General features: G+C 69.6%; 50 protein-coding genes and 1 pseudogene (1 of these 51 running past the window's edge). 31 read left to right on the top strand and 20 right to left on the bottom strand.

Translation table 11 applies throughout. From position 1 onward, the window contains the following. Together ACX12L_RS13855 and ACX12L_RS13850 are read left to right on the top strand one after the other, a co-directional pair. Positions 1-74 carry the final stretch of a glycosyltransferase family 2 protein gene (locus tag ACX12L_RS13855; RefSeq protein ID WP_013517383.1) on the top strand. 958 nt of this gene lie to the left of the window's left edge, so the window shows 74 of its 1,032 coding nt (coding positions 959-1,032); its start codon lies beyond the left edge, outside the window; it ends in the stop codon at positions 72-74. Next, positions 71-1,000, top strand: coding sequence for a lysylphosphatidylglycerol synthase transmembrane domain-containing protein (locus tag ACX12L_RS13850; protein ID WP_013517384.1), 930 nt, complete (start codon positions 71-73; stop codon positions 998-1,000). Before ACX12L_RS13855 ends, ACX12L_RS13850 begins: the two co-directional genes overlap by 4 nt. 205 nt (positions 1,001-1,205) lie before the next feature. Here the strand turns inward: ACX12L_RS13850 and rsmI are convergent, their stop codons facing one another. Then, on the bottom strand, positions 1,206-2,144 hold the full coding sequence (rsmI, locus tag ACX12L_RS13845; RefSeq protein ID WP_041715877.1) for a 16S rRNA (cytidine(1402)-2'-O)-methyltransferase: 939 nt from the start codon (positions 2,142-2,144) through the stop codon (positions 1,206-1,208). Between rsmI and ACX12L_RS13840 the strand changes: the two genes are divergently transcribed. The 3 genes from ACX12L_RS13840 to ACX12L_RS13830 are packed head-to-tail and all read left to right on the top strand — an operon-like array spanning position 2,144 to position 3,861. Further along, positions 2,144-2,542, top strand: coding sequence for a YraN family protein (locus tag ACX12L_RS13840; protein ID WP_013517386.1), 399 nt, complete (start codon positions 2,144-2,146; stop codon positions 2,540-2,542). The genes rsmI and ACX12L_RS13840 overlap by 1 nt on opposite strands. Positions 2,543-2,602: 60 nt before the next feature. Then, positions 2,603-3,199: an SIS domain-containing protein gene (locus tag ACX12L_RS13835; RefSeq protein ID WP_459263125.1), complete on the top strand. Its 597-nt coding sequence runs from the start codon at positions 2,603-2,605 to the stop codon at positions 3,197-3,199. Beyond that, positions 3,196-3,861, top strand: a complete 666-nt coding sequence (locus ACX12L_RS13830; protein ID WP_459263124.1) for a BON domain-containing protein — start codon at positions 3,196-3,198, stop codon at positions 3,859-3,861. The genes ACX12L_RS13835 and ACX12L_RS13830 overlap by 4 nt, the downstream gene beginning before the upstream one ends. 27 nt (positions 3,862-3,888) lie before the next feature. Here the strand turns inward: ACX12L_RS13830 and ACX12L_RS13825 are convergent, their stop codons facing one another. The 4 genes from ACX12L_RS13825 to ACX12L_RS13810 form a co-directional block, all read right to left on the bottom strand. Further along, a complete protein-coding gene (locus tag ACX12L_RS13825) occupies positions 3,889-4,821 on the bottom strand; it encodes an NAD(P)-dependent oxidoreductase (RefSeq protein WP_459263123.1) in 933 nt (310 codons plus the stop codon). Between the two features lie 67 nt (positions 4,822-4,888). Further along, positions 4,889-6,025 carry a PilT/PilU family type 4a pilus ATPase gene (locus ACX12L_RS13820; RefSeq protein ID WP_459263122.1) on the bottom strand — a complete coding sequence of 379 codons (1,137 nt, stop codon included), beginning with the start codon at positions 6,023-6,025 and terminating at the stop codon, positions 4,889-4,891. Positions 6,026-6,042: 17 nt separating this feature from the next. After that, positions 6,043-6,672, bottom strand: a complete 630-nt coding sequence (locus ACX12L_RS13815) for a cyclic nucleotide-binding domain-containing protein (protein ID WP_459263121.1) — start codon at positions 6,670-6,672, stop codon at positions 6,043-6,045. Between the two features lie 64 nt (positions 6,673-6,736). Next, the gene (locus ACX12L_RS13810; protein WP_459263120.1) at positions 6,737-7,780 is read right to left on the bottom strand and encodes a type IV pilus twitching motility protein PilT; all 1,044 of its coding nucleotides are present in this window, start codon (positions 7,778-7,780) and stop codon (positions 6,737-6,739) included. Positions 7,781-7,819: 39 nt separating this feature from the next. On the opposite strand from ACX12L_RS13810, the gene ACX12L_RS13805 reads away from it, so the two are divergent. Next, positions 7,820-8,542 carry a YggS family pyridoxal phosphate-dependent enzyme gene (locus ACX12L_RS13805; protein WP_459263119.1) on the top strand — a complete coding sequence of 241 codons (723 nt, stop codon included), beginning with the start codon at positions 7,820-7,822 and terminating at the stop codon, positions 8,540-8,542. A gap of 40 nt (positions 8,543-8,582) precedes the next feature. Next, positions 8,583-9,722, top strand: coding sequence for an aminotransferase class V-fold PLP-dependent enzyme (locus tag ACX12L_RS13800; RefSeq protein WP_459263118.1), 1,140 nt, complete (start codon positions 8,583-8,585; stop codon positions 9,720-9,722). A 7-nt stretch (positions 9,723-9,729) separates the two neighbouring features. Here the strand turns inward: ACX12L_RS13800 and ACX12L_RS13795 are convergent. Next, positions 9,730-10,392 (bottom strand): annotated as a pseudogene (locus tag ACX12L_RS13795) (NAD-dependent epimerase/dehydratase family protein); the annotation flags it as partial. A gap of 52 nt (positions 10,393-10,444) precedes the next feature. Here ACX12L_RS13795 and ACX12L_RS13790 point away from each other — a divergent pair. Beyond that, a complete protein-coding gene (locus ACX12L_RS13790) occupies positions 10,445-10,633 on the top strand; it encodes a hypothetical protein (RefSeq protein ID WP_459263117.1) in 189 nt (62 codons plus the stop codon). A gap of 122 nt (positions 10,634-10,755) precedes the next feature. Here ACX12L_RS13790 and ACX12L_RS13785 read toward each other — a convergent pair whose 3' ends face one another. Continuing rightward, on the bottom strand, positions 10,756-11,184 hold the full coding sequence (locus tag ACX12L_RS13785) for an XRE family transcriptional regulator (RefSeq protein WP_459263116.1): 429 nt from the start codon (positions 11,182-11,184) through the stop codon (positions 10,756-10,758). A 183-nt stretch (positions 11,185-11,367) separates the two neighbouring features. Here ACX12L_RS13785 and ACX12L_RS13780 point away from each other — a divergent pair, with 183 nt between their 5' ends. Continuing rightward, positions 11,368-12,669, top strand: coding sequence for a DUF445 domain-containing protein (locus ACX12L_RS13780; RefSeq protein ID WP_459263115.1), 1,302 nt, complete (start codon positions 11,368-11,370; stop codon positions 12,667-12,669). Positions 12,670-12,726: 57 nt separating this feature from the next. Here the strand turns inward: ACX12L_RS13780 and ACX12L_RS13775 are convergent, their stop codons facing one another. The 3 genes from ACX12L_RS13775 to purU form a co-directional block, all read right to left on the bottom strand. After that, positions 12,727-14,238: an FAD-linked oxidase C-terminal domain-containing protein gene (locus ACX12L_RS13775; RefSeq protein ID WP_459263114.1), complete on the bottom strand. Its 1,512-nt coding sequence runs from the start codon at positions 14,236-14,238 to the stop codon at positions 12,727-12,729. A gap of 143 nt (positions 14,239-14,381) precedes the next feature. Next, on the bottom strand, positions 14,382-15,278 hold the full coding sequence (locus ACX12L_RS13770) for a LysR substrate-binding domain-containing protein (protein WP_459263113.1): 897 nt from the start codon (positions 15,276-15,278) through the stop codon (positions 14,382-14,384). Then, positions 15,278-16,126 carry a formyltetrahydrofolate deformylase gene (gene purU, locus ACX12L_RS13765; RefSeq protein WP_459263112.1) on the bottom strand — a complete coding sequence of 283 codons (849 nt, stop codon included), beginning with the start codon at positions 16,124-16,126 and terminating at the stop codon, positions 15,278-15,280. Before purU ends, ACX12L_RS13770 begins: the two co-directional genes overlap by 1 nt. 45 nt (positions 16,127-16,171) lie before the next feature. On the opposite strand from purU, the gene ACX12L_RS13760 reads away from it, so the two are divergent. Continuing rightward, positions 16,172-18,838 carry a sensor domain-containing protein gene (locus ACX12L_RS13760; protein ID WP_459263111.1) on the top strand — a complete coding sequence of 889 codons (2,667 nt, stop codon included), beginning with the start codon at positions 16,172-16,174 and terminating at the stop codon, positions 18,836-18,838. Between the two features lie 11 nt (positions 18,839-18,849). On the opposite strand, the gene ACX12L_RS13755 is transcribed toward ACX12L_RS13760, so the two are convergent. Further along, a complete protein-coding gene (locus tag ACX12L_RS13755; protein ID WP_459263110.1) occupies positions 18,850-19,707 on the bottom strand; it encodes a ChaN family lipoprotein in 858 nt (285 codons plus the stop codon). A gap of 264 nt (positions 19,708-19,971) precedes the next feature. Here ACX12L_RS13755 and ACX12L_RS13750 point away from each other — a divergent pair, with 264 nt between their 5' ends. The 14 genes from ACX12L_RS13750 (at position 19,972) to ACX12L_RS13685 (ending at position 38,302) form a co-directional block, all read left to right on the top strand. Then, positions 19,972-22,407 (top strand): adenosylcobalamin-dependent ribonucleoside-diphosphate reductase, encoded by a 2,436-nt coding sequence (locus ACX12L_RS13750; RefSeq protein WP_459263109.1) that lies wholly within the window; start codon positions 19,972-19,974, stop codon positions 22,405-22,407. 161 nt (positions 22,408-22,568) lie between these two features. Further along, entirely contained in the window at positions 22,569-24,488 is a 1,920-nt protein-coding gene (locus ACX12L_RS13745; protein WP_459263108.1) for a type IV pili methyl-accepting chemotaxis transducer N-terminal domain-containing protein, read from the top strand. Further along, on the top strand, positions 24,485-25,159 hold the full coding sequence (locus tag ACX12L_RS13740) for a response regulator (RefSeq protein WP_459263107.1): 675 nt from the start codon (positions 24,485-24,487) through the stop codon (positions 25,157-25,159). Before ACX12L_RS13745 ends, ACX12L_RS13740 begins: the two co-directional genes overlap by 4 nt. Before the next feature lie 228 nt (positions 25,160-25,387). Continuing rightward, a complete protein-coding gene (locus ACX12L_RS13735; RefSeq protein ID WP_459263106.1) occupies positions 25,388-26,662 on the top strand; it encodes an MFS transporter in 1,275 nt (424 codons plus the stop codon). A 10-nt stretch (positions 26,663-26,672) separates the two neighbouring features. After that, positions 26,673-28,124 (top strand): MFS transporter, encoded by a 1,452-nt coding sequence (locus tag ACX12L_RS13730; RefSeq protein WP_459263105.1) that lies wholly within the window; start codon positions 26,673-26,675, stop codon positions 28,122-28,124. A gap of 36 nt (positions 28,125-28,160) precedes the next feature. Then, the gene (locus ACX12L_RS13725) at positions 28,161-31,955 is read left to right on the top strand and encodes a nitrate reductase subunit alpha (protein WP_459263104.1); all 3,795 of its coding nucleotides are present in this window, start codon (positions 28,161-28,163) and stop codon (positions 31,953-31,955) included. Between the two features lie 18 nt (positions 31,956-31,973). Further along, complete coding sequence (gene narH / locus ACX12L_RS13720) at positions 31,974-33,497, top strand: nitrate reductase subunit beta (RefSeq protein ID WP_459263103.1); 1,524 nt, start codon at positions 31,974-31,976, stop codon at positions 33,495-33,497. A gap of 11 nt (positions 33,498-33,508) precedes the next feature. After that, the gene (gene narJ, locus ACX12L_RS13715; protein ID WP_459263102.1) at positions 33,509-34,210 is read left to right on the top strand and encodes a nitrate reductase molybdenum cofactor assembly chaperone; all 702 of its coding nucleotides are present in this window, start codon (positions 33,509-33,511) and stop codon (positions 34,208-34,210) included. Next, positions 34,207-34,935 carry a respiratory nitrate reductase subunit gamma gene (gene narI / locus ACX12L_RS13710; protein WP_459263101.1) on the top strand — a complete coding sequence of 243 codons (729 nt, stop codon included), beginning with the start codon at positions 34,207-34,209 and terminating at the stop codon, positions 34,933-34,935. Before narJ ends, narI begins: the two co-directional genes overlap by 4 nt. Before the next feature lie 122 nt (positions 34,936-35,057). Continuing rightward, positions 35,058-35,891 carry a peptidylprolyl isomerase gene (locus tag ACX12L_RS13705; RefSeq protein ID WP_459263100.1) on the top strand — a complete coding sequence of 278 codons (834 nt, stop codon included), beginning with the start codon at positions 35,058-35,060 and terminating at the stop codon, positions 35,889-35,891. Between the two features lie 33 nt (positions 35,892-35,924). Further along, positions 35,925-36,602, top strand: coding sequence for a carbonic anhydrase (locus ACX12L_RS13700; protein ID WP_459263099.1), 678 nt, complete (start codon positions 35,925-35,927; stop codon positions 36,600-36,602). Continuing rightward, positions 36,602-37,258 carry a nitroreductase family protein gene (locus ACX12L_RS13695; RefSeq protein WP_459263098.1) on the top strand — a complete coding sequence of 219 codons (657 nt, stop codon included), beginning with the start codon at positions 36,602-36,604 and terminating at the stop codon, positions 37,256-37,258. Before ACX12L_RS13700 ends, ACX12L_RS13695 begins: the two co-directional genes overlap by 1 nt. A gap of 20 nt (positions 37,259-37,278) precedes the next feature. After that, the gene (locus tag ACX12L_RS13690; protein WP_459263097.1) at positions 37,279-37,698 is read left to right on the top strand and encodes a ribonucleotide reductase subunit alpha; all 420 of its coding nucleotides are present in this window, start codon (positions 37,279-37,281) and stop codon (positions 37,696-37,698) included. Between the two features lie 55 nt (positions 37,699-37,753). Beyond that, positions 37,754-38,302, top strand: a complete 549-nt coding sequence (locus tag ACX12L_RS13685; protein WP_459263096.1) for a hemerythrin domain-containing protein — start codon at positions 37,754-37,756, stop codon at positions 38,300-38,302. A 209-nt stretch (positions 38,303-38,511) separates the two neighbouring features. Here ACX12L_RS13685 and ACX12L_RS13680 read toward each other — a convergent pair whose 3' ends face one another. From ACX12L_RS13680 to ACX12L_RS13670, 3 genes are all read right to left on the bottom strand, one after another. Further along, positions 38,512-38,799 carry a BTH_I0359 family protein gene (locus tag ACX12L_RS13680; protein WP_459263095.1) on the bottom strand — a complete coding sequence of 96 codons (288 nt, stop codon included), beginning with the start codon at positions 38,797-38,799 and terminating at the stop codon, positions 38,512-38,514. A 122-nt stretch (positions 38,800-38,921) separates the two neighbouring features. Next, a complete protein-coding gene (locus ACX12L_RS13675) occupies positions 38,922-40,079 on the bottom strand; it encodes a DUF3108 domain-containing protein (RefSeq protein ID WP_459263094.1) in 1,158 nt (385 codons plus the stop codon). A gap of 15 nt (positions 40,080-40,094) precedes the next feature. Further along, the gene (locus ACX12L_RS13670; RefSeq protein ID WP_459263093.1) at positions 40,095-40,880 is read right to left on the bottom strand and encodes an IclR family transcriptional regulator; all 786 of its coding nucleotides are present in this window, start codon (positions 40,878-40,880) and stop codon (positions 40,095-40,097) included. Between the two features lie 68 nt (positions 40,881-40,948). Between ACX12L_RS13670 and ACX12L_RS13665 the strand changes: the two genes are divergently transcribed. Both ACX12L_RS13665 and ACX12L_RS13660 read left to right on the top strand, forming a co-directional pair. Beyond that, on the top strand, positions 40,949-41,938 hold the full coding sequence (locus tag ACX12L_RS13665) for a fumarylacetoacetate hydrolase family protein (RefSeq protein ID WP_459263092.1): 990 nt from the start codon (positions 40,949-40,951) through the stop codon (positions 41,936-41,938). A gap of 352 nt (positions 41,939-42,290) precedes the next feature. Continuing rightward, on the top strand, positions 42,291-44,372 hold the full coding sequence (locus tag ACX12L_RS13660; RefSeq protein ID WP_459263091.1) for an O-linked N-acetylglucosamine transferase, SPINDLY family protein: 2,082 nt from the start codon (positions 42,291-42,293) through the stop codon (positions 44,370-44,372). A gap of 59 nt (positions 44,373-44,431) precedes the next feature. Here the strand turns inward: ACX12L_RS13660 and ACX12L_RS13655 are convergent, their stop codons facing one another. Continuing rightward, positions 44,432-46,498, bottom strand: coding sequence for a molybdopterin-containing oxidoreductase family protein (locus ACX12L_RS13655; protein ID WP_459263090.1), 2,067 nt, complete (start codon positions 46,496-46,498; stop codon positions 44,432-44,434). A 165-nt stretch (positions 46,499-46,663) separates the two neighbouring features. Here ACX12L_RS13655 and ACX12L_RS13650 point away from each other — a divergent pair, with 165 nt between their 5' ends. After that, complete coding sequence (locus tag ACX12L_RS13650; RefSeq protein ID WP_459263089.1) at positions 46,664-47,869, top strand: M20 aminoacylase family protein; 1,206 nt, start codon at positions 46,664-46,666, stop codon at positions 47,867-47,869. Between the two features lie 57 nt (positions 47,870-47,926). Further along, a complete protein-coding gene (locus ACX12L_RS13645) occupies positions 47,927-48,184 on the top strand; it encodes an acyl-CoA-binding protein (RefSeq protein ID WP_013517431.1) in 258 nt (85 codons plus the stop codon). Positions 48,185-48,186: 2 nt separating this feature from the next. Here ACX12L_RS13645 and ACX12L_RS13640 read toward each other — a convergent pair whose 3' ends face one another. Next, the gene (locus ACX12L_RS13640) at positions 48,187-49,290 is read right to left on the bottom strand and encodes an aminopeptidase (RefSeq protein WP_459263088.1); all 1,104 of its coding nucleotides are present in this window, start codon (positions 49,288-49,290) and stop codon (positions 48,187-48,189) included. A 20-nt stretch (positions 49,291-49,310) separates the two neighbouring features. Between ACX12L_RS13640 and ACX12L_RS13635 the strand changes: the two genes are divergently transcribed. Beyond that, entirely contained in the window at positions 49,311-49,955 is a 645-nt protein-coding gene (locus ACX12L_RS13635; protein ID WP_459263087.1) for a DNA-3-methyladenine glycosylase I, read from the top strand. 51 nt (positions 49,956-50,006) lie between these two features. Here the strand turns inward: ACX12L_RS13635 and ACX12L_RS13630 are convergent, their stop codons facing one another. Beyond that, complete coding sequence (locus tag ACX12L_RS13630; protein WP_013517434.1) at positions 50,007-50,168, bottom strand: hypothetical protein; 162 nt, start codon at positions 50,166-50,168, stop codon at positions 50,007-50,009. Positions 50,169-50,449: 281 nt separating this feature from the next. On the opposite strand from ACX12L_RS13630, the gene ACX12L_RS13625 reads away from it, so the two are divergent. Together ACX12L_RS13625 and ACX12L_RS13620 are read left to right on the top strand one after the other, a co-directional pair. Beyond that, positions 50,450-51,745: a class I SAM-dependent methyltransferase gene (locus tag ACX12L_RS13625; RefSeq protein ID WP_459263086.1), complete on the top strand. Its 1,296-nt coding sequence runs from the start codon at positions 50,450-50,452 to the stop codon at positions 51,743-51,745. A gap of 20 nt (positions 51,746-51,765) precedes the next feature. Continuing rightward, the gene (locus ACX12L_RS13620) at positions 51,766-52,086 is read left to right on the top strand and encodes a DUF1840 domain-containing protein (protein WP_459263085.1); all 321 of its coding nucleotides are present in this window, start codon (positions 51,766-51,768) and stop codon (positions 52,084-52,086) included. Between the two features lie 22 nt (positions 52,087-52,108). Here ACX12L_RS13620 and ACX12L_RS13615 read toward each other — a convergent pair whose 3' ends face one another. The 3 genes from ACX12L_RS13615 to ACX12L_RS13605 form a co-directional block, all read right to left on the bottom strand. Beyond that, positions 52,109-53,125, bottom strand: a complete 1,017-nt coding sequence (locus ACX12L_RS13615) for a tripartite tricarboxylate transporter substrate binding protein (RefSeq protein ID WP_459263084.1) — start codon at positions 53,123-53,125, stop codon at positions 52,109-52,111. A gap of 142 nt (positions 53,126-53,267) precedes the next feature. Beyond that, positions 53,268-54,257, bottom strand: coding sequence for a tripartite tricarboxylate transporter substrate-binding protein (locus ACX12L_RS13610; RefSeq protein ID WP_459263083.1), 990 nt, complete (start codon positions 54,255-54,257; stop codon positions 53,268-53,270). 138 nt (positions 54,258-54,395) lie between these two features. After that, positions 54,396-55,643, bottom strand: coding sequence for a phenylacetate--CoA ligase family protein (locus tag ACX12L_RS13605; RefSeq protein ID WP_459263082.1), 1,248 nt, complete (start codon positions 55,641-55,643; stop codon positions 54,396-54,398). Between the last annotated feature and the right edge of the window lie 57 nt (positions 55,644-55,700).

The following is a 55,700-nucleotide window of genomic DNA, read 5'->3' as shown; positions in this document are numbered from 1 at the left end:
TGCCGGATTCAAGAGTAAATATGCCTGCGGCGCGCGACCAGCAAGCGCAAGCAGCTACCAATAACATAGCGTGAAACGTCCGTTCAAGGCCCTGCTGCGCGGCCTGGTGGGCCTGGCCCTGCTGGGCGCGGTGGTGGCGCTGGCCGATCCGGCCCGCGTGTGGGGCCAACTGCGCCAGGCCCAGCCAGGGTGGCTGCTGGCGGGCCTGCTGGCGGGCATCGCTTCCAACCTCGTCTCGGCGCTGCGCTGGCGGGCATTGGCGCGGTGGCTGGGCGCCAACGCGAGCACGCGCGATGCCTGCCGTTGGTACTTCCAGGCCATCGGCCTGAATGCGTTGCTGCCGGGGGCCGTGGTGGGGGGCGACGTGTACCGCGCCGTGGTACTGCGTGGTGCCGGTCAGGACACGGCGGCCTCCAGTTGGTCGGTGGTGCTGGACCGGCTGAGCGGCCTGTGGATGCTGTGCGCCATCGGCGGCCTGGGCGCTGCCGCCTGTGCCGACGTGCTGGCGCCCTGGCTGCGGTTGCCAAGGGGGCTTTTCATCGCGCTGATGCTTGGGGGCACGCTGCTGTGGCTGGCGCTGCCGTGGTGCCTGCCTGCGCTGCTGCGCAGCCGCCGGTTTGCGGGCGGCTGGCTCGCGCCGCTGCGTGAAGCCGCAACGCGCCCCGACTTCCCGCGTCAACTGGTCTGGCAGGCCGGGGCATCGGCGGCGGTGCAACTGCTGTCGGCCGCAGCGCTGGCGGGGGGCGGGCTGGCACTGGGCGTGGCGCTGCCGGCCAGCGTGTGGGCCTGGGCGATCGCGCCCGTGTTCCTGATGGCGGCGCTGCCGGTGAGCGTGGGCGGCTGGGGCACGCGCGAGGCGGCCGCCGTGGCCGCGCTGGCCCCCTTCGGCGTGGCCGCGTCCGCCGCCGTGGGCGTGGGCGTGGTCTATGGCGTCTACGGGCTGGCGCAGGGCGCGCTGGGGGCGCTGGCGTTCGGCCTGCCGCGCAGCGCGGGGCGGTAGGCCCGGGCGCTGGCCCGCGATGGCCTGGCCATCATTGGTGTATTTTTATCAAATTGATAGCACCTTGCGCTTGATGGATGAGCGCTGGAGGTCAATTCGGCTTGAAATGAGGGGCGTGCCCGCGCCGACCATGCAGCGGCGCCGTGCCCGTGCATGCCGGTCGGATGGGGCGCTGGCGCTGCCGGCACCGGGGCGCCGGCGCGATTCAGCCGTGTTCGCCCGCGGGCTCTGCGTCCCGCTTGATCTGCAGCGCGCGCTCGTACAGCGTGTTGCGCGAGGCGTGCGCGATGTCGGCCGCCAGTTTCACAGCGGTCTTGGTCGGCAGCTCGTCCAGCAGCAGGCGCAGCACGCGCTCGGCCTCCGCGCCGTCGCCCTGCGTGGCCGCCAACGGGTGCAGCAGCACCACGAACTCGCCCTTGACCCGCTGGGGAGCGCCGGCCAGCCAGGCGGCCAGCTTCCGCGCGGGATGCGTGGAGACTTCCTCGAACTGCTTGGTGAGTTCGCGCGCGAGCGTCACCGGTCGCTCGCCCAGGTCCGCCAGCGTGTCGGCCAGCGCAGCGATGCGGTGCGGCGCCTCCAGCAGTACCACGCAGCGCGGCTCGGCCGCCAGGCGCTGTACCGCGGCCGTGCGCTCGGCACCCTTGGGCGGCAGAAAGCCCGCGAACAGGAAGCCGCCGCTGTCGGCGGTGGGGGCCACCGCGCCCGCGACGCTCAGCGCGCTCGTCACGCTGCTGGCCCCCGGCAAGGGAATGCAGCGCAGCCCCGCGGCCTGCACGGCCGCCACCAGGCGCGCGCCGGGATCACTCACCCCGGGCGTGCCGGCGTCGCTCACGTATGCCACGCGCTGGCCGGCCTGCAGTTGCTGCACCACCATCTGCGCGGCCTGCGCCTCGTTGTGCTGGTGCAGCGCCAGCAGGCGGTCGGAGGGCTTGTCGATGCCGTAGGCGCGCAGCAGCGACTGGGTGTGGCGCGTGTCCTCGCACGCCAGCGTGTCGGCCAGCTGCAGCACGTGCAGCGCACGCAGTGTGATGTCGGCCAGGTTGCCGATGGGCGTGGCGACCACGTACAGGGCGCCCTGCGGATAATGCTGCGCGGCCGCCGCATCGCGCGCGGCGCTCAAGGCAGAGGCAAAAGAGGCGCTCAATGGGATTCCTCGGCAAGAAGGTGAATGGCAGTGCGCCCGCGCGCACCACGCGCGCCGCGGGGCAGGCGGGGGAAGACCGCGCGCTGGCCCATCTCACGGCGGCGGGCCTGGCGCTGGTGGAGCGCAATTATCGGACGCCGGGGCGCGGCGGCGGGGAGATTGACCTCGTCATGCGCGAGCGCGACGGCACGCTGGTGTTCGTGGAGGTGCGCAGCCGCGGCGCGGCCGGCTTCGGCGGTGCGGCGGCCAGCATAGGCGCCGCCAAGCGGCGGCGCATCGTGCTGGCGGCGCAGCACTACCTGCTGCGCTGGCCGGCGCAGCCGCCCTGCCGCTTCGATGCGGTGCTGATCGACGGCGGCCAGGTGCAGTGGCTGCGCGCTGCCTTCGACGCGCAGTAGCCGCTCTGCCTACCCTTTGCTACGAAGGATGCAGCAACCGCCGGGTATCATTCGCGGCCCATGCTCGAGCAACGCATTCAACAGCATTTCATCGACGGCGCCGACCTGAAATACCAGGCGGCGCAAGCCCTCAGCCAACCCATAGGCGCCGCCGTGCAGGCCGTCCTGGCCTGCGTGACCAATGGCGCCAAGGTGCTCGCCTGCGGCAGCGGTCCGTCGGCCGCGCAGGCGCAGCAGTTCGCCGCCTTCTGCGTGATGGGCTTCGAGCGCGAGCGTCCCGAGCTGGCCGCCCTGGCGCTGGTGCCCGATGCGGTGTGGACGGCCGCGTCCGCGGCAGGCGCGGACATCTCCGCGCTGGCGCGCCAGGTGCGCGCGCTGGGACAGGCCGGCGACTTGCTGCTCGCCATCACCACGGGCGGCAGCGAGCCCGCCCTGCTGGAGGCCGTGCAGGCGGCCCATGAGCGCGACATGACCGTGGTGGCCCTCTGCGGCCGCGATGGCGGCGCCCTGGCCACGCTGCTGCGCGAGACCGACGTGCAGATCTGCGTGCCGCACGACCGCGCTGCGCGCGTGCGCGAGGTGCACGCCCTGGTGCTGCACTGCCTGTGCGACGGCGTGGATGCACAGTTACTTGGAGAACAGGAGAACCTTGTATGAAAACCCCCATGTTGCGAACCTTGGGTAGCCTGCTGGCTGCAGCCACCCTGGTCGGCGGTCTGGCGGCCTGCGTGCCGTTGGTGGTCGGTGGCGGCGCCGTGGTCGGCACCATGGTGGCCATCGACAGGCGCACGACGGGCACGCAGGTCGAGGACGAGGGCATAGAGATGCGCGCCGCGAGCCGCATACGCGAGGCCCCGGGCGAGAACGCGCACGTGAACGTGACCAGCTACAACCGGCAGGTTCTGCTGACCGGAGAGGTGCCCACGGCCGCCGACAGCCAGAAGGCGGAACAGATCGTGCTGGCCGTGGAGAACGTGCGCTCGGTGGTCAACGACCTGGGCGTGATGGCCAGTTCCTCGCTGTCGCAGCGCTCCAAGGACACCTTCATCACGGGCAAGGTGCGCGCCAGCCTGGTCGATGCCCAGGACCTGTCGGCCAATGCCTTCAAGGTGGTGACGGAGCGCAACGTGGTCTACCTGATGGGCCGCGTCACTCCGCGTGAGGCCAAGCGCTCGGCCGAGATCGCGCGCGGCGTGGACGGCGTGAGCAAGGTGGTGCGCGTCTTCGAGGTCATCAGCGAGGAAGAGCTCAGCCGCATGGCCGCGAAGCCGGCGCCGGTGTCGCAGGACCCCGCCGCTGCGGGGCAGCCGGCCAGGTGAGCCACCCCCCGGCCCTGGGCCTGGCGTTCAGGGCTTGGCGGGCAGCAGCCGCGTGATCAGGCTGGAGGTGTCCCAGCGCTGGCCGCCCGCGCGCTGCACGTCGCCGTAGAACTGGTCCACCAGCGCCGTGACGGGCAGGCGCGCGCCGTTGCGCTTGGCCTCGTCGAGTACGAGCCCCAGGTCCTTGCGCATCCAGTCCACGGCAAAGCCGAAGTCGAAGCGGCCTAGGGCCATGGTCTTGCCGCGGTTGTCCATCTGCCAGCTCTGCGCCGCGCCCTTGCCGATCACGTCGAGCACCAGGGGCATGTCCAGTCCCGCGTGCATGCCGAAGGCAATGGCCTCGGACAGGCCCTGCACCAGGCCGGCGATGCAGACCTGGTTGACCATCTTGGCCAGCTGCCCCGCGCCGCTGTCGCCGATGCGCGTGAAGGCACGCGCGAACGCCATGCCCGTGGGCCGCACGGCGTCGAAGGCGGCCTGGTCGCCGCCGCACATCACCGTGAGCTGGCCGTTCTGCGCGCCCGCCTGGCCGCCCGAGACGGGCGCGTCGACGAATTGCAGGCCCAGCGTGCGGGCGGCGCCGTAGAGTTCGCGCGCCACCTCGGCCGATGCCGTGGTGTGGTCCACGAAGATGGCGCCCGGCTGCATGCCGGCGAAGGCGCCATCGGCGCCCAGCGTCACGGAGCGCAGGTCGTCGTCGTTGCCTACGCAGCAGAAGACGATCTCGGCGCCTTGGGCGGCCTCGCGCGGGGTTTTTGCGTGTTTCGTGCCGCCAGCGCCCGCGAATTCAGCGCACCATGCTTCAGATTTCGTAGCGGTTCGGTTGTAGACCGTCACCTGGTGGCCGGCGCGGGCCAGATGCCCCGCCATGGGGTGGCCCATGACGCCCAGGCCCAGGAAGGCCACGCGGCGCGCGGGAGCCGGCTCGTAGGCGCGGGGGGTGATGCTGCTCATGGTCATGCGTCTCCATCAAAAAACAAGGCCCGCCTGCCTTGCGAGGCGGGCGGGCATGCGTATGGTAAGTCCGTCAGACGATGGCGAAATGCTCGGTGCCCGAAGCCAGGTCGGTGGTCTTGGCGCGCTGGCTGCCGAGCTTGATCTGCAGGCGCAGGTCGTTGATCGAATCGGCGTTGCGCAAGGCGTCCTCGTAGCCGATGACGTTGGCCTCGAACAGGTCGAACAGCGACTGGTCGAAGGTCTGCATGCCCAGGTTGCGGCTCTTTTTCATGATCTCCTTGATCTCGGCGACTTCGCCCTTGAAGATCAGGTCGGCGATCAGCGGGGTGTTGAGCATGACCTCGACGGCCGCCGCGCGGCCCTTGCCGTCCTGCTTGGGGACCAGGCGCTGCGAGACCATGGCCTTGAGGTTCAGCGACAGGTCCATGAGCAGCTGGGCGCGCCGCTCCTCAGGGAAGAAGTTGACGATGCGGTCCAGCGCCTGGTTGGCGCTGTTGGCGTGCAGAGTGGCCAGGCACAGGTGGCCGGTCTCGGCGAAGGCCACGGCGTGCTCCATGGTCTCGCGGTCGCGGATCTCCCCCATCAGGATCACGTCGGGCGCCTGGCGCAGCGAGTTCTTGAGCGCCGCCTCCCAGCTGTCGGTGTCCAGGCCCACCTCGCGCTGCGTGACCACGCAGTTCTTGTGCGGGTGCACGAATTCGATCGGGTCCTCGACGGTGACGATGTGGCCGAAGGAGTTCTCGTTGCGCCAGTCCACCATGGCGGCCAGCGTGGTGGACTTGCCCGAGCCCGTGGCGCCCACCAGGATGCACAGGCCGCGCTTGGTCATGGCGATTTCCTTGAGCACCTGCGGCACGCCCAGGCCGTCGATGGTGGGCAGCGTCAGCGGGATGGTGCGCAGCACCATGCCCACGCGGCCCTGCTGGATGAAGGCGTTGGCGCGAAAGCGGCCGATGCCCGCGGGGGCGATGGCGAAGTTGCACTCCTTGGTGCGCTCGAAGTCGGCCACCTGCTTGTCGCTCATGATGGAGCGCGCCAGCGTCAGCGTGTGGGCCGGCGTGAGCGGCTGGGGCGAGACCTTGGTGATCTTGCCGTCCACCTTGATGGCCGGCGGAAAATCGGCCGTGATGAACAGGTCGCTGCCGCTGCGGCTGACCATCAGCTTGAGCAGGTCGTTGATGAATTTGCTGGCCTGGTCGCGTTCCATTGCATTCCTCCCGTGTTTCAGCGCTGGTTTTCGCTCAGGCGCGCGCTCACCGCGCGCAGCCGCAGCGACAGCTTGCGCGCCAGCAATGCCACCAGGCTGGCGGCGAGCTGCGGATCCTGCGACATCATCTCGTCCATGGCCTCGGCGCTCAGCACGGCCACCTCGCAGTCGGTGAGCGTGGTGCAAGCCGAGAAGCGGATGCCGCTGTCGAGCAGCGACATCTCGCCCAGGATGTCGCCCGGGCGCGTCTCGGCCAGGCGCAGTTGCTCGCCCCAGGGCTGCACGCGGTCCACGGCGATGGCGCCCGTGAGCAGCACCACCATGAAGTTGCCGTATTCGTCCTGGCGGATCACGTCGCGGTTGGGAGGGATGGCCGCGAATTCGAAAAAGCGCCCCATGCGCTCCACGGCGCCCTGGTCCAGGTGCGCCATGTACTTGTCCTTGCTCCACAGCGACTGCAGCAGCTTTCCGCCGCGGCTCTTGGGCAGGCGCTTGGCCCCCACCTCCACCGCGCGCGCCTCCCAGGGGATGAGCAGCGACTCGTCCACCCCCTGGCTGGCGAACGCGGTGGTGAACAGCACCGAGTCGCTGCCGTCCTCGCCGGTTTTGTGGGGTTTGGATCTGAGGAGGCCGAGGATGCCTTTCATGGTGGAGCTCCGATGCACTGGGCCCGCGCATCGGCGGACCGGGGTAGGTGGTTTGCCGGCGCCATCAGCCGGGGAAGTTTTCCGGGATCTTGGCCTTGCTGCGCGCCTCGGCGGGGCTGATGATGTTGCGGCGCACCAGGTCGGTGAGATTCTGGTCGAGCGTCTGCATGCCGACGCTGTTGCTGGTCTGGATGGTGGAGTACATCTGCGCCACCTTGGCCTCGCGGATCAGGTTGCGGATGGCGCTGGTGCCCAGCATGATCTCGTGCGCCGCCACGCGGCCCGAGCCGTCCTTGAGCTTGCACAGGGTCTGCGAGATCACGGCCTGCAGCGACTCCGACAGCATGGCGCGCACCATCTCCTTTTCCTCCGCGGGGAACACGTCGATGATGCGGTCGATGGTCTTGGCGGCGCTGGAGGTGTGCAGCGTGCCGAACACCAGGTGGCCCGTCTCGGCGGCCGTCATGGCCAGGCGGATGGTCTCCAGGTCGCGCATTTCGCCCACGAGGATGGCGTCCGGGTCCTCGCGCAGCGCCGAGCGCAGCGCGGCGGAGAACGACAGCGTCATCGGCCCCACCTCGCGCTGGTTGACCAGGCATTTCTTGGACTCGTGCACGAACTCGATCGGGTCCTCGATCGTGAGGATGTGGCCGTACTCGGTCTCGTTGAGGTGGTTGATCATGCCGGCCAGCGTGGTGGACTTGCCCGAGCCCGTGGGGCCGGTCACCAGCACCAGGCCGCGGGGCTTGAGCGCCAGGTCGGCGAAGATCTTGGGGGCGTTGAGCTGCTCCAGCGTCAGGATCTTGCTCGGGATGGTGCGGAACACGGCGGCCGCGCCGCGGTTCTGGTTGAAGGCGTTGACGCGAAAGCGCGCCAGGCCCTCGATCTCGAAGGAAAAGTCCACCTCCAGGAACTCTTCATAGGCCTTGCGCTGGGCATCGCTCATGATGTCGTACACCATGGCATGGACGGTCTTGTGGTCCAGCGCATCGACGTTGATGCGCCGCACATCCCCATGCACCCGGATCATCGGAGGAAGGCCGGCCGACAGATGCAGGTCGGACGCCTTGTTCTTCACGCTGAAGGCGAGCAGCTGGGTGATGTCCACGGATTCCCTCTCATCGTTTGATACGCTTGGCTACACATTATGACGACGATTGACAGAAACCTCCAACGCGTGCACGACCGCATCGCGCAGGCCTGCGCCGCCGCGGGCCGGCCGCCCGGGTCCGTAGCGCTGCTGGCGGTGTCCAAGACCTTCGGCGCCGAGGCCGTGCATGCCGCGGCCCTCGCGGGGCAGCGCGCCTTCGGCGAAAACTACATCCAGGAGGCCGTGGAGAAAATGGCCGCGCTGCGCGCCCTGGCGCCCGCGCTCGCGCTGCAGTGGCATTGCATCGGCCCGATACAGAGCAACAAGACGCGGCTGGTGGCCGAGCATTTCGACTGGGCGCATACCGTGGACCGGCTCAAGATCGCGCAGCGGTTGTCCGAGCAGCGCCCCGCGCACCTGCCGCCGCTCATGGTGTGCATCCAGGTGAACGTGGATGGCGGCGCCACCAAGTCGGGCGTGGGCCCGCATGACGCCGCGGCGCTGGCCGAGGCCGTGGCCCGGCTGCCCCGCCTGGTCCTGCGCGGCGTCATGAGCATCCCCGACGATGCTCCCAATTTCGAAGCGCAGCACGCTCTCCACGAAAGGGCTGCGGCCGTTTTTCACCACATCAAGGCGCAGGGCTTCGAGGGGCTCGGGCAGTTCGACACCCTGTCCATGGGCATGACGGGCGACCTGGAGGCCGCCGTGGCCGCGGGCAGCACCCTGGTGCGCGTGGGCAGCGGCATCTTCGGCGCGCGCCAGTACGCTGCGAGGTGCTAAGCTGGCCCGCTTGTTTCTCAACGTGGAAGGAGACACTCCCATGCCCGGCCTGCTGCCCGACATCGATCCCGACGGCCTGCTCGAATTCTCGGTGGTCTACACCGACCGGGCGCTCAACCACATGTCCAGGCGCTTCACGGGCGTGATGCAGGACATCCTGGCCACGCTCAAGGAGGTCTACCACGCGCACACGGCCGTGCTCGTGCCCGGCAGCGGCACCTTCGGCATGGAGGCCGTGGCGCGCCAGTTCGCCAACCGCGAGAAGGTGCTCATCGTGCGCAACGGCTGGTTCAGCTACCGCTGGACGCAGATTTTCGATGCCGACGAAGGCCTGGGCGGCGGCTCCATCGTGTGCAAGGCGCGCAAGCAGGGCAGCGGCCCGCAGGCGCCCTGGGCGCCATGCCCCGCCGGGGAGGTGGCCGCCGCGATCCGCGCGGAAAAGCCCAGGGTCGTCTTCGCGCCGCACGTGGAGACGGCCAGCGGCATCATCCTGCCCGACGACTACATCCGCACCGTGAGCGCTGCCGCGCACGAGGTGGGCGCGCTGTTCGTGCTCGACTGCGTGGCCTCGGGCGCCATGTGGGTGGACATGGAGGAGACGGGCGTGGACGTGCTGATCTCCGCGCCGCAAAAGGGCTGGAGCGGCTCGCCCTGCTGCGCCATGGTGATGCTCTCGGCGCGTGCGCGCGAGGCCATCGAGGGCACGCGCAGTTCCAGTTTTTCGTGCGACCTCAAGAAGTGGATGCAGATCGCCGAGGGCTACGAGAAGGGCCAGCACGCTTACCACACGACTATGCCCACCGATGCGCTCGTGCGGCTGCAGGGCGTGATGCTGGAGACGCGCGCCTACGGCTTCGAGAAGGTGCGCCAGGAGCAGATCGCGCTGGGCGCCAAGGTGCGCGCGCTGCTCGAATCGCGCGGCTTTCCGAGCGTGGCGGCCGAGGGCTTCAAGGCGCCGGGCGTGGTCGTGAGCTACACGACGGACCCCGGCATCCAGAGCGGCAAGAAGTTCATCGAGGCCGGCCTGCAGACCGCCTCGGGCGTACCGCTGCAGTGCGACGAGGGCGCGGACTTTTCGACCTTCCGCATCGGCCTGTTCGGACTGGAGAAGTGGCACAACGTGGACCGCACCGTGGGCCACCTGGCCGCCGCGCTCGACAAGGTGGCGCCGCGCGGCTGAACGGCGGCTACGGCATCCCCTCCTGCCGGATCAGGCCAAGGCCCTGCCGGTAGGTGGTCACCTCGAAGGCGGGAAACCGGCGCTTGAACTTCGTGGAATCGAAAAGGTTGTCCTGTCCGTAACGGGGCAGCAATTCCCGGATCTCGCGCACCTGTTTCGAGAAAAGCCCGGCAGCGGCCAGGGTCCGCTTGCCGATGACCGAATAGGAAGGCTACCGGCCGAAAACCCCGCTGGCCATGGCGGCGAACTCCTTGTACGTCGGCCGGTCATCGCAGCACGGCAGATGCCAGGTCTGCCCGAACGCATCGGGCGCGTTGCCGAGCGCCGCCAGTGCGCGGCTGGCGTCGGGCGTCCAGACGAGCGTCCTTCGCGTGTCGTCGCGCACCGGCACGCGCGGCTTCTTGCCGGCCTTGAGCTTGTCGATGACCAGCGCGTTCGTGAAGCTCTGCGTCTTTCCCGGCCCATAGAACTCGGGGGCCCGGCCGATGAGCGCGGGAATATCCCCCCGCGCCATCTCTTCGAGCACCATGGATGCCATCGCCGCGCGCACCTTGCCCTTGCGCCCCACCGGCGCGAAGGGCGTTGCCTCCGTCTGCAGCCGGTCGTCCTGCGGGTACATGTAGGTGTTGTCGAAATAGGCGAAGCTGGCGCCCGCCGCCCGCCCAGCACGCATCGCAGCGGGGCAGCGCGCGGGCTTCAGCCTGGACGAGCTGCGCGCGCTGTTGCCCAGCGATCTCGCGCAGCGGGAGCATGGCAGCTTGCTCGACACGCTGCGGCGCAAGGTGGCGGACATCGAGGCGCTGCGGGCACAGCTCGCGCAAAGCAGGGCGCAACTGGTCGAACTGATGGCGCAGGCAAATGGTGGCGCGGCACCTCCAGCGCTGGCGACGAAGGCCAATCGCCGGCGCTAGAAAACATTGCATTCGCTGTCGGAGCTGGCCCATGCGTGGCACGTCTTTGCCGTCAGGGGGTGCGAGCAGCGCATCGTCAGCCCCCGGGGCGGCGCGTCACCGGCTTTTCGTGGCGCTGCCGTTCAGCGGGTTTTGCGCGCGGCTTCCTCGGCCTGTTCGGCCTCGTGCGCGCGGGCGATCGCCAGGATCACGTCGCGCGCCAGGCGCCGCTTGGGCACGGGCAGGCGCAGGTAGATGTCGAACAGCTCCCTGTCCTGGTAGCCCAGGCCCGTGTGCCACTGGGGCTGGCGCTCGCGCACGCGGTGGCCACCCTCGTCGCCGTAGCCCAGTTCCTGCACGGGCACGCCCAGCCAGTCGGCCAGCGTGGCGAGCTTGCGGTGGTCGGGCATGGTCTCGCCCAGCAGCCAGCGGCGCACGCCGTGCAGGGTCATGGGCTTGCCCCAGTGGCGGGTGTTGAACTCGCGTTCCAGCACGGCGGGCTTGGGCTCGTAGCCCGCCGCCTTCATCGCTGTGTGTAACCGTTGCGCAAATTGCGCCTTTGCATCCTGCATCCGGTCACACTAGGAATATAGGCGCAATCCGGAGTGACAATTGACGAGAGTCACGTCAAATATTTGCGGATTGATCACGTTGGAGGGCTTGCAGACGTCTTGCTCCGGATCGGCGAATGGATGACATGGCGGGCATGCGTGCCGTGGTAGGGTGGACGCAGCTTCCATGTCCCACGCCCTGCCATGCATTCCTTCCCCGGCCTCCATGAAGTCGCAGACCACGCCGGGCCCCGGCGCCTGGCGCTCGCGCTGCTCGTGCTGTTCGCCGCGATCTTCGCCGCCTGCAACCTCGCGCCGCGCAGCCTGTGGGTCGATGGCCTGAAGGCCGTGGCCGAGGCCGCGATGGTCGGCGCGCTGGCCGACTGGTTCGCGGTGGCGGCGCTCTTTCGGCGCATTCCGCTGCCGCTGGTGGGGCGCCACACCGACATCGTGGCGCGCAACAAGGACCGCATCGGCGGCAACCTGGCCCTCTTCGTGCGCGACCGTTTCCTGGACGCGCCCTCGCTCGTCGCCATGATCCGCAGGCACGATCCCGCCGACATGCTGGCGCAGTGGCTCACCGCGCCAGCCAACGCGGGGCTGCTGGGGCGCCAGGTCTCGCGCCTGGCGCTCATGGCGCTCGATACGGTGGAGGACGAGAAGATCCAGGCCTTCCTCGCGCAGGCCGCGCGCGCGCTGCTCGGGCGGCTGGACCTTTCGCGCTCCATGGCCTCGGCGCTGGCGGCGCTCACGCACCAGGGTCGCCACCAGGAGCTGCTGGACGCGCTGCTGGAGCGCCTGGGCGGCATGGTGCGCACCGAGGAGGCGCGCGCCTTCGTGGCCGACACGCTGGTGCAGTGGATCAGGCGCGAGCACCCGCTCAAGCAGAAGGTGCTGCCCACCGACTGGCTCTCGGGCAAGGGCGCGGCCGCCATCACGCACGCGGTGGACACGCTGCTCAAGGCCGTGGCCGACGACCCCCGGCACGAGCTGCGCGAGGCGCTGGACGGCGCCCTCGCGCGCCTGGCCGAGCGCCTGCAGAATGACCCCGATTGGGCGCGGCGCGGCGAGGAGTTGCGCACCTGGCTGCAGAACGACGAGGCGCTGGGCCGCTACGTGCGCGACCTGTGGGCCGGCCTGCGCCGTTCGCTGCGCGAGGACCTGGCCCGCGAGGATTCGGAGCTCTCGCGCCGCGTGGCCGAGATGGGCCAGTGGCTGGGCATGTCGCTCGCGGGCGACGCGGCGCTGCGCGTGCGCCTGAACGTTCGGCTGGAGCTCTGGGCCGCCACGTTCGCGCCCGACGTGGCGCAGTCGGTGGCCGAGCACATCCGCACCACGGTGCAGCGCTGGGACGCGCAGGAGATGGCGCGCCTGGTGGAGCAGCACATCGGCCGCGACCTGCAGTACATCCGCATCAACGGCACGCTGGTGGGCGGGCTGATCGGGCTGGTGCTGTTCACTATCTCGCACGCCGGCGCGCTCTGGGCCCTGCTGGGCGGTGGTTGATCACCTGTTTTGATAGCTGCCGGCGCCTGTCTGGCAAGCGCTGTAGGCCTGTTTTGCTTAAAAGCGTGGCAGGCCGGGGTGGCTGAGCCGCCCGCCGCGCACCAGCATCTTCCCGTACTCGGCGCAGCGGTTGAGCGTCGGAATGACCTTGCCGGGGTTGAGCAGGCCGGCCGGGTCGAACGCGTGCTTGAGGCCCATCATCTGCGCGTTCTCCTCGGCGGTGAACTGGGTGCACATGCTGTTGAGCTTCTCCACGCCCACGCCGTGCTCGCCCGTCACCGTGCCGCCCATGGCCACGCTGGTTTCCAGGATGTCGGCGCCGAAGAGTTCGCAGCGGTGCAGCTGGTCGGGGTCGTTGGCGTCGAACAGGATCAGCGGGTGCAGGTTGCCGTCGCCCGCGTGGAACACGTTGCAGCAGCGCAGGCCGTATTTCTTCTCCATCTGCTGGATGGCGAGCAGGATGTCGGCCAGGCGCTTCCTCGGGATGGTCGAATCCATGCACATGTAGTCGGGGCTGATGCGGCCGCTCGCGGGGAAGGCGTTCTTGCGCCCGCTCCAGAAGCGCATGCGCTCCTGCTCATCGGCGCTTACCGAGATGGCCGTGGCGCCCGCGCCGCGCAGCACCTCGCTCATGCGGGCGATCTCTTCCTCCACCTCCTCGGGCGTGCCGTCGCTCTCGCACAGCAGGATGGCCTCGGCCGTGAGGTCGTAGCCGGCCTTGACGAAATCCTCCACGGCGGCGGTCATGGGCTTGTCCATCATCTCCAGGCCCGCGGGGATGATGCCGGCGGCGATCACGGCGGCCACGGCGTCGCCGGCCTTGCGCACGTCGTCGAAGCTGGCCATGATGCAGCGCGCGAGCTGCGGGCTGGGGATGAGGCGCACGGTCGCCTCCAGCGCCACGGCCAGCATGCCCTCGCTGCCGATCACGGCGGCCAGCAGGTCGTAGCCGGGCGCGTCCAGCGCCTCGCTGCCGAAGGTGACGGGCTCGCCCTCCATGGTGAAGCCGCGCACGCGCAGCACGTTGTGCACCGTGAGGCCGTACTTCAGGCAGTGCACGCCGCCCGAGTTCTCGGCCACGTTGCCGCCGATGGTGCAGGCGATCTGGCTGCTGGGGTCGGGCGCGTAGTACAGGCCGTGGGGCGCGGCGGCCTCGCTGATGGCCAGGTTGCGCACGCCGCACTGCACGCGCGCCGTGCGCGCCACCGGGTCCACGCCCAGGATGCGGTTGAACTTGGCCAGCGACAGCGTCACGCCCATGGCATGCGGCATGGCGCCGCCAGACAGGCCCGTGCCCGCGCCGCGCGCGACCACGGGCACCTGCAGGGCGTGGCAGGTCTTGAGCACGGCCCGCACCTCGTCCTCGGTCTCGGGCAGGCACACGACCAGCGGGCGCTGGCGGTAGGCCGTGAGGCCGTCGCATTCGTAGGGCGTGGTGTCCTCGCTTTGCCACAGCAGCGCATGCGCGGGAACGCAGGCCGAGAGGGCCTGCACGACTTCGCGCTGGCGCTGGGCGCGTTCGCTGCCCGTGGTGGGGGCGGATGGGGTGGTGGGGGCGGAATCGGCCATGGCCCGACTGTAGGCCATGGCGCTCGGCCATGGCGTGAATCTTCTTGCAGCGCGCCGTGAAACGGCCGGCAGGTTTTTGCTATTTAAAAAGAAGCTGCTGGCGCTTGATGGGCGGGCGCTGGAAGCTGTTTTTGCTTGTAACCTCAGGCCATCGTGCGGCGCAGCCAGTCGGCGAAGGCCGCGCATTCCCAGCGCTCCATGGTGCCGGCGCGCCAGCACAGGTAGTGCGCGTAGGGGCTGGGCGCGTCGATGTCGAACAGGCGCACCAGCGTGCCCTGCTCCAGCCAGGGCGCGGCGAGCTTCAGGCGCACCGGGGCCACGCCCATGCCGGCGGCGGCGGCGTCGCACATCAGGCCCACGTCGTTGAACTGCGAGCCTTCGTTGGGCTCGGTCCAGGCGAGGCCGGCGGCGGCGAACCAGGTGCGCCAGGGCTCCAGCGGGCTGCGCAGCAGGGGCAGGCCCTCCAGGTCCTCGGGGCGTTCGAAGGGGCCGTGCTCGCGCACGAAGCCGGGCGAGGCCAGCGGCGTGAGCACGTCGCGCGCGATCTCCACGTGCTCCATGTCGGCGTAGTGGCCGGGGCCGTAGCGCACGACGAGGTCGGCGTCCTCGGCCACCACGTCCAGCAGCGGGATGGAGACGTGCAGCGCCAGGTCGATCTCGGGGTAGGTCTCGGTGAACTGGCGCAGGCGCGGGATCAGGATGACGCGCGCGAAGGTGGGCGTGACGGCGAGCTTGAGCCGCCGCCGCCCGGGGCTGACGGAGTGGCCCGGCAGGCGCTGCAGCGCCGACAGGCCTTCGCGCACCTGCGCCAGGTAGCCGCTGCCCTCGGTGGTCAGGGAGAAGTCGGCCCGCCCGAACAGCCGCGTGCCCAGGATCTGCTCGAGCTGCTTGACGCGGTGGCTCACGGCGCTGGGCGTGACGCACAGCTCGTCGGCCGTCTGCGTCACGCTGCGCAGGCGCGCCAGCGCCTCGAAGGTGAGCAGGCACTGGATGGGCGGTATGCGCCGTGCCGCGCTGGCGCTGAACGGGGTGGTGGCCATCAGCGGAATACCACGGTCTTGTGGCCGTTGAGCAGCACGCGGTGCTCGCTGTGCCACTTCACGGCGCGCGCCAGCACCTGGCTTTCGGTGTCGCGCCCGCGTGCCGTCAGGTCCTCGACGGTGTCCGTGTGGTCGGCGCGCGCCACGTCCTGTTCGATAATCGGCCCCTCGTCGAGGTCGGCGGTGACGTAGTGGGCGGTGGCGCCGATGAGCTTCACGCCCCGGTCGTGGGCCTGGTAGTAGGGCTTGGCGCCCTTGAAGCTGGGCAGGAAGCTGTGGTGGATGTTGATCGCACGGCCGGCCAGCTTGCCGCACAGCTCGTTGGACAGCACCTGCATGTAGCGCGCCAGCACCACCAGCTCGGCCCCTTCGGATTCGATGATCTCGTATTGCCGCGCCTCGGCCTGGGCCTTGGTGGCGGCCGTGACCGGGATGTGGTGGAAGGGGATGTCGTAGCTGGCCGCCAGCTGGTAGAAGTCGCGGTGGTTGCTGATGATGGCGCGCACGGCTATGGGCAGCAGGCCGCTCTTGACGCGGAACAGCAGGTCGTTCAGGCAGTGGCCCTCGCGGCTGACCAGGAGCACGGCGGGCATGGCCTCGGCCTTGGCGTGCAGGCTCCAGCGCATGGCATGGGGTTCGGCGAAGCGCGCCAGGTGCTCTTTCAGCGCGGCGCCGTCGTGCTGCGCGCAGGCGAACTGCACGCGCATGAAGAACAGGCCGGTGGCGTCGTCGTTGTACTGGGCGGCTTCCTCGATGTTGCCGCCGTGCTCGAGCAGGAAGCCCGACACGGCGTGCACCAGCCCGAGGCGGTCTGGGCAGGACAGGGTAAGGATGTAGGCGGGGGTCATGGTGCGAATTGTCGCAGCAGGCTCCGTGCCCTTTGCGGAGTGGTGATGGGATCGAATGCACCGGGGGGAGTCCCCCGGATCGCCCCCTGGTGGGGCATGGCACTGTACCTGCTGGCGGGAGCGGTCTGGGTGGCCGTGGGCGACGGGTTGCTGGCCCATTGGGTGCAGGACCCGTATCTGCTGGCGCGCTGGCAGACCTTCAAGGGCTGGCTGTACGTGGCGTTCACGGGCGTGCTGGCATGGTGGCTGCTGACGCGCATGCGCAGCGCCGAGCGCGCGCGCTCGGCGCTGGCGCAGGAGCGCGTGCAGATCGAGCGCCACGCGCCGGTGGGCATCGCGTGCGTGGAGCCCGCCGGCATGCGCTTTCTTTCCGCCAACGAACGGCTGTGCGCCTGGCTGGGGCTGCCGCCGCCGGCCATCTGGCAGCGCCGTTTCGATGACCTGGTGGCGCCCGGCGACTGCGCCTTGGCGCAGCGCCAGCTCGAACGGCTGCTGTCCGGGCAGGCCGGGCATTTCCAGGACGAGCGCCTGTGCCTGCGCGCGGGGGGAGGGCCGCCCCTGCCCGTGCTGTGCACGGTGAGCCTCGTGCCGGCCGCGGAGGGCCGGCCGGCGCACCTGCTGTGCGTGCTGCAGGACATGGGCGGGATCAACGCCGCCCGCGCGGCGCTCGCGCGCAGCGAGAACATCCTGCGCCTGGCGCTCGACGGCAGCGGCAGCGGCATGTGGGACTGGGACCTGGCGCAGCGCCGCATCACCGGCTCGCAGGGCCTGCTGCGCCTGCTGCGCTACCGGGGCGCCGAGCTGCCCCCGGGGCTGAACCTGCTGCGCCGCGTGCATCCCGAGGACCGCCGCCGCCTGCACCGCGCCACGCAGCGGGCCATCGCCACGGGCGGGGCGTTCGACGAGACGGCGCGCCTGGAGCGCTTCGACGGCAGCTACTGCTGGTTCCAGGCGCGCGGCCAGTGCCACCGCGACGCCCAGGGGCGGCCGGAGCGCTTCTCCGGCATCCTCACCGACCTGACGGACAGCCGCGCCGCCGAGGAGCGCCAGCGCCTGGCCAGCACCGTGCTCGACAACGCCGTCGAGGGCGTCGTCGTGACCGACGCGCACGCCCGCATCCTCTCGATCAACCCCGTGGTCACGCGCGTGCTGGGCTACACCGAGCAGGAGCTGCTGGGCTGCAACCCGCGCGTGTTCCAGTCGGGGCGGCACGACCAGGCCTTCTACGAGGCCATGTGGGAGGCGATGCGCCGCACGGGCCACTGGCAGGGCGAGATCTGGAACCGGCGCAAGAACGGCGAGATCTTTCCGGAGCGCATGTCGCTGTCTGCCGTGCGCGATGCCCAGGGCGCGGTGACGCATTACGTGTGCATGTTCAGCGACATCTCGCAGGAAAAGGCCCAGCACCAGCGCCTGGAATTCCTGTCGCACCGCGACAGCCTGACCGGGCTGCCCAACCGCGACTGGTTCGTCGAGCAGCTCGGGGATGCCATGCGCCAGGGCCTGGCGCATGGCGAGCAGATGGCCGTGCTGCTGCTCAACCTCGACCGCTTCAAGGACGTGAACGACAGCTATGGCCATGCGGTGGGCGACGAGGTGCTCAGGCACATCACCGCTCAGGTGCGCATGAGCCTGCGCCCGGGCGACCTCATGGGGCGCATGGCGGGCGACGAGATCGCGGTGCTGGCGCGCAACCTGCGCCACAGCGACGGCGCGGCGGCCGTGGCGCAGCACATGATCGCCGCGGCCAGCAAGCCCTGGCGCACGCCCGGTGGCATCGAGGTGGTGGCCGGGGTGAGCGTGGGCATCAGCATGTTTCCCGAGCACGCCCAGACGGCCGAGCAGCTGCTGCAGGGCGCGCATTCCGCCATGTACGGCGCCAAGGCCCGCGGGCGCGGCGCCCATTGTTTCTTCGACGAATCCATGATCCAGGCCGCGCGCGAGCGGCTGGAGATAGAGGCGCGGCTGCGCTCGGCCCTGGCGCAGGGGCATTTGCGGCTGTACTACCAGCCGCAGGTGCATATCGCCACGGGCCGCATCGAGGGCGCCGAGGCGCTGCTGCGCTGGCTCGACCCCGAGGAGGGCGTCATCTCGCCCGCGCGCTTCATTCCCGTGGCCGAGACCTCGGGCGTGATCGGCCCGCTGGGCCGGTGGGTCATGCACGAGGCCTGCCGCCAGGGCCAGCGCTGGCGCGCGGCCGGCCTGCCCGGGATCCGGCTCGCGGTCAACGTCTCGCCGTACCAGTTCCAGCTGACCGACGTGGCGGCCTGCGCCGCCCAGGCGCTGGAGGACAGCGGCCTGCCGCCCCATTGCCTGGAACTGGAGCTGACCGAGTCGGCGCTGGCCGAGCGGCCCGAGGCCATGCGCCAGGTGCTGCAGCGCCTGCAGGCGCTGGGGGTGCGCATCGCGGTGGACGACTTCGGCACCGGCTATTCCTCGCTGGCGCACCTCAAGCGCTTTCCGATCGACGCGCTCAAGATCGACCAGGGCTTCATCCGGGACATCCCGAACAGCGCGGACGACATGGCCATCAGCGCGACCATCATCGCCATGGGGCGCAGCCTGGGCCTGACGGTGCTCGCCGAAGGCGTGGAGACGCCCGAGCAGCTGGCCTTTCTGCGCGAGCGCGGCTGCGAAAGCTACCAGGGCTATCTGTGCAGCCGGCCCGTGCCCGCGGAGCAGTTCGGCGCGCTGCTGCAGGCGCAGGCGTGACTGAACACGCTCTACCGCGCGGGCGCGGCCGTGCCGGGCCCGCGCAGCGGCGCGCAGTAGTCCTGCGGCGCCAGGGCGGGCGTCGCATGGATGTAGTTTGCTTCTGATTCAATAGCTTGTGGCGCTTGTCCCGCCTGCGCTATGGCCGTTTTCGACGTAAACCATGCCGGCAGCCAGGTGGGCACGCCCAGGTCGCGCCGCACATGGCCGAAGCCGGCCACCAGCAGCACCGTGCGGCCGCTCTGGCGCGCATCCAGCACGGCCTGGGCCATGCTCGCGTCGCGCGCGAGCTGCACGCGCACCATGGGCATCAGGCGCTCGGGCGGCAGCAGGCCGCAGTGGCCCTCGGCGATGGCCTCGCGCTGCAGCGCCAGCGCGGCGGGGGGCAGGTGGGCATCCAGCGCCGCATCCTGCATGGCCGCGCGCATGCGGCCGCGCGGCAGGTTGCCGCCGCGCACCGGCACGCCCGCCGCCACCGCGGCCATCACCACCGGGGCGTAGCGCTGCCAGGGCCAGGCGTCCTCGTTCCAGTGCAGGGCGGCGCGCACCTGGGCCGCGCCGGCGTCCGGGGGCAGGCCGTCGGTGCCCTGGCCGGTGTCCGCCATCTCGACCACCAGCGCCGCCAGGCGGCCGCGCGCGGCCAGCCAGCGCACGGTGTCCCGCTGCCAGCGCTGGTGGTCGGCGGCGTCGTGCTGTTCGCCCAGCAGCAGCGCGTCCACGGCGGGCCAGCGCTCCAGCTGCGCCTGCCAGGCGGGGTCGAGGGGCGGCTGCGCGGCAGGGAGGGCCGCGCAGCCGGGCAGAAGGAGCAGGGCGAGCAGCAGCGTGGGCAGCAGGCTGCCCGGGCGGGGGAGGCGGGGGATCGGTCGCATGCCGCGATGGTAGGCGTGGCGGCAATGCAACCGATCGTAAATTCCCCTTGCGCCGCGGCGGAGCGGACCCGTAATGGGCGCAATTTCCCATGGGCCGCGGCTGGCGTGCTACAGGAATAGAAGGAGGCTGGGGCATGCCGCGGGTCGTCGGCGCAGGGTCTTGATACGGGTTCGGGGCGGGGGGGCTCCGGCCGGTGTACAAACGGGGATTGCCGCCGCGCCCGGGTCGCGGCGTGCCCGTCAGACCCCTTTCGGAGCCCCTCCATGCAACGTGAAACCACCGACCTCGCCCCCAGCCTGTCCACCCAGCCCATCAGCATGGATGTGCTGAAGGAGAAATACTTCAAGGACGGCGAGAGCGATGTCGAGGACCTGTTCCGCCGCGTGGCCAGGGCCCTGGCCTCGGTGGAGCGCGAGGACATCCGCGAGGCCATGCAGGCGCGCTTCATGGACAACCTGCGCGCCGGTGCCATCGGCGCGGGGCGCATCATGAGCGCCGCCGGCACCGACATCCAGGCCACGCTCATCAACTGCTTCGTGCAGCCCGTGGGCGACTGCATCCAGGGCGTGGACGACGCCGGCTACCCCGGCATCTACGAGGCCCTGCGCGAGGCCGCCGAGACCATGCGCCGCGGCGGCGGCGTGGGCTACGACTTCTCGCGCATCCGCCCGCGCGGCGCCATGGTCAAGGGCACGGCGTCCATGGCCTCGGGGCCGTGCAGCTACATCAACGTGTTCGACCAGTCCTGCTCCACCGTGGAGAGCGCGGGCGCGCGCCGCGGCGCGCAGATGGGCGTGCTGCGCATCGACCACCCGGACGTGCTGGACTTCATCACCGCCAAGCGCACGCCCGGGCGCTGGAACAACTTCAACGTCTCGGTGGGCGTGCCCGACGCCTTCATGCAGGCCGTGGAGCAGGACGGCGAATGGGAGCTGGTGCACGCCGCGGCCCCTGGCGCCGAGCTGGTCAAGGACGGCGCGCACCAGCGCGCCGACGGCCAGTGGGTCTACCGCACGCTGCGCGCGCGCACGCTGTGGGACACCATCATGAAGTCGGCCTACGACTTCGCCGAGCCGGGCATCCTGTTCCTGGACCAGATCAACACCGACAACAACCTGCGCTACACCGAGACCATCCAGGCCACCAACCCCTGCGGCGAGCAGCCGCTGCCGCCCTATGGCTGCTGCGACCTGGGGCCCATCATCCTCACGCGCTTCGTGCGCAACCCCTTCGGCCTGCATGGCGAGGCGGCGTTCGACTTCGACGCGTTCGAGCAGGCCGTCGCCACCCAGGTGCGCGCGCTCGACAACGTGCTCGACGTCACCTTCTGGCCGCTGTCCCAGCAGCAGGCCGAGGCTGCCGCCAAGCGCCGCATCGGCGTGGGCTTCACCGGCATGGGCAACACCCTGGCCATGCTGTGCAAGCGCTACGACCGCCAGGACGGGCGCGACATGGCGGTGCACATCGCCGAGCGCATGCGCAACGCCGCCTACCGCGCCTCCGTCGAGCTGGCCAAGGAAAAGGGCGCCTTCCCCAGGTTCAAGGCCGACGGCTACCTGGCCAAGGGCACCTTCGCGAGCCGCCTGCCCGAGGACATCCAGAAGGCCATCAGGAAGCACGGCATCCGCAACAGCCACCTGCTGTCCATCGCGCCCACGGGCACGGTGAGCCTGGCCTTCGCCGACAACGCCTCCAACGGCATCGAGCCGCCGTTTTCCTGGACCTACACGCGCAGGAAGCGCGAGGCCGACGGCAGCAAGAGCGAGTACGTGGTCGAGGACTACGCCTGGCGCCTGTACAAGACGCTGGGCGGCGACGTGGGCAAGCTGCCCGCGTACTTCGTGAGCGCCATGGACATGGCGGCCGCCGACCACGTGGCCATGATGGAGGCCGTGCAGCCCTACGTGGACACGGCCATCTCCAAGACCGTCAACGTGCCCGAGGACTACCCCTACGCCGACTTCAAGGGCCTGTACATGCAGGCCTGGCACTCGGGCCTGAAGGGACTGGCCACCTACCGCCCCAACAGCATCCTGGGCGCCGTGCTGGAGGTGCCGGCCGCCGAGGCCAAGCCCGCCAAGGGCGAGCCCGCGCCCGAGCCGGCCCAGCCCGTCGACCCGATGCGCATCGTGATCGAAAGCCGGCCCAAGGGCGGCCTGTCGGCAGTGGCCGAGAAGATCGAGTATTGGACGCAGGAAGGCCAGAAGCGCCTGTACCTCATCGTCTCCTTCCTGCCCGTGCCCGACGGGCATGGCGGCACGGTGGACCGCGCCATCGAGTTCTTCATGCCCGTGGGCCAGAGCAGCGAGTCGCAGCAGTGGATCACCTCCAGCATGCGCCTGCTGTCGCTGGCCGCGCGCGGCGGCTTCCTGGAGCGCGCGCTGTCCGACATGCGCAAGGTGGCCTGGGACCGCGGCCCCGTGCGCCTGGGCACCTACCAGCGCGCCGATGGCGCCCAGGTGCCGCTGTGGCACGACTCCGAGGTGGCGGCCATCGCCTATGCAGTGCAGAACATCCTGGCGCGCCGCGCCGAGGCGCCGCAGCAGCAGGTGCTGCCGCTGGACGAGCCCGACATGCCCACCGGCATGCCGCCCGCCATGGCCGGCAAGAAATGCCAGGAATGCGGCGCCCACGCCGTGATCCGCAAGGACGGCTGCGACTACTGCACCCAGTGCGGCGCGCTGGGCAGCTGCGGCTGAACGTTCCCGGGCTCTCGGGCGGCAAACCATCGGTTGCTATTCAAATGATGGCAAGAGGCGCTTTCTGGACAAGCGTTAAAGCCTGATCCAGGCTGTCGTGGCGGTGGATCGGGCTTGATGAACGTCAAGCCGCCTCGCGGCCATGCGCCTAAACTGCACCCATGCGCAAGAAGCCCACGCTGTCGACCAAGCTGCTGGCCATGGGCACGGTGTTCCTGCTCGTGGCCCTGGCCTCCATCGGCTTCACGCTGTGGGTGACCTGGCAGCTCGAGGGCGGCGCCGCGGCCGTCAATGAGGCCGGCCGCCTGCGCATGAACATGCTGCGCATGATCCTGGCGCAGCAGAACGAATCGCCCCAGGAGTTCGCCCGGCTGGAGCAGCGCTTCAACGACGGGCTGGAGCTGCTGCGCGCGGGCGACCCCGCGCGCCCCCTGTTCGTGCCCTGGAACGACGAAACCCGCACGCAATACGAACATATCCGCTCGCAATGGCTTGTCCTGCAGCAGGAATGGAGGCTGATCCTGCCCACGGAAAATGGCGCCGCCGCGGTGGCGCGCGGCGATGCCTTCGTGAGCGAGATCGACGGCTTCGTGCAGGCCATCGAGGTGCGCATCATGCGCTGGACCGCGGTGCTGCACCTGTTCCACCTGTTCCTCGTGGCCCTGGCCATTGGTTCCGCCGTGACCTTCATGGCGCTGAGCTATCTGCTGGTGCTCAATCCCGTGACGCGGCTGCAGCAGGCGCTTGGCCGTGTGCGCCAGGGCGACCTGGGCACGCGCATGGAGGTGGAAACGGACGACGAGTTCGGCCAGCTGGCGGCCGGCTTCAACCTCATGGCCCATGCCCTGCAGGCCTCGCACGAGGGCCTGGAACGCAAGGTGCGCGAGAAGACCGCCAGCATCGAGGTGCACAACCAGCGCCTGTCCGCGCTGTATGCCGTGAGCGCGCTGGCGGCCGAGGCCAGCAGCCTGGAGGGGCTGGCCCAGGGCTTCGTGCAGCAGATCCGCAGCGTCTCCGGCAGCGATGCCGCCGCCCTGCGCTGGTCGGACGAGGCCAACCAGCGCTACGTGCTGCTGGCCGCCGACGGCCTGCCGCAGTCCCTGGCCGAGCAGGAGCATTGCCTGAACACGGGTGCCTGCGAGTGCGGCCAGGCGCAGGCGCAGGCGCACATGCGCGTGATACCCATCGTCCCGGCCGGAAGGCTGCAGCTGCCGCACTGCCGCGAGGCGGGCTACGAGACCGTGGTCAGCATTCCCGTGCAGCTGCACCACCGGCTGCTGGGCGAGGTGACGCTGCTCTACCGCACGGCGATGGAGCTGTCGCCGGACATGCGCGAACTGCTGTCCACCATGGCGCGGCACCTGGCCAGCTCCATGGAGGGGCTGCGCGCCACGGCGCTGGAGCGCGAGGCCGCCGTGGCCGAGGAGCGCAGCCTGATCGCGCGCGAGCTGCACGACTCGATCGCCCAGTCGCTGGCCTTTCTCAAGATCCAGACCCAGCTGCTGCGCGACGCCGTGGCCAAGGACAATACCGAGGGCCGCGACCGCAGCATGGCCGAGCTCGACGCGGGCGTGCGCGAGTGCTATGCCGACGTGCGCGAGCTGCTGGTGCACTTTCGCACGCGCACGCAGGACGAGGACATCGAGGAGGCGCTGCGCGCCACGCTCTCCAAGTTCGAGCACCAGACCGGCGTGGGCACCACCCTGGACATGGCCGGCCAGGGCCTGCCGCTGGCACCCGACGTGCAGATCCAGGTGCTGCACATCGTGCAGGAGGCGCTGTCCAACGTGCGCAAGCACGCCGGCGCGCGCCATGTGCAGCTGCGCGTGCAGCGCCACCCGTGCTGGCGCTTCGAGGTGCAGGACGATGGCGCCGGCTTCGATCCCGAGGCGGTTCCGCCCGATTCGCTGCACGTGGGCCTGGGCATCATGCGCGAGCGCGCCCAGCGCATCGGCGCCCGCCTGCGGCTCGAATCCCGAGCGGGCGGCGGCGGCACCTGCGTGACCGTCGAGCTGCCCGCGGTGGGCGTGGATGACCGCCCGCTGCCTGCCGCGCCCACTCCCTTCATCGCTGCCGCATGACCGCCACCCCCATCACGCTGTTCCTGATCGACGACCACACGCTGCTGCGCCGCGGGCTCGTGGCCCTGCTGTCGCAGTACGGCGACCTGCGCGTGGTGGGCGAGGCGGGCGACGCCGCCGAGGCCCTGCGCCTGCTGCCGCAGCTGCGTCCCGACGTGATCCTGCTGGACAACCACCTGCCCGGCGTGCGCGGCGTGGACGCCATCGCCGGGCTGCGCGAGGTCTCGCGGGGCAGCCGCGTGCTCATGCTCACCGTGAGCGAGGACGGCGCGGACCTGGCCACGGCGCTGCGCCACGGCGCGCAGGGCTATCTGCTCAAGACCATCGACGGCGATCTGCTGGCCCAGGCCATACGCCGCGCCGCGCGCGGCGAGCCCGTGGTCAGCCCCGAGATGATGGGCAAGCTGGTGGCGGCCTTCCAGTCCCAGGGGGCGCCCGAACCCGAGCCGGAGCCCGCGCCCCCGGAGGACCCGGCCCCGCAGCTGTCGCCGCGCGAGCAGGAGGTGCTGCGCGAGATCGCCCGCGGCGCGAGCAACAAGGAAATCGCGCGCACGCTCGACATCGCCGAGACCACCGTGAAGATCCACGTGCAGCACATCCTGCGCAAGCTGGGCCTGACCTCGCGCGTGCAGGCGGCGGTCTACGCCTCGGACCGGCAGCGCGCCGAATAGCCCGTGCATGGGGCTCTGACTTTTCTGTTTTGATAGCTCCCAGCGCTTGATGGACAAGCGATTCCGGCCGTTTTTCTTCAAACCCTGCAAAAGGGAATAGTTCTTTCGGAGTAGGGCGGCGCCGGGCGCCATCGTTCTTTTGCACCCGTCCACGCCCTCCTCGGAGGTATGGGAAAACCCTTGGTGCTGCGCGAACATCCATGCCATACACCAAGAGAGGACTCGTACATGTCAACAGCGTCGCAATCTGCGGCACAGGACTCCCGCCGCAACCGCCAGGCCTGGTCGGTGCTCATCGTGAGCACCCTGGCCTTCACCGTCTGCTTCATGGTCTGGATGATGTTCGGTGTCATCGGCATCCCGGTCAAGAAGATGCTGAATCTCAACTCCACCCAGTTCGGCCTGCTCACGGCCATGCCCGTGCTCACGGGCTCGCTGGTGCGCGTGCCGCTGGGCATCTGGACCGACCGCTACGGCGGGCGCATCGTGATGGCCATGCTCATGGCCGCCACCGTTCCGGCCATCTGGATGATGGGCTATGCCACCGAATACTGGCATTTCCTCGTGATCGGCCTGTTCGTGGGCCTGGCCGGCGGCTCGTTCTCCGTGGGCACGCCCTATGTGGCGCGCTGGTTCCCCAAGAACCGCCAGGGCATGGCCATGGGCGTGTACGGCGCCGGCAACTCGGGCGCGGCCGTGAACAAGTTCGTCGCGCCGGTCATCCTGGTGGCCTTCGGCTGGCAGGCCGTGCCGCACGTCTATGCGGCCATCATGCTGGGCACGCTGGTGCTGTTCTGGTTCTTTTCCTACAGCGACCCGGCGCACCTGGTGTCCAGCAACGTCAAGTTCACCGACCAGCTCAAGGCGCTGAAGGACCCCAAGGTGCTCAAGTACTGCCAGTACTACAGCATCGTGTTCGGCGGCTACGTGGCGCTGTCGCTGTGGATGGTGCAGTACTACGTGGGCGAGTACGGCCTGGACATCCGCGTGGCGGCGCTGCTCGCCGCCTGCTTCTCGCTGCCCGGCGGCGTGCTGCGCGCCATCGGCGGCGTGCTCTCGGACAAGCACGGCGCGCACAGCGTGACCTGGTGGGTGATGTGGGTGTGCTGGATCTGCCTGTTCCTGCTGTCGTACCCGCAGACGGACTTCACCATCTCCACCGTGGACGGCCCCAAGACCTTCCATCTCGGCCTGAACGTCTACGTGTTCACCGCGCTGATGTTCCTGCTCGGCATCGCCATGGCCTTCGGCAAGGCGAGCGTCTTCAAGTACATCAGCGACGACTATCCCGGCAACATCGGCACGATCAGCGGCATCGTGGGCCTGGCGGGCGGCATGGGCGGTTTCATCCTGCCCATCATGTTCGGCGTGCTCATGGACTGGACGGGCATCCGCTCCAGCGCCTTCATGCTGATGTACGGCGTGGTCTGGGTTTCCCTCATCTGGATGTATTTCACCGAGGTGCGCCGCACCGACGTAATGGCGCCGCAGCACGCGGCCTGAAAGGCACACCATGTCATCTTCCACCGCATCGCATGCCGGCAGTGGCCGCCAGGGCCGGCTGCTCACGCTCTGGACGCCCGAGGACAAGCAGTTCTGGGAGCGCGAGGGCGAGGCCGTCGCCAAGCTCAACCTGTGGATCTCGGTGCCCGCGCTGTTCCTGGCCTTCGCCATCTGGCAGGTCTGGAGCGTGGTCGCCGTGAACCTGCCGGCCCTGGGCTTCAAGTACTCCACCAACCAGCTGTTCTGGCTGGCCGCCGCGCCGGCGCTGTCGGGCGCCACGCTGCGCATCTTCTATTCCTTCATGGTGCCGGTGTTCGGCGGGCGGCGCTGGACGGCGCTGTCCACGGCCTCGCTCTTGATTCCGGCCATCGGCATCGGCTACGCGGTGCAGGACAACACCACGGGCTACCCCACCATGCTGGTGCTGGCCCTGCTGTGCGGCCTGGGCGGGGGCAACTTCAGCTCCAGCATGGCCAACATCAGCTTCTTCTTCCCGAAGGAGCGCAAGGGCTCGGCCCTGGGCGTGAACGCCGGCCTGGGCAACCTGGGCGTGTCGGTGGTGCAGTTCCTCAGCCCCCTGGTCATCACGGCCGGCATCTTCGGCATCTTCGGCGGCGACGCGCAGACCATCGTGAAGAACGGCGAGCACACGCAGGTGTGGGCGCAGAACGCGGCCTTCATCTGGGTGCCGTGGATCGCCATCGCGTCGATCGCCGCGTGGTTCGGCATGAACGACATCGCCGACGCCAAGGCCAGCTTCGCCGCGCAGGCCGCGATCTTCCGTGCCAAGCACAACTGGGTCATGTGCCTGCTGTACCTGGGCACGTTCGGCTCGTTCATCGGCTTCGCGGCCGGCTTTCCGCTGCTCATCAAGAGCCAGTTCCCCAGCGTCAACCCGCTGGCCTACGCATGGCTGGGGCCGCTGGTGGGCGCCGTGGTCCGGCCCTTCGGCGGCTGGCTGGCCGACAAGGTGGGCGGCGGTGCCGTCACCTTCTGGAACTTCATCGTCATGGCCCTGGCCGTGCTCGGCGTGCTGTTTTTCCTGCCCAAGGGCACGGGCGGCTTCATCATGCCCTTCGGCCCGGCCGAGGGCAGCTTCACGGGCTTCTTCGTGATGTTCCTGCTGCTGTTCCTCACCACCGGCATCGGCAACGGATCGACCTTCCGCATGATCCCCGTGATCTTCCTGAACCAGAAGCTGCGCCTGCTGCGCGACGGCGACGGCGAGGCCGCCCAGGCGCAGGCCATCAAGGAAGGCAACACCGAGGGTGCCGCCGCCGTCGGCTTCGCGGGCGCTCTCGGCGCCTACGGGGGCTTTTTCATTCCCAAGAGCTACGGCAGCTCCATCGCCGCCACGGGCGGTCCGGAGTTCGCGCTGTGGATGTTCGCCGTGTTCTATGTGCTGTGCGTGGTCGTCACCTGGTGGTACTACGCGCGCAAGAACGCCGAGATGCCCTGCTGAGCCGCATTACTACAACGATTTTCAAGGAGCCTCACGATGAGCCATTTCCTCGACCGTCTCTCGTATTTCGCGCAGCCGCGCGAAACCTTCTCGCAGGGCCACGGCCAGACCAACGGCGAAGACCGTACCTGGGAAGACGCCTACCGCGACCGCTGGGCGCACGACAAGATCGTGCGCTCCACCCACGGCGTGAACTGCACGGGCTCGTGCTCGTGGAAGATCTACGTCAAGGGCGGCATCGTCACCTGGGAAACCCAGCAGACCGACTACCCGCGCACGCGCCCCGACCTGCCCAACCACGAGCCGCGCGGCTGCGCGCGCGGCGCCAGCTACAGCTGGTACCTGTACAGCGCCAACCGCGTGAAATACCCCATGGTGCGCGGCCGCCTGCTCAAGCACTGGCGCGCGGCGCTGGCCGTGGCCAAGAGCCCGGTCGATGCCTGGGCCGCCATCGTGCAGAACGACGAGGCGCGCCGCGAGTGGCAGAAGCAGCGCGGCCTGGGCGGCTTCGTGCGCAGCACCTGGGACGAGGTCAACCAGATGATCGCGGCGGCCAACGTCTACACCATCAAGCAGCACGGGCCGGACCGCATCATCGGCTTCTCGCCCATCCCGGCCATGTCGATGATCTCGTATGCCGCGGGCAGCCGCTACCTGAACCTCATCGGCGGCGTGCCCATGAGCTTCTACGACTGGTACTGCGACCTGCCGCCGTCCAGCCCGCAGGTGTGGGGCGAGCAGACCGACGTGCCCGAGAGCGCCGACTGGTACAACTCCAACTACATCATCGCCTGGGGCTCCAACGTGCCGCAGACGCGCACGCCCGATGCGCACTTCTTCACCGAGGTGCGCTACAAGGGGGCCAAGATCGTCTCCGTCACGCCCGACTACTCCGAGGTCGCCAAGCTCGCCGACCTGTGGCTGCACCCCAAGCAGGGCACGGACGCGGCCGTGGCCATGGCCATGGGCCACGTGATCCTGAAAGAGTTCTATTTCGACAAGCGCTCGGCCTACTTCGACGACTACGCGCGCCGCTACACCGACCTGCCGCTGCTGGTGGTGCTGAAGGAGAAACAGCTGCCCGACGGCCGCACCGCCATGGTGCCCGACCGCTACGTGCGCGCCAGCGACTTCGCCGGCCAGCTCGGCCAGGCCAACCACCCGGACTGGAAGACCGTCGCCTACGACGTGGATGGCAAGGTGGCCCTGCCCAACGGCTCCATCGGCTTTCGCTGGGGCAAGGAAGGCCGCCCCGACCAGGGGCTGTGGAACCTGGAGGCCAAGGAGGCCCAGGGCGGCAACGACGTCAAGCTCAAGCTCTCGGTGCTGGAGGACGGCGCCCAGGCGCATGAGGTCGCCGACGTGGCCTTCCCCTACTTCGGCGGCATCGACACGCCCAACTTCAACGCCAACGACCAGGGCGGCGACGTGCTGGTGCGCCGCGTGCCCATCACCCACCTCGACTTGGACGGCGAGGGCGTGCAGGGCCGCGTGGCCGTGGCCACGGTGTTCGACCTGCAGGTGGCCAGCTACGGCGTGCTGCGCGGACTGCCCGGCGAGGGGCAGGACGGCGGCTACGACGCCAACGCCCCCTACACCCCGGCATGGCAGGAGAGCATCACCGGCGTGCCGCGCGACCAGGTGATCGCCGTGGCGCGCCAGTTCGCCGACAACGCCGACAAGACGCATGGCAAGAGCATGGTCATCATCGGCGCGGCCATGAACCACTGGTACCACTGCGACATGAACTACCGCGGCATCATCAACATGCTGATGATGTGCGGCTGCATCGGCCAGTCGGGCGGTGGCTGGTCGCACTACGTGGGCCAGGAAAAGCTGCGCCCGCAGACCGGCTGGACGGCGCTGGCCTTCGCGCTGGACTGGATCCGCCCGCCGCGCCAGCAGAACTCCACGAGCTTCTTCTACGCCCACACCGACCAGTGGCGCTACGAGAAGCTGGGCGTCGAGGAAGTGCTCTCGCCGCTGGCCGACAAGAGCGGCTACCAGGGCAGCATGATCGACTTCAACGTGCGCTCCGAGCGCATGGGCTGGCTGCCGAGCGCGCCGCAGCTGCAGACCAACCCGCTGCAGGTCGTCAAGGACGCGCAGGCCAAGGGCATGGACCCCAAGGACTACGTGGTGCAGTCGCTCAAGGACGGCTCGCTCACGCTGAGCTGCGAAGACCCCGACAACCCGCTGAACTGGCCGCGCAACATGTTCGTGTGGCGCTCCAACATCCTGGGTTCCTCTGGCAAGGGACACGAGTACTTCCTCAAGCACCTGCTGGGCACCACCAACGGCGTGCAGGGCAAGGACCTGGGGCCGCAGGAGGCCAAGCCGCAGGAGGTCAGGTGGCACGCCAACGCGCCCGAAGGCAAGCTGGACCTGCTGGTCACGCTGGACTTCCGCATGAGCACCACCTGCCTGTACTCGGACATCGTGCTGCCCACGGCCACCTGGTACGAGAAGAACGACCTCAACACCAGTGACATGCACCCCTTCATCCACCCGCTGTCGGCGGCCGTGGACCCGGCCTGGCAGGCCCGCAGCGACTGGGAAATCTACAAGGGCTTCGCCAAGGCCTTCAGCGAGGTGTGCAAGGGCCACCTGGGCGTGGAGAAGGAAGTGGTGCTCACGCCCATCATGCACGACACGCCCGCCGAGCTGGCGCAGCCCTACGGCGTCAAGGACTGGAAGAATGGCGAGATCGACCTGATCCCGGGCGTGACCGCGCCCACGATCACCGTGGTCGAGCGCGACTACCCCAACACCTACAAGCGCTTCACGGCCCTGGGGCCGTTGATGGACAAGGTGGGCAACGGCGGCAAGGGCATTGCCTGGAACACCGAGACCGAGGTGGCGCAGCTGGGCGACCTGAACGGGCGCGTGCGCGAGGAAGGCGTGACGCAGGGCCGCCCGCGCATCGTCAGCGACATCGACGCCACCGAGGTGGTGATGATGCTCGCGCCCGAGACCAACGGCCACGTGGCCTGCAAGGCCTGGAAGGCGCTGTCCAAGCAGACCGGGCGCGACCACGTGCACCTGGCGCTGCACCGCGAGGACGAGAAGATCCGCTTCCGCGACATCCAGGCACAGCCGCGCAAGATCATCTCCTCGCCCACCTGGTCGGGCCTGGAGAGCGAGAAGGTCAGCTACAACGCCGGCTACACCAACGTGCACGAGTTGATCCCATGGCGCACCCTCACGGGCCGCCAGCAGTTCTACCAGGACCACCCCTGGATGCGCGACTTCGGCGAGGGCTTCGTCAGCTACCGTCCGCCCGTGCACTTGAAGACGCTGCACGAGGTCGAGGGCAAGAAGCCCAACGGCAACCCCGAGATCGCGCTGAACTTCATCACGCCGCACCAGAAGTGGGGCATCCACAGCACGTACAGCGACAACCTGCACATGCTCACGCTCAACCGCGGCGGCCCGGTGATCTGGCTCAGCGAGGACGACGCCAGGCGCGGCGGCATCGTGGACAACGACTGGGTGGAGCTGTTCAATGCCAACGGCGCCATCGCCGCGCGCGCGGTGGTGAGCCAGCGCGTGAACCCCGGCATGGTGCTCATGTACCACGCGCAGGAAAAGATCATCAACACCCCGGGCTCGGAAATCACGGGCACGCGCGGCGGCATCCACAACTCCGTCACGCGCATCGTGCTCAAGCCCACGCACATGATCGGCGGCTACGCGCAGTACAGCTACGGCTTCAACTACTACGGCACCATCGGCACCAACCGCGACGAGTTCGTGCTGGTGCGCAAGATGCGCCGCATCGACTGGATGGACGAGGAAGCGGGCAGCACCACGGCCAGCGCCCATGCCTGACAAAGAAGGAGAGACACGATGAAAATACGCGCGCAAATCGGCATGGTGCTGAACCTGGACAAGTGCATCGGCTGCCACACCTGCTCGGTCACCTGCAAGAACGTGTGGACCAGCAGGTCTGGCATGGAGTACGCCTGGTTCAACAACGTCGAGACCAAGCCCGGCATCGGCTACCCCAAGGAATGGGAGAACCAGGACAAGTGGAACGGCGGCTGGACGCGCCATGCCGACGGCTCCATCGCGCCGCGCCAGGGGGGCAAGTGGAAGCTGCTCATGCGCATCTTCGCCAACCCCAACCTGCCGCAGATCGACGACTACTACGAGCCCTTCACCTTCGACTACGACCACCTGCAGTCGGCGCCGGAAATGAAGGCCACGCCCACCGCGCGCCCGCGCAGCCTGATCACGGGCCAGCGCATGGAGAAGATCGAGTGGGGCCCGAACTGGGAGGAAATCCTGGGCGGCGAGTTTTCCAAGCGCAGCGCCGACGTGAACTTCGAGCAGGTGCAGAAGGACATGTACGGCCAGTTCGAGAACACCTTCATGATGTACCTGCCGCGCCTGTGCGAGCACTGCCTGAACCCGGCGTGCGTGGCATCGTGCCCCTCGGGCTCGATCTACAAGCGCGAGGAAGACGGCATCGTGCTCATCGACCAGGACAAGTGCCGCGGCTGGCGCATGTGCGTCTCGGGCTGCCCGTACAAGAAGATCTACTACAACTGGCAGACCGGCAAGGCCGAGAAGTGCATCTTCTGCTACCCGCGCATCGAGGCGGGCCAGCCCACGGTGTGCTCCGAGACCTGCGTGGGCCGCATCCGCTACCTCGGCGTGCTGCTGTACGACGCCGACCGCATCCAGGAGGCCGCCAGCGTGGAGCGCGACCGCGACCTGTACCAGGCGCAGCTCGACATCTTCCTCGACCCCCATGATCCCGAGGTGATCCGCCAGGCCCGGCTCGACGGCATTGCCGACAACTGGCTGGAAGCGGCCAAGAACAGCCCGGTCTACAAGATGGCCGTGGACTGGAAGATCGCCCTGCCGCTGCACCCCGAGTACCGCACGCTGCCCATGGTCTGGTACGTGCCGCCGCTCTCGCCCATCACCTCGGCGGCCAACGCCGGCCACCTGGGCGTGAACGGCGAGATTCCCGACGTGTCCGCGCTGCGCATCCCCGTGCAGTACCTGGCCAACCTGCTCACCGCGGGCGACACCGGCCCCGTGGTGCGCGCGCTCGAGCGCATGCTGGCCATGCGCGCCTACCAGCGTGGCCTGCACGTGGACAAGGTGCAGAACATGGCCGTGCTCCAGCAGGCGGGCCTGACGGCGCACGACGTGCAGGACATGTACCAGGTCATGGCCATCGCCAACTACGAAGACCGCTTCGTGATCCCCTCCACGCACCGCGAATACGCCGAGAACGCCTTCGACGTGCGCGGCGGCTGCGGCTTCTCGTTCGGCAACGGCTGCTCCGACGGCGCCACCGACGTCAGCATCTTCGGCGGCAAGAAGCCGCGCACCATTCCCATCAAGGCCGTCGTCTGAGGAGCACGCAGATGTTCAAGAAAACCCCCGAGAGCATGCGCCTGACGCTGCGCGCGCTGGCGCGCCTGCTGGCCTATCCCGACGCCGATCTGCGTGCGCAGATGCCCACGCTGATCGACGCGCTGCAGGCCGAGCAGGCCCTGCCCGTGGCCCGCGTGGCCGAGCTGCAGGCCCTGGTGCAGCAGATCTGCGCGATGGACCCGTACGAGGCCGAGGAGCGCTATGTCGACACCTTCGACCGCGGCCGCCAGACATCGCTGCACCTGTTCGAGCACATCCACGGCGACTCGCGCGAGCGCGGCCCGGCGCTGATCGACCTGACGCAGACCTACGAAAAGGCCGGCCTGTACCTGGATGCGCAGGAGCTGCCCGACCACCTCGGCGTGGTGCTGGAGTTCGCATCGACCCAGCCCGGGCAGGTGGCGCGCGAGTTCCTGGCCGAGATGGCGCACATCCTGAACGCGCTGTTCACCGCGCTGCAGGCCAAGGCCAGCCCCTACGCTAGCGTGGTCGCCGCCGTGCTCGAGGCCGCCGGCGAGAAGGCCCAGGCCGTGGCCATCGCGCCCGAGCCCGGGCTCGACGAGACCTGGGCCGAGCCCGAGGCCTTCGACGGCTGCGCCACGCGCGGGCAGAACCGTCCCGGCCAGCCCCAACCCCTGCATTTCGTGCGCAATGCGCGCTCCACCTCTTCTTCCCAAGGAGTCTCGCCATGACCGCCTGGATCGACCACTTCCTGTTCGGCCTGTACCCCTACGTCTGCCTGGCCGTGTTCTTCATCGGCAGCTGGATCCGCTTCGACCGCGACCAGTACACGTGGAAGAGCGACTCCTCGCAGCTCCTGCGCACCGGCAGCCTGCGCTGGGCCAGCAACCTGTTCCACATCGGCGTGCTGTTCCTGTTCTTCGGCCACTTCGTCGGCATGCTCACGCCGCACATGCTCTACGAGCCCTTCATCAGCGCAGGCCACAAGCAGCTGCTGGCCATGGTCTCGGGCGGCACGGCCGGCCTGCTGGCCTTCATCGGCGTCACGCTGCTGCTGCACCGGCGCCTGACGGACGCGCGCATCCGCGCCACCAGCAAGGCCAGCGACATCGCGCTGCTGTGGATCTTCTGGGTGCAGCTGGCGCTGGGTCTGGCCACCATTCCGCTGTCGGCCCAGCACCTGGACGGTTCGATGATGATGCTGCTGGCCGAATGGGGACAGCGCATCGTCACCTTCCGCTCCGGCGCGGTGGAGCTGCTGGCCCCGGCGGGCTGGATCTTCAAGGCCCACATGTTCCTGGGCATGACGGTGTTCCTGATCTTCCCGTTCACGCGCCTGGTGCACATCTGGAGCGGCTTCGGCACGCTGGCCTATGTGCTGCGCCCCTACCAGCTGGTGCGCGCGCGGCGCCTGAATGTGCCGGCCGGGCAGAACCAGCCGCGCCGTTCGCTCTGAAAAACGGAGCTGCCAGCGCTTGATACACAAGGGCTGGAGGCCTGTCTTGCTTCAAATCCTCCCGCTTGGCGGGGGACGCACCGCAGGCCTGCCGCCGTTCCACCATTACCCAGGAAAAGCCCATGACCACCACCACCTGCGGATCGCACGCCTGCGGCTGCGGCGCCAGCGATAGCGCCGCCCCCGCCGTGGACACCCCCGCCGCCCGCATCAACGGCATCGCCCTGCACGCGCCCGGCGAGCAGCTGCCCGCCGAGCTGCTGCGCCAGCGCGCCTGCACCGAGCTGCTGCGCCAGCAGGCGCAGCGCGAGGGGCTGCTCGCGCAGGACGACGCGCCCGGCCTGGACGGCGCCACCAGCCTCGCGGCCACGCAGGCCATCGAGCAGCTGCTTGAGCGCGTGCTGCAGGTGCCCGAACCCACCGAGGAGGCCTGCCGCCGCTACCACGCCGCCCACCCCACGCTGGGCGGCGCGGGCGAACGCCTGCGCCTGCGCCACGTGCTGTTCGCCGTGACCCCGGGCGTGGATGTGAAGCTGCTGCGCCAGCGCGCCGAGACCGTGCTGCTGGACCTGCGCTGCGCCGACGATGGCGGCGCGCGCTTTGCCGAGGCCGCGCGCCAATGGTCCAACTGCCCCAGCGGCCAGCAGGGCGGCGATCTGGGCTGGCTCACCCAGGCCGACTGCGCGCCCGAATTCGCGCGCGACGTCTTCGGCAAGGCCGAGGTCGGCGTGCTCTCGCGCCTGGTGCACAGCCGCTTCGGCCTGCATGTGGTCGAGGTGTGCGAGCGCGAGGCCGGCCGGCCCCTGGCGTTTGAAGAAGTGCAGGCCTCCGTGGCCCTGCTGCTGCGCCAGCAGGCATGGGTCAACGCGCTGCGCCAGTACCTGCAGCTGCTGGCGGGCGCTGCCGACGTCGAGGGCGTCGATCTCGACGCGGCCGACACGCCCCTGGTGCAATAGGCCATTGCACGAACGCCGAGGAAAGCCCTTCGCATGCCTGACGACGAGCTGCTGCAGCGGCTGCGCCGCTTTCACCTGGACGACTTTCCCCAGTACCGGGAGCGGTTCCAGACCCTCGTGGACCAGGGACAGCACCCGACGACGCTGTTCATCGGCTGCTCGGACTCGCGCCTCGTGCCCTACCTGCTCACGGGCGCCGGCCCGGGCGAGCTGTTCCTGGTGCGCAACGTGGGCGCCTTCGTGCCGCCGTACGACGGCTCGTACGGCCACCACGGCACGGCCGCGGCCATCGAGTTCGCCGTGCTCAACCTCGACGTGAGCCGCATCGTGGTCTGCGGCCACAGCCACTGCGGGGCCATCAAGGCCTTGTATGAAGAAGTCTCGCCCGAGGCGCAGAACCTGCAGCGCTGGCTCGACCTGGGCCGCGAGGCCGTGCTGCCGGTGCAGCCCGGCCCCGAGGCCTTGCGCCGCACCGAGGAGCGCGCCGTGGTGCTGCAGCTCGAACGCCTCATGGACTACCCCATGGTGCGCCGCCGCGTGCAGGATGGGCGCATCACGCTGCACGGCTGGCACTACGTGATCGAGGAGGGCGAGGTCCATGTGTTCGACGTGCAGAACGGCGGCTTCGTCGCCGCGTCGAAGGCGCAATCGAGCGGCACCGGCCCCTACCCGCCGTACGTGGAACATGACGGACAGGTTCTGGTGGACTGATGGCGGGCCGCGTTGAAGAAAACATGTGGGAGCCGATGACGGCGGCCCCCGCGGCCCCGGCCGATTGGGCCGCCGCGCTGCTGCAGGCGCGCCAGACCATCCTGCCCAAGCGCCTGGGCGCGCCTGGGCCGGATGCCGCGCAGCTGCGGGCCATCCTGGCCGCCGCGGCCCATGCGCCGGACCATGGCTGCCTGCTGCCCTGGCGCTTCGTGCTCGTGCCCCGGGACGCGCGCGCGGCCTTGGCCGAGGTGTTTGCCCGGGCGCTGCGCGAGCGCGACCCCGCAGCCACGCCCGCGCAGCAGGAGCAGGCGCGCGAGAAGGCCCATCGCGCCCCGTTGCTGCTGCTCCTGGTGGCCGATGAACTGGGGGGCGACCCCGACATCGTGCCCGCCGAGCGCCTGGTGTCTGCCGGCTGCGCGGTGCAGAACCTGCTGCTCACGGCCACGGCCCTGGGCTTCGGCTCGGCGCTCACCAGCGGCAAGGCGCTGCAGTCGCAGGCGCTGCGCGCGCTGTTCGCGCTCCGGGACGGCGAGCGCGCCCTGTGTTTTGTCAGCGTGGGCACGGTGCTGTCGCGCAAACCCGTGCGCGCGCGCCCCGTGCCGGCGCAGTATGTGGGCACCCTGGTGCCCGGCCGGGGCGTGCAGCCCTGGGAGTGATGACGAGGAAGGACCCTAGCGTGAAGACCGAGATCAACAGTTTCGACGACCTGCTGCGCGCCGCGCGCGCGCACCGCGAGCGCCAGCGGCTGCTGTTCGTGTTCGCGGGCTCCGAGCTGCCCGACGACGCCACGCCCGCGCAGCGCGAGCGCTTCGCGCAGGGTGAGGGCGGCGTGCTGGTGCCGCTGATGTGCGTGGACAAGCTGCCCGAGGAGCTCGACTCCTTCGATGCACTGCTGCACGAATCCCGGCAGTTCGAGAACCCGGGCCAGCCCTGGCGCCTGGTGTTCACCGCCGCCCTGTCGGGCACGCCGGGCAAGGCGCCCTCGGACGAGGACGCCGACCGCGTGCTGCGCCGCATGGTGGAGGCCGTCAAGACCGGCGCCTTCAGCGCCTACCTGCCCTTCAACCGGGAGGGGCAACCCGTACGGCTGGGTTGAATCGAGGGCTATTCTTGCGGGCCGCGCAAGAGTGGCGCGAGAAGGCTTTCCTCCCATGACTACCCGAGTTTCCCTGCCCGGCATGCATACGCCGGGCGCAGGCTTCGACGAGCCCTTCGCCATGCTCGACGCCTGCCACGACCGCGTGCGCCGTTCGCTCGACCTGCTGGAGCGCCTGCGCGCCTACCTGCACGACAAGGGCTGCGACGACTCCGCGCGCCAGGCCGCGCGCGACGTGCTGCGCTACTTCGACATCGCGGCGCCGCTGCACCACGAGGACGAGGAACTGCATGTCTTCCCGCCGCTGCTGGCGGCGGGCGGCGACGGGCGCCTTGCGGCCCTGGTGCGCCAGCTGCAGGGCGACCACGTGCGCATGGCCGAATGCTGGGCCGAGGCGCGCCAGCCCCTGGAGCGGCTCGCCCAGGGCGCGCTGCAGGCCTTCGCGCCCGCACACGAGGCCGCGCTCGACCGCTTCGAGGCCTGCTACGCCGACCACCTGCGCCACGAGGACGACAGCATCTACCCGGCGGCGCGCGCGCTGCTGGACATGGATGCCCAGCAGACCATGGGCCGGGAGATGGCGGTGCGCCGCGGCGTGCGTTGAGGCGCTACTGAAAACATAGCTTCCAGCGCTTCAGGGGAAAGCGTCTACGGCGTATTCCTCTTGTATTTCTGCTGCCCGGGCGGGAAGCTTGCAGGAACGGGCGCCCCCAAACGAAGGCGCCGTGGCGGGTGGCCACGGCGCGCTGTGCCCCTCGCGGGGCGGCGGCCTACCGGGGGTGGGCCGCGAAGGGGCCGAAGCCCCTGGAACTCTCAATGCACTACGACGGGATTCTGCGCCAGTCCGATGTAGCCGTCCAGCGTGTCCTCCACCTCTTCCTGGGTGGGGGTATTGCGCTGCCAGGCCAGGATCTGCTGCTGGAACAGCTCGGCCCAGGAGCCGTCCAGGTAGACCTCCTTGCCCGAGCGCTTGTCCACGATCTCGAAGCCGTGGCGCACCAGCTGGGGCGGCCGAGGGGTGTCGTCCGTGGCGCCACTGCGGTCGGCATCCGGCAGCATGTGGACAACCACAAAGGAATCGGAGTCGTAGAGCATTTGCATGGCGTGGTCCCCCTGTAGGTATGCCTGTCAGATGGCAACGCGAGGCGGGAGTTCAAGCCCCCGCCGCCGGGGTGTTGCTGCGGGACAGTATTTCACGAAAACCGGGCGCCTGCGCGTTCGGCTCAGGGCGCTTCGTGGCCGGAGAGCAGCAGGTCGACGAAGTCGCCGTTGCTTTGGCTCAGGCGTATGCGCACCGGCAGATAGCCCAATGCCGTGCCCAGCCACAGCTCGGCCTTCTGGTCGTAGCGCTGGCCCTCGCGCGGCAGGCGCTGCAGCTTCAGGGCCGGCGTGCTGCCTGCGGGCAGGTCCAGGGTCTCGGGGCCGTCCACGGTGAAGGTCCAGCGGTCGGCGTTGCGCGCGCCCACGGTGGTCAGCGTGATCTGCGTGCCCGGCGGGTAGCGCTCGGGTGCGGCAGCCAGCATGGCGCCGAGCTGGATGAACACGCTCAGGCGGTCCTGTGCGCCCTCGCCGATGGTGGCGCGCGGGGTGTTGGCGCTGAAGACCACCTCGTGCCGCTCGAAGTCGAAATGCGCGGCCTGCTCGCTGCGGGACTTGTCGCCGAAGCGCTCGGGCCGCAGGCCCCGGGGCGTGATCTGCCCCACGCTGCTTTGCGAGCGCGAGCCGAGCAAAAAGGCCTTGATCTGCTGGCGCGCCTCGTAGCGCGCACCGTCCTGGCGCCACGCCAGCTCGGCGCTGGCGCGGTAGTGGAACCGCTTGACCTCGCCGGCCACGTCGAACGCCAGCCGCGTGGACGGCGGCAGGCGCACGGGCGGCGGCTCGGTGCTGGCGCCGGCGCCGGTGGCACCGGGCGGGCGGATTTCCACGCCGGCGCTCTCGGCGGGCGGCTCTTGCGGCGCGGTGGCGGCGCTGGCCGCCGGGGCCGGCCCGGACGCTGCCGATGCCGCCGCATCGGGAGGCTCGGGCAAGGAGCCGGTCTCGGCGCCGGCCGGGGCTTCCTCGGCCGGCGGGGGGGCGGTTTCGGCCACGGGATCGTCCGCCGGAGGGGGCATGGGGGCCGCCGGCATCGGCTCGGGTGCCTCGGGGGCCGGCGGCGCCGGCCTGGGCCTGGGTCGGCGCACGGTGCGCGGGGCGGCCGGTGGCGGTGGCGCGGGGGCGGCCTCGGGCTCTGGCTCGGGCGGCGGCGGCTCCACCATGCGCGTGTGAAAGCTCATGCTCCGAGGCATACCCGGGCCCGAGCCACCCAGCGGCAGGTCCGCCAGCACCAGCCAATGCAGGGCCAGCACCAGGGCGGTGAGCAGCAGCAGGGCGCGGCGCGGCATGGGGGCTGGCGGGCGTCAGCGCGCGGGGTTGTGCCCCAGGTCGCGCGAGAGTTGCTCGGCCGCGGCGCGCAGGGGCCGGTCGATGGCGCCGCCCCAGCTGGAGTCGAAGGTGGCCACCGGGCCCAGCGTGGTGATGGCCAGGGCCAGGTGGCCGCCGGCGTCGAACACGGGGGCGCACAAGGCGTGTATGCCCGGCAGCAGCGTGTCCGCCACGCGGGCGCAGCGGCGTTCGCGCACCTCGCGCAGCAGCGCATCCACGCCGGCCTCGTCGCGCGGCAGGTCGCTGCGGCCCTGGCGTGCGGCCTGCTGCAGCTCGCCCGCGAGCAGCGCGGCGGTTTTCGCGCGCGGCAGCCAGGCGGCAAAGCAGCGGCCGGTGGCGGAGCCCAGCAGCGGCATCACGTCGCCCAGGCGCAGATTGGCCGTGACGGCGCGGGGAGCTTCCTCCCAGTGCACGATGGTCGGGCCATGGTTGCCCCACACGGCCAGCGCCAGCGTGTGGCCTATCTGCTCCATGAGCGCGGGCATGCGTTCGCGCGCCAGGCGCATGGCGTCGAGGTGCGCCAGAGAAGCAAGCCCTAACTTAAGTGCCGCCGGGCCGAGGTCGTAGCGGGAGGTGCGCGCGTCCTGCGCGACCAGGCCCAGGCGCTGGAAGCTCACCAGGTAGCGGTGGGCCTTGGCGGCGCTCATGCCGGCGGCGGCGGCCAGGTCCTTGAGCATGAGTGCGCCCTGCGCGCATGCCAGGGCGTCCAGCAGCGCGAAGCCCACCTCGACCGACTGGATGCCCGCACGTTCCTTGTCCATCTGCACTAGAATCGCTTTTCGTTTAGTTGAATCAATTTACCGAATCGTAATCCACGGACGGACAGCCCATGAAACTCGCCACCTACAAGGACGGATCACGCGACGGCCAGCTCGTGGTGGTCGCGCGCGACTTAGGCACGGCCCATTATGCGACCGGCATCGCCAGCCGCCTGCAGCAGGTGCTGGACGACTGGAACTTCATGGCGCCCCAGCTGCAGGACCTGTACGAGCAGCTCAACGCGGGCCGCGCGCGCCACGCCTTCCCGTTCGACCCGCGCCAGTGCATGGCGCCGCTGCCGCGCGCCTACCAGTGGGCGGACGGGTCGGCCTACATCAACCACGTGGAGCTGGTGCGAAAAGCGCGCAACGCCGAGGTTCCTGCCAGCTTCTACACCGATCCGCTCATGTACCAGGGCGGCAGCGACGACTTCATCGGCCCTTGCGACGACGTGGTGGTGCCCAGCGAGGCCATGGGCATCGACTTCGAGGCCGAGATCGCCGTCATCACGGGCGACGTGAAGATGGGCGCGGAGCCTGAGCAGGCGCTCGACGGCATACGCCTGGTGATGCTGGCCAACGACGTGAGCCTGCGCAACCTGATCCCGGCCGAGCTGGCCAAGGGCTTCGGCTTCTTCCAGTCCAAGCCCGCCACCGCGTTCAGCCCCGTGGCCGTGACGCCGGACGAGCTGGGCGACGCCTGGCAGGGCGGGCGCGTGCACCTCACGCTGCAGTCCACCTGGAATGGCCGCAAGGTCGGCATGTGCGACGCGGGACCGGAGATGACCTTCCATTTCGGCCAGCTCATCGCCCACATCGCCAAAACGCGCAACGTGCGTGCCGGCTCCATCGTGGGCAGCGGCACGGTGAGCAACAAGGACTGGACCCGGGGCTACAGCTGCATTGCGGAGAAGCGCTGCATCGAGACCATCCAGGACGGGCAGCCCAGCACGGAGTTCATGCAGTACGGCGACACCATCCGCATCGAGATGAAGGGCCGGGACGGGCAGAGCCTGTTCGGCGCGATCGACCAGCAGGTCGTTCCGCTGAGCGAGGGTTGAAACAGGAATGGCGTGGTAGGCGCGGGCATACCGCAGGATCGGGCTGGCGAGCTGTGCAGGATACGTTGGATGGGTCCCATGGCGGCGTTGTACGCACCACGCGCTACGTGGCCATGGGGCCGAACGGCGCTAGACTGCGGCCTCCGCTGCTTGTGCATCGGCGCGAGTTCCCAGTGTCCTTGCCGTCCGTGCGGGAGGCCCTTTCTCCGACCCAGAGCATCCGAGCATCGTGACAGACTCAAAAAAGCCGAATTTCAGTATCCGTTTCCAGAGCCCCGTGGTGCCGGCATCCGGCTTCCCTTCCGCTGGCGTATCGTTTCGCGTGCCCACCATGCAGCCGCCGGAGCCTGCATTGCCCGACGACGCACAGGCGTGCAACGCGCAAGGCAACACATGGCTGCAGGCCAACCGGGCAGCGGACGCCATCAAGGCCTACGACCGCGCCATCGCGCTGCAGGCCGATTATCTGGACCCGCATTTCAACCGTGGCAATGCGCTGCTGCGTCTGGGGCACAAGGCCGAGGCGCTGGCTGCTTTCGAGCGTGCGATCGCCCTGGCGCCCGGGCTGGCGCTGGCGCACTACAACCGGGCTACCGTGCTCGAAGGCATGGGCCGGGAGCAGGAGGCAATGGACAGCTACCGGCAGGTGCTGCGCATCGAGCCCGGCCACGTGCAGGCCCAGTTCAACCTGGGTTGCCTGCACCTGCGCCGCAAGGCGTATGGCGAAGCCGTGGCCTGCATGGATCGGGTGCTTGCGCTGGAGCCGCGACTGGCGCAGGCGCATAACAACCGGGGCAATGCGCTGCTGAAGTCCCGGCACCTGCTGGAGGCCATCGCCAGCTTCGACCAGGCCCTGGCGCTGCAGCCGCAGTATGCCGATGCGCTCGTCAACCGCGGCAATGCGCGCCTGCAGCGCAAGGAACATGCGCAGGCATTCACAGACCTCGACCAGGCCATCCGGCTCAACCCCGACCAGGCCCAGTCGCGGCAGCTCATGGGGACGCTGTTCAGGGATTCCAGGCGCCATGAAGAAGCGCTGCAGGAATTCCAGCGGGCCTGGCGTTGCAACCCTGGGCAGCCGGGCTTGCTGACCGACGTCCTGGGTGCCAAGACCGCCGTCTGCGAATGGCACAACATCGGTGCCGGCATCGACCGCATCGGGCAGGCAGTGGCGCAGCGGCAGCCGGGCGTTTCACCGTTCTCCGTCGCGGTGCTGTGCGATGACCCGGCGCTGCAGTTGCAGGCAGCGCGCAATTTCGTGGCGGTGGACTACCCGGAAAACCCGTTGCTGGGCCCGGTCGCACCGCGTGTGGACGGCGGCAGGATACGCGTGGGCTATTACTCGGCGGACTTCCACCACCACGCCACGGCCATACTGATGGCGGAACTGTTCGAGTTGCACGACCGCGAGTGCTTCGAGCTGTTCGCCTTCTCCTTCGGCCCGGATTCGCAAGACGCCATGCACGCGCGCGTGCGCCAGGCCTTTGACCATTTCCTCGACGTGCGCGACCGCAGCGACGAAGCGGTCGCCCGTCTTTCGCGCGAGCTGGGCATCGACATCGCAGTCGATCTCAAAGGCTTCACCCAGGACACGCGCTTCGGCATTTTTTCCTATCGCTGCGCGCCGGTGCAGGTGAGCTACCTGGGCTACCCCGGCACCACCGGGGCGGACTATATCGACTACGCCATCGCCGACAAGGTGGTTCTGCCCCCGCAGGCGCGGTGCCATTTCAGCGAGAAGGTGGTCTACCTGCCCCACAGCTACCAGGTCAACGACTCGAAACGCCGCATCGCCGATCGTGCCTTCACCCGCGAGGCATTGGGCCTGCCTGCCGCGGGCTTCGTCTTTTGCTGCTTCAACAACAACTACAAGATCCTGCCGCAGATGCTCGACGGCTGGGTGCGCATCCTGCACGCGGTCGAGGACAGCGTGCTGTGGCTGCTCGAAGACAACCCTGCCGTGTCTCGTAATCTGCTGCGCGAAGCCCAGGCCCGGGGCATTGCGCCTCAGCGGCTGGTGTTCGCGCCGCGCATGCCGCTGGACGAGCACCTGGCGCGGCATCGTCTCGCCGATCTGTTCCTCGATACGCTGCCGTGCAACGCGCACACCACCGCCAGCGATGCGTTGTGGGCGGGCCTGCCCGTGCTGACCTGCGCGGGCCAGTCTTTTGCCAGCCGCGTGGCCGCCAGCCTGCTGCATGCCGTGGGGCTGCCTGAACTCGTGACCGAGACCCAGGAGGCGTACGAGGCGCGCGCCATTGCGCTGGCGCGCGATGCGGGACAGCTGGATGCCCTGCGCAGCAGGTTGCGTGCGCAGGCACCTGCGTCGCCGTTGTTCGATGCCTGGCGCTTCGCGCGCGATCTCGAAGCCGCGTACGTGGCCATGCATGCGCGCGCCGTGCAAGGCTTGCCACCCGAGGCGTTCGAGGTTTGATGGAAGTGAAAAGAGCGCTCAGCGCTTTATACGTAAGCGCTGGTTGCTATTTTTAATAGTCAAGACGCAACCAGCGCCTCTACCTGGACCGCGCAGTCGTAGAACGTCGGCCCCGCGCCCATGTCCGTCAGGCGCTGGCTCGTGACCTCGTTGACGTTGGTGCCGCCATGCCCCAGCTTGCGCCACCAGATGCCCAGGCCGTTGACCACGCCGGCGCGCGCGCGCCCGTTGAGCGTGGCGTGGCATTCGTAGCTGCCGCGGTCGTTGAACACGCGCACCAGGGCGCCGTCGGCGATGCCGCGCGCGGCGGCGTCGTCGGGGTGCAGCTCCAGCAGCGGGCGGCCCTCGATGTCGCGCAGGCTTTGCAGGCTCACGAAGGTGGAGTTGAGGAAGTTGCGCGCCGGCGGCGAGATCATGGCCAGCGGGTAGGCGGCCGCGCTGCCCGCCGCCTCGTGGTTGGGCACGTGGCCGGGCAGCGGGTCCAGGCCCTGCCGGGCAAGGCGCTCGCTGTAGAACTCGCAGCGGCCCGAGGGCGTGGGAAAGCCCCCTTCGGCAAACGGGGCGTCGGGCACGGGCAGCGGGGCGAAGCCGTCGGCGAGCAGCCGTGGGAAGTCCACGGCCTCGCCATAGGCCTGGCGGCACAGCTGCTCGTCCGTGTCGGCGAAGCAGGGCTCGGCGAAGCCCATGCGCGCCGCCAGGTCGCGGAAGATCCGCGCGTTGCTGCGCGCCTGGCCCTGCGGCGCAATGGCCGGGCGGTTGAGCAGCACGTCCGTGTGGCCGTAGGCCGGGTGCACGTCCCAGTGTTCGAGCTGCGTGGTGGCCGGCAGGATGTAGTCGGCGTAGTCGGCCGTGTCGGTCTGGAAATGCTCCAGCACCACGGTGAACAGATCCTCGCGCGCGAAGCCCCGCGCCACCTTGGGCGAGTCGGGCGCCACGGCCACGGGGTTGCTGTTGTAGACCACCAGGGCCTCGATCTTCGGACCGAAGGCGGGCGAGGCTGCGCGCAGCAGGTCGTCGCCTATGGTCACCATGTTGATGGTGCGCGGCGCGCGGCCGGCCAGCAGCTCGGGGCGCTGCAGCCGCGCGCGGTCCACGGGAAACGCGCCCGAGCTCGACAGCAGCACGCCGCCCGCGCGCTGGCGCCACGCGCCCGTGAGCGCCGGCAGGCAGGCAATGGCGCGCACCGCGTTGCCGCCGCCATGCACGCGCTGCACGCCGTAGTTCAGGCGGATGGCGGCGGGCTTCGTCGTCCCGTAGTCGCGCGCCAGGCGGCGGATCTGCTCCACGGGGAGGCCGCAGACCTCGGCTGCGCGCTCGGGCGGGAATGTGAGCGCGCGTTCGCGCAGCTGCGGCCAGCCGAGCGTGTGGCGGGTGATGTAGTCGTGGTCCAGCCAGTCGTTTTCGATCAGCTCGTGCATCAGCGCCAGGGCCAGCGCGGCGTCGGTGCCGGGGCGCAGCTGCAGGTGCTCGTGGCATTTCTCGGCGGTCTCGGTGCGGCGCGGGTCTATGCACACCAGGCGCGCGCCGTCCCGCTTGGCCTGCTGGGCGATGCGCCAGAAGTGCAGGTTGCTGCCGATGGAGTTGCTGCCCCAGATGAGGATGAGCTTGGATTCGGCGAAGAACTCCACCTTCATGCCCACCTTGCCGCCCAGCGTGTGGACGAGCCCCTCGCCGCCCGCCGTGGAGCAGATGCTGCGGTGGAGCAGCGACGCGCCCAGGCGGTGGAAGAAGCGCCGGTCCATGCTCTCGCCCTGCACCAGGCCCATGGTACCCGCGTAGCTGTAGGGCAGGATGGCCTGCGCGTCACGCGCGGCGATCGCGCCCAGGCGCCGGGCGATGTCGTCCAGCGCCTCGTCCCACGGCACGGGCGCGAATTGGCCGCTGCCCTTGGGGCCGGTGCGCTTCAGGGGCGTGAGGATGCGGTCCGCGTGGTGCGTGCGCTCGGCATAGCGCGATACCTTGGCGCACAGCACGCCGCCCGTCTGCGCGTGCGCCGGGTTGCCCTGCACGCGCACGGCGCGGCCGTTTTCCACGGTGGTCAGCAGGGCGCAGGTGTCGGGGCAGTCATGCGGGCAGGCGCCGCGCACCTGGGTGGCGGCGCTGGTGCTGGACGATGCAATGGTCATGGGCTGGGGCCTGATTCGGTGGCGGCCGGCCATTTCACCATGGACCGGCGGCGCCGGCCAGCGGCGGGGTTTCTTTGGCTCGCAGGGCCATGCGGCGCCGGGTTTGGCAGGCATTGCGGGCCGGGCTAGACTGTGGCGCTCCAAGGAAAACCGGCTCCGAACATCATGAAAATCCTAGACGCCATCGCCGCAGCAGCCCCCGCCATCGCCGCCGTGCGGCGCGACATCCATGCCCACCCCGAGCTGTGCTTCAAGGAGGAACGCACGGCCGACGTGATCGCGGCCCAGCTGACCGAGTGGGGCATCCCCATCCACCGCGGCCTGGGCACCACGGGCGTGGTGGGCATCGTGCACGGGCGCGACGGCGGCGCCTGCGGCCGCGCCGTGGGCCTGCGCGCCGACATCGACGCCCTGCCCATGCAGGAGTTCAACACCTTCGCCCACGCCAGCCGGCATGCGGGCAAGATGCACGCCTGCGGCCATGACGGCCACACGGCCATGCTGCTGGCGGCGGCGCAGTATTTCGCCAGGCACCGCGACTTCGACGGCACGGTGTACCTGATCTTCCAGCCGGCCGAGGAGGGCGGCGGCGGCGCGCGCGAGATGATCAAGGACGGCCTGTTCGAGCGCTTCCCCATGCAGGCCGTGTTCGGCATGCACAACTGGCCCGGCATGCCCGCGGGCAGCTTCGCCGTGAGCCCCGGGCCGGTGATGGCGTCGAGCAACGAGTTCAAGATCACCATCCATGGCAAGGGCAGCCATGGGGCCATGCCGCACCTGGGCATAGACCCCGTGCCAGTGGCCTGCCAGATGGTGCAGGCTTTCCAGACCATCATCAGCCGCAACAAGAAGCCCATCGAGGCCGGCGTGATCTCCGTCACCATGATCCAGGCGGGCGAGGCCACCAACGTGGTGCCCGACTTCTGCGTGCTGCAGGGCACGGTGCGCACTTTCTCCATCGAGCTGCTGGACATGATCGAGCGGCGCATGCGCCAGGTGGCCGAACACACCTGCGCGGCGTTCGAGGCCACGTGCGAGTTCGGGTTCCTGCGCAACTACCCGCCCACGGTGAACTCCGCGGCCGAGGCGGAGTTCGCGCGCCGGGTGATGGCCGGCATCGTGGGCGAGGACAAGGTGCTGCCGCAGGAGCCCACGGGCGGGGCCGAGGACTTCTCCTTCATGCTGCAGGCCAAGCCGGGCGCCTACGTCTTCATCGCCAACGGCGACGGCGGCCACCGCGACATGGGCCATGGCGCCGGCCCGTGCACGCTGCACAACCCGAGCTACGACTTCAACGACGCGCTGATCCCGCTGGGCGGCACCTACTGGGTGGAGCTGGCGCGCCAGTGGCTGGCGCAGCCGGCGGCATAAAAAAGAACGGTCGTTCGTATGTTGGCTACACTGCGGGTTTTTGATTAGGAGACCCGCATGTCCGACCTGAACGCCGCCTTCGAGGCCGCCGTCGCCAACTCCAAGCTGCTGACCGAGCGCCCCGACAACCCCACGCTGCTGAAGATCTACGCCCTGTACAAGCAGGCCACGGCGGGCGACAACGCCGAGAAGAAGCCGAGCTTCTCCGACATCGTGGGCCGCGCCAAATGGGACGCCTGGGAAAAGCTCAAGGGCACGGCCAGCGACGCGGCCAAGCAGCAGTACATCGACCTCATCGAATCGCTGCGCGGCTGAGGTCAGCCGGCCAGCGCCTTGAGCGCCTCCTCGCGCCCGGGCTGCGGCATCTTCGCCAGGGCCCGGACGGCCGCATGAAAGCGCGGCCAGTCGCGCCCCTCGCGCTCGAACAGCGCCACGAAGGCCGGCACCAGGTCGTCGTAGGCGCCCTGCGCCGCGAAGCTGGCGTTGTTGGCTTCGCGCACCCACTGGTCCAGGGGCGCCAGCTGCGCGGGCGGCGTGTGCGCCGCCAGCCAGCGCGAGCGCAGCAGCGCATAGTCGGCATGGAATTGCCGCATTGCTTCCGATTTCATAGCTGCAAGGGTAGTGTGGCCTGGCGTTGTATCGCTATTTTGCTCATAAATGGCCGCCAGGCGCTCGCGCGTGGCGCGCGTGAGGGCGCGGAACTGCGCGCGACGCTGCTCGCTGGCGGAGAACTGCGCGCGCACCGCGGGCGTGGCATGCCGCTCCAGCCAGCGCTGCACGCCCAGGCGCTCCACGGCCGTGGCGTAGGACTCGTTGAACGCCGTGTCGCCCTCGGCGTAGACCTGCTGGTGCGCCAGCTCGTGGAACAGCAGGCGCACGAAGTCTCCCTCGGGCCAGGCGATGAAGGTGGACAGCAGCGGATCGCCGCCCAGCCAGTTGCTGTAGCCCAGCGTGGAATAGGCGGGCACGCCGTATACGTTCACCTCCAGCCCCGTGGCGGCCAGCCGGGCGGCTTCGGCGCGGGCGTCGGCCTCGTCGAAGTAGCCGCGGTAGCCTATGCAGCCGGTGACGGGAAAGCACCAGCGGTGGAGCTCAAGCGAGTAGGGCCCGGCCGCCACCACGTTCCACACGGCCGCGCTGCGGTCCAGGCGCGCGTAGCGCCGGTAGCTGGCGTTGTCGGGCAGGGCCAGGTCGGTGACGGCGAAGGCGCGCGCCTTCCGGGCCAGCTCCAGCCGCGCGCGCAGCGGCGCCGGGGTGTCCGGGCTGTCGATCCATTCCTGCACGGGGCGGGCCGCCTGCAGCAGCGCCAGATGCCCGCGCAGCGACTGCCAGTAGTAGCCGGGCGTGCCGCCCGAATGCGCGCAGCCCGAGAGAAGCAGGGCGAGCAGCGGGATGAGGAGTGATGAGGCGATGCGTTGCATGACGGTTGCAGAATACCGCCATGCCAGACACCACCGACACAGGCCTGTTCACCGACGACGGCGGCCACGCGCGCTGCTTCTGGTGCCGCGCCTCGCCGCTGTACCGCCACTACCACGACCATGAATGGGGCTTTCCCGTGGCGGACGAGCGCCGCCTGTTCGAGAAGCTCTGCCTGGAGGGCTTCCAGGCGGGCCTGTCCTGGATCACCATCCTGAACAAGCGCGAGGCCTTCCGCGCGGCGATGGCGAACTTCGAGGCCGAGGAGCTGGCGCGCTTCGGCCCGGCCGAGGTCGAGCGCCTGATGGGCGATGCGGCCATCGTGCGCCACCGCGGCAAGATCGAATCGGCCATCAACAACGCGCGGCGCGTGCTCGAACTGCGCGGCGAGTTCGGCTCGCTGGCCGCCTACGTCTGGCGCTATGCGCCGCAGGCCGCGCAGGACAGGCCCGGGCGCATGACGCTCGAAGCCGTGCGCGCACTCACGACCAGCGCGGCGTCGGCGGCGCTGTCCAAGGACCTGAAGAAACGGGGCTTCAGCTTCGTCGGCCCCACGACCATGTACGCCTTCATGCAGGCCATGGGGCTGGTCAACGACCACATCGAGGGCTGCGGCGCGCGCGCCGCGGCGCAGGCGGCGCGGGCCGCATTTGCCCCGCCCCAATGAAAAACAGCCCTCCAAGGAGGGCTGCCCGCGTTGCCACCGGGTGGCGGCGAATCAGCCGTGGCGCTTGCCAGGATTCTTCTTGCTGCGCGTGGCCGTGCCGCGCTCCAGGCTCACGCGCTGGCCGCGGCCATGCGTGGCCACGGGCATGCCGGGCATGGGGGTGGGACGGGGGGTGCGCTTGCGATCGGCTTCGGTGACGATTTTGTTGCCCATGATGGCTCCTGCAATGAATGAACGGTGAAAACCCCCTATTAGGCCATACCCGTGGGACCCCCTGGCCTATAGACGGCCTCCATGCTCCCAATAAAGTAGCTGAAAGCGATTTATGGGAAAGCGATTAACGCCGATTTGACGTATGCCGCATTGCGACCTACCCTCATGCGGGGCCGCGCGCTTTCGGCCGGGGCTGCACCCTCGTGTCGGCCTTGGCCGATTGACGGGGCCGCGCGCAGTCTCCAAGAATCGCGTTTGCCGAAAAGGTAGGAGGGCATGTCATGAAGCATCTGCTCAATTCCCTGGAGTCCAGCCTGGCGCTGTCGCCGGTCGGCATCGCCGTGGAACTGCCCGGCGGCCTGCGCCTGGGCAATGCCAATGCCGACCTGCGCCTGCGCTTTCGCGACCGCATGGCGGTCGTGGCGCTGGCCATGGGCGAGATCGGCAACGTGGGCGCGGCCATCGTCGAGGGCCGCGTGGCGCTGGAGGGCAGCATGCGCCAGCTCATGGCGGCGGCGGCGGCCATGCTGCGCTTCGATCCGGCGCGCGACGAACAGGTCAAGTGGTGGCGGCGCGTGCTGCTGCGCGCACGCTCCATGGCCGCCCACACGCGGACCCGGGACGCGCAGCACATCCAATACCACTACGACCTTTCCGACGATTTCTACGCCCTGTGGCTGGACCCGCGGCGCGTCTATTCCTGTGCCTATTTCCGCGCGGACGGCATGACCCTGGCCCAGGCGCAGGAGGCCAAGCTCGACCACATCTGCAGGAAGCTCATGCTGCGCCCCGGCGAGCGCTTCTTGGACGTGGGCGCGGGCTGGGGCGGCCTGCTGCTGTGGGCCGCCGAGCATTACGGCGTGGACGCCACGGGCATCACCCTGTCGCGCAACCAGCATGCCCACGTGCAGCGGCTCATCGAGGAGCGCGGCCTGCAGGGCCGGGTGCGCATGCAGCTGCTCGACTACCGCGTGCTGCAGGTGCCCGAGCCCTTCGACAAGATCGCGTCGGTCGGCATGTTCGAGCATGTGGGCCATGCGCAGATGGGGCATTACTTCGCCACCGTGCACCGCCTGCTGCGCCCCGGCGGCCTGCTGATGAACCACGGCATCACGGCCGGCGGGCTGGACAACGCCGCCGGCCTGGGCGCCGGCCTGGGCGACTTCATCGAGCGCTACATCTTCCCCGGCGGCGAGCTGATGCACGTGAGCCGGGCCTTGCAGGAGATGGCACGCGCCGGACTGGAAATGGTGGATACGGAAAACCTGCGCCCGCACTACGCGCGCACGCTGTGGGCCTGGTCGGATGCGCTGGAGGCGCAGCTCCATGATGCGCGCCGCATCCTCGTGGACCAGCATGGCCAGGAGCAGGGCGAGAAGGCCCTGCGCGCCTACCGCCTCTACCTGGCGGGCTGCGCGCTGGCGTTCGAGCATGGCTGGATCGCGCTGCACCAGATACTGGCCGCGCGCCCCACGGGCGAGGTCGCGGCAGGGGTACTCGCGGGCGCGCAGTCGGACTATCCTTTCAACCGCGCCTACATGTACGAAGATGGGGCTGCGGCGCGTGCCGCGCCCTGATTTTTTTCCTGGATATTCAGATGCTCTTCAAATTCAAATCCCGCGCCACGGCCGACCTCATCATGCTCGAGCCCAATGGCCGGCAGCTGCTGGAAATCATCGGCAAGGCCCCCGACCCCCACGGCATCGTGACCGCAGCGCAGATCCCCGCCGCCATCGCCGCCCTGGAGGCTGCCGTGGTCGCCGACGAGGCGAATGCCGGCGCACCCGCCGAGGAGGCGGAAGACGCCGGCGACGGGCAGCAGCCCCCGCGCGACACCGTGCGGCTGCGCCAGCGCGCGGCGCCGTTCATCGACATGCTGCGCCGCAGCGCCGCCGAAGACCACGACGTGGTCTGGTGAGCGGCGCCCCCGGGCGCGCGGGTCAGTCCACCTTGGCGCCCGAGGCCTTGACCACCTGCGCCCACTTGCGGTGCTCGCTATCGATCAGGCCGGCGAATTCGGCCGGCGTGTTGCCGCCCGGGATGGCGCCCTGGGCCAGCAGCCGCTCCTTCACGGCCGGCGAGGCGAGCGCCTTGGCCACCTCCTGCTGCAGGCGCTGCACCACGTCGGGCGGCGTGCCCGCGGGCGCGAGCAGGCCGAACCAGGAGCTGGCCTCGAAGCCCTTGAGCGCGGGGCCGCCGGCCTCTTCCACCGTGGGCACGTCGGGCAGCGCGGCCGAGCGCTGGGCGCTGGTCACGGCCAGCGCCTTGAGCTTGCCCCCCTTGATGTGCGCCATGGACGAGGGCAGGTTGTCGAACATCACGTCCATGTTGCCGCCCACCATGTCCAGCAGCGCCGGGGCCGAGCCGCGGTAGGGCATGTGCAGCATGAAGGTGCCGGTCATGGTCTTGAACAGCTCGCCCGCCAGGTGGATGGAGGTGCCGTTGCCGCTCGAGGCCATGTTGAGCTTGCCCGGATTGGCCTTGGCGTAGCGTATGAAGTCCTGCACATTGCCGATGCCCAGGGCGCGCGCCTTCTCGGTGTTCATGACCATGACGTTGGGCACCGAGGCCACCAGCGTGATGGGCGCGAAGTCCTTGATCGGGTCGTAGGGCAGCCTGGCGTACAGCGCGCGGTTGATGCCGTGCGTGCCCACCGTGCCCATGAGCAGCGTGTAGCCGTCGCCCGCCGACTTGGCCACCAGCTCCGCGCCGATGTTGCCGCCCGCGCCGCCGCGGTTGTCCACGATGAACTGCTGGCCGAAGGCCTTGCCCAGCTCCGGCGCGATGGCGCGCGCCAGGATGTCGGTGGTGCCGCCGGCCGCAAAGGGCACGACGATGCGCACGGGCTTGGTGGGCCAATGGGCCTGGGCTTGCGCGGCGCCGGCGGCGCCCAGGCCCAGGGCGAAGGCGGCGGCAATGGCGCGCAGTGACTGGCGGCGTGGGGTGTCGATGTGCATGCGTTCTCCCGGGGAATGTGAAGAAAGCACCGTTTGTAGGCCGGCAGGGGCGCGCATGGGCCGCAGGATTGCCCGCAATGGCCCAATAAAAAAGCCCGGTGCATGGGCACCGGGCTTTGGAGGGCCTGCCTGCGGGGCGGGATCAATCCGCGTAGGAGCCGGCGGCCTTGATGACCGCGCCCCACTTGGCGGTCTCGGACTGCACGAACTTCTTGTGCTCGGCGGGTTCGAGGCGCTTGTCGGTGGTGATCACGGCGCCCAGGGCCTCCTCGTTCTTGACGAACTGCGGGTCCTTGAGCGCGACCTTCAGCGCGTCGTTGATGGTCTTGACCACGGCCGCGGGCGTGCCCTTGGGTGCGTACAGGCCGTGCCAGATCGTGACCTGGAAGTCCTTCAGGCCCAGCTCCTGCAGCGTGGGCAGGTCCTTGAGCGCGGGCGTTGCCAGGCGCTTGGGCGTGGTCACGGCGTAGGCCTTGACCTTCTTGGCCTCGATCTGGCTGGTGGTGTTGGTGGTCTGGTCGCACAGCAGGTCCACCTGGTTGCCCATCAGGTCGGCGATGGCGGGCGCGGCGCCCTTGTAGGGCACGGGCGTCATCTCGGTCTGGAGCGCGCTCTGGAACATCAGGCCGCACAGGTGCGAGGCCGATCCCAGCCCGGCGTTGGCCAGGTTGACCTTGCCCTTGTTGGCGGCGATCCAGGCCGTCAGTTCCTTGTAGTTGTTGGCCGGCAGCGTGGGCTTGCCGATCAGCGTCATGGGCACGTCGTTGATGATGCCCAGGTACTCGAAGTCGTTCTCGACGTTGAAGGGCAGCTTGCGGTACATGCTGGGCACGGTGGCCATGCCGATGTGGTTGAGCAGCAGCGTGTAGCCGTCCGGCGTGGCGCGCGCCACCTTGGCCATGCCGATCGAGCTGCCGGCGCCGGCCGTGTTGTCCACGACGATGGTGGCGCCGCCCAGGGGCTTGCGCAGCGCCTCGGCCAGGTCGCGCGCCACGCGGTCGGTGGGGCCGCCCGCGGTGAAGGGCACGACGATGGTGATGGTCTTGCCGGCTGCCGGATAGGTCTGGGCGGAGACGCCGAAGGCGGCCAGGATGGTGGCCGCGCCCAGGGCGAGCTTGAAGGGGTGGTTCATGATGCTCCTTGAGAAAAAACGCAATGATAGAGAGGTCGCGTGGCGCCCGCCGTGCAAGGGCCGCCCCGCGGCACTGGCGCGTCCCCTTTCCCACGCGCAGCACGAGAGAAGGGGGAAGGCGCAAAGCGCCTCGGGACGTCAGCGATAACTGCGCGCGTCCTCGATGACCTTGCCGTCGTTGGGCAGGCTTCCCGGCGGCAGCATCTGCACCTCGCCGCGCAGCTTGGTGACCTCGCGCAGCGCCTCGGCCAGCAGCTGCGCCAGGCCGGCGGCGGTCTCGGTGGTTTCGACCTGCAGCACCATCTGGTCGTTGGCCATCTCGCCGCTGACCACCAGGCGCGCGCGCTGCACCTGCGGAAAGCGCTTGGCGACGGCTGCCACCTGGCCCGGGTGCACGAACATGCCGCGTACCTTGGTGGTCTGGTCTGCGCGGCCCAGCCAGCCCTTGATGCGGGTGTTGGTGCGGCCCGTGGGGCAGGCGCCGGGCAGCACGGCCGACAGGTCGCCGGTGCCGAAGCGGATCAGTGGGTAGTCGGGGTTGAGCGTGGTCACGACCAGTTCGCCTACCTCGCCCTCGGGCACGGGGTCGCCCGTGCCGGGGCGCACGATCTCGACGACCACGCCCTCGTCGAGCACCAGGCCCTCGCGCGCCTCGGTCTCGTAGGCGATCAGGCCCAGGTCGGCAGTGCCGTAGCACTGGTAGCCCGTCACGCCCCGCTCGGCGAACCAGTCGCGCAGCGAGGGCGGGAAGGCCTCGGCCGAGAACAGGGCCTTGGTCACGCTGGGCAGCGCCACCTGCATCTCGGCGGCCTTCTCCAGGATGATCTTCAAAAAGCTGGGCGTGCCGATGTAGCCCGCGGGCCTGAGCTCGGCCATGGCCTGCACCTGCTGCTCGGTCTGGCCCGTGCCGCCCGGAAACACGGTGCAGCCCAGGGCGTGGGCGGCCGTCTCCATCATCGAGCCGGCGGGCACGAAGTGGTAGGAAAAGCAGTTGTGCGCCAGGTCGCCGGCGCGAAAGCCCGCGGCGTACAGGGCGCGGGCCATGCGCCAGTAGTCGGGGCGCGCGCCCTCGGGTTCGTAGATCGGGCCGGGGCTGGCGAACACGCGCGGCATGGCGGCGCCAAAGCCGATGCCGGCAAAGCCGCCGAAGGGGCCGTGCGCGCGCTCGGCCTGCTGGCGCTCCAGCAGTTCGTGCTTGCGTGTCACGGGCAGCCGCGCCAGGGCGGCGCGGCTGGCGATGGAGGCGGCATCCACGCCGGCCAGGATGCTGGCGAATGCGGGGCTGGCCTGCTGGGCGTGGGCGATCTGGCGCGGCAGTGCGGCCATGAGGGCGGCTTCGCGCTCTGCCGGAGAGCGGGTTTCCAGGGCGTCGTAGAACGGACTCATGCCATGCTTTCCTATGCGTGTGGATTTTAGTCGAACATGCTGCAAGCGCAGGCTGGA

This window comes from Alicycliphilus sp. T452 (assembly GCF_054512775.1).
Note: the sequence above shows the minus strand (reverse complement) of the source record. Positions and strands in the feature narration are given on the sequence as shown.

Excerpts from the sequence above, each read along its gene's own strand:
- ACX12L_RS13840 (WP_013517386.1), top strand. The coding sequence starts at position 2,144 with ATGGGATTCCTCGGCAAGAAGGTGAATGGCAGTGCGCCCGCGCGCACC.
- ACX12L_RS13835 (WP_459263125.1), top strand. The coding sequence starts at position 2,603 with ATGCTCGAGCAACGCATTCAACAGCATTTCATCGACGGCGCCGACCTG.
- ACX12L_RS13830 (WP_459263124.1), top strand. The coding sequence starts at position 3,196 with ATGAAAACCCCCATGTTGCGAACCTTGGGTAGCCTGCTGGCTGCAGCC.
- ACX12L_RS13825 (WP_459263123.1), bottom strand. The coding sequence starts at position 4,821 with ATGACCATGAGCAGCATCACCCCCCGCGCCTACGAGCCGGCTCCCGCG.
- ACX12L_RS13820 (WP_459263122.1), bottom strand. The coding sequence starts at position 6,025 with ATGGAACGCGACCAGGCCAGCAAATTCATCAACGACCTGCTCAAGCTG.
- ACX12L_RS13815 (WP_459263121.1), bottom strand. The coding sequence starts at position 6,672 with ATGAAAGGCATCCTCGGCCTCCTCAGATCCAAACCCCACAAAACCGGC.
- ACX12L_RS13805 (WP_459263119.1), top strand. The coding sequence starts at position 7,820 with ATGACGACGATTGACAGAAACCTCCAACGCGTGCACGACCGCATCGCG.
- ACX12L_RS13800 (WP_459263118.1), top strand. The coding sequence starts at position 8,583 with ATGCCCGGCCTGCTGCCCGACATCGATCCCGACGGCCTGCTCGAATTC.
- ACX12L_RS13785 (WP_459263116.1), bottom strand. The coding sequence starts at position 11,184 with ATGCAGGATGCAAAGGCGCAATTTGCGCAACGGTTACACACAGCGATG.
- ACX12L_RS13780 (WP_459263115.1), top strand. The coding sequence starts at position 11,368 with ATGCATTCCTTCCCCGGCCTCCATGAAGTCGCAGACCACGCCGGGCCC.
- ACX12L_RS13775 (WP_459263114.1), bottom strand. The coding sequence starts at position 14,238 with ATGGCCGATTCCGCCCCCACCACCCCATCCGCCCCCACCACGGGCAGC.
- ACX12L_RS13770 (WP_459263113.1), bottom strand. The coding sequence starts at position 15,278 with ATGGCCACCACCCCGTTCAGCGCCAGCGCGGCACGGCGCATACCGCCC.
- purU (WP_459263112.1), bottom strand. The coding sequence starts at position 16,126 with ATGACCCCCGCCTACATCCTTACCCTGTCCTGCCCAGACCGCCTCGGG.
- ACX12L_RS13760 (WP_459263111.1), top strand. The coding sequence starts at position 16,172 with ATGGGATCGAATGCACCGGGGGGAGTCCCCCGGATCGCCCCCTGGTGG.
- ACX12L_RS13755 (WP_459263110.1), bottom strand. The coding sequence starts at position 19,707 with ATGCGACCGATCCCCCGCCTCCCCCGCCCGGGCAGCCTGCTGCCCACG.
- ACX12L_RS13750 (WP_459263109.1), top strand. The coding sequence starts at position 19,972 with ATGCAACGTGAAACCACCGACCTCGCCCCCAGCCTGTCCACCCAGCCC.
- ACX12L_RS13745 (WP_459263108.1), top strand. The coding sequence starts at position 22,569 with ATGCGCAAGAAGCCCACGCTGTCGACCAAGCTGCTGGCCATGGGCACG.
- ACX12L_RS13740 (WP_459263107.1), top strand. The coding sequence starts at position 24,485 with ATGACCGCCACCCCCATCACGCTGTTCCTGATCGACGACCACACGCTG.
- ACX12L_RS13735 (WP_459263106.1), top strand. The coding sequence starts at position 25,388 with ATGTCAACAGCGTCGCAATCTGCGGCACAGGACTCCCGCCGCAACCGC.
- ACX12L_RS13730 (WP_459263105.1), top strand. The coding sequence starts at position 26,673 with ATGTCATCTTCCACCGCATCGCATGCCGGCAGTGGCCGCCAGGGCCGG.
- ACX12L_RS13725 (WP_459263104.1), top strand. The coding sequence starts at position 28,161 with ATGAGCCATTTCCTCGACCGTCTCTCGTATTTCGCGCAGCCGCGCGAA.
- narH (WP_459263103.1), top strand. The coding sequence starts at position 31,974 with ATGAAAATACGCGCGCAAATCGGCATGGTGCTGAACCTGGACAAGTGC.
- narJ (WP_459263102.1), top strand. The coding sequence starts at position 33,509 with ATGTTCAAGAAAACCCCCGAGAGCATGCGCCTGACGCTGCGCGCGCTG.
- narI (WP_459263101.1), top strand. The coding sequence starts at position 34,207 with ATGACCGCCTGGATCGACCACTTCCTGTTCGGCCTGTACCCCTACGTC.
- ACX12L_RS13705 (WP_459263100.1), top strand. The coding sequence starts at position 35,058 with ATGACCACCACCACCTGCGGATCGCACGCCTGCGGCTGCGGCGCCAGC.
- ACX12L_RS13700 (WP_459263099.1), top strand. The coding sequence starts at position 35,925 with ATGCCTGACGACGAGCTGCTGCAGCGGCTGCGCCGCTTTCACCTGGAC.
- ACX12L_RS13695 (WP_459263098.1), top strand. The coding sequence starts at position 36,602 with ATGGCGGGCCGCGTTGAAGAAAACATGTGGGAGCCGATGACGGCGGCC.
- ACX12L_RS13685 (WP_459263096.1), top strand. The coding sequence starts at position 37,754 with ATGACTACCCGAGTTTCCCTGCCCGGCATGCATACGCCGGGCGCAGGC.
- ACX12L_RS13680 (WP_459263095.1), bottom strand. The coding sequence starts at position 38,799 with ATGCAAATGCTCTACGACTCCGATTCCTTTGTGGTTGTCCACATGCTG.
- ACX12L_RS13675 (WP_459263094.1), bottom strand. The coding sequence starts at position 40,079 with ATGCCGCGCCGCGCCCTGCTGCTGCTCACCGCCCTGGTGCTGGCCCTG.
- ACX12L_RS13670 (WP_459263093.1), bottom strand. The coding sequence starts at position 40,880 with ATGGACAAGGAACGTGCGGGCATCCAGTCGGTCGAGGTGGGCTTCGCG.
- ACX12L_RS13665 (WP_459263092.1), top strand. The coding sequence starts at position 40,949 with ATGAAACTCGCCACCTACAAGGACGGATCACGCGACGGCCAGCTCGTG.
- ACX12L_RS13655 (WP_459263090.1), bottom strand. The coding sequence starts at position 46,498 with ATGACCATTGCATCGTCCAGCACCAGCGCCGCCACCCAGGTGCGCGGC.
- ACX12L_RS13650 (WP_459263089.1), top strand. The coding sequence starts at position 46,664 with ATGAAAATCCTAGACGCCATCGCCGCAGCAGCCCCCGCCATCGCCGCC.
- ACX12L_RS13645 (WP_013517431.1), top strand. The coding sequence starts at position 47,927 with ATGTCCGACCTGAACGCCGCCTTCGAGGCCGCCGTCGCCAACTCCAAG.
- ACX12L_RS13640 (WP_459263088.1), bottom strand. The coding sequence starts at position 49,290 with ATGCAACGCATCGCCTCATCACTCCTCATCCCGCTGCTCGCCCTGCTT.
- ACX12L_RS13635 (WP_459263087.1), top strand. The coding sequence starts at position 49,311 with ATGCCAGACACCACCGACACAGGCCTGTTCACCGACGACGGCGGCCAC.
- ACX12L_RS13630 (WP_013517434.1), bottom strand. The coding sequence starts at position 50,168 with ATGGGCAACAAAATCGTCACCGAAGCCGATCGCAAGCGCACCCCCCGT.
- ACX12L_RS13625 (WP_459263086.1), top strand. The coding sequence starts at position 50,450 with ATGAAGCATCTGCTCAATTCCCTGGAGTCCAGCCTGGCGCTGTCGCCG.
- ACX12L_RS13620 (WP_459263085.1), top strand. The coding sequence starts at position 51,766 with ATGCTCTTCAAATTCAAATCCCGCGCCACGGCCGACCTCATCATGCTC.
- ACX12L_RS13615 (WP_459263084.1), bottom strand. The coding sequence starts at position 53,125 with ATGCACATCGACACCCCACGCCGCCAGTCACTGCGCGCCATTGCCGCC.
- ACX12L_RS13610 (WP_459263083.1), bottom strand. The coding sequence starts at position 54,257 with ATGAACCACCCCTTCAAGCTCGCCCTGGGCGCGGCCACCATCCTGGCC.
- ACX12L_RS13605 (WP_459263082.1), bottom strand. The coding sequence starts at position 55,643 with ATGAGTCCGTTCTACGACGCCCTGGAAACCCGCTCTCCGGCAGAGCGC.